Source organism: Aminipila butyrica (assembly GCF_010669305.1).
Classification (GTDB): domain Bacteria; phylum Bacillota; class Clostridia; order Peptostreptococcales; family Anaerovoracaceae; genus Aminipila; species Aminipila butyrica.
Genome location: NZ_CP048649.1, coordinates 115,344 through 173,014 on the forward strand (window position 1 = coordinate 115,344; position 57,671 = coordinate 173,014).

The 57,671-nt window shown below is 41.9% G+C and carries 52 protein-coding genes and 1 riboswitch (2 of these 53 cut by a window edge); of the genes, 11 read left to right on the forward strand and 41 right to left on the reverse strand.

Annotated features, from left to right (window positions below; all coding sequences use genetic code 11):
- A protein-coding gene (locus Ami103574_RS00540; protein ID WP_163064808.1) for a methyl-accepting chemotaxis protein crosses the window boundary here: on the reverse strand, window positions 1-1,203 show its 5' portion. Its footprint begins 351 nt before the window's first position; only the first 1,203 of its 1,554 coding nucleotides appear in the window; its start codon is at window positions 1,201-1,203; its stop codon lies off the left edge, out of view.
- Window positions 1,204-1,488: 285 nt separating this feature from the next.
- Between Ami103574_RS00540 and Ami103574_RS00545 the strand changes: the two genes are divergently transcribed.
- Window positions 1,489-1,776 carry a GIY-YIG nuclease family protein gene (locus tag Ami103574_RS00545; RefSeq protein WP_163064809.1) on the forward strand — a complete coding sequence of 96 codons (288 nt, stop codon included), beginning with the start codon at window positions 1,489-1,491 and terminating at the stop codon, window positions 1,774-1,776.
- Window positions 1,777-1,871: 95 nt separating this feature from the next.
- Window positions 1,872-2,801 (forward strand): chemotaxis protein, encoded by a 930-nt coding sequence (locus tag Ami103574_RS00550; protein ID WP_163064810.1) that lies wholly within the window; start codon window positions 1,872-1,874, stop codon window positions 2,799-2,801.
- Window positions 2,802-2,919: 118 nt separating this feature from the next.
- Here Ami103574_RS00550 and orr read toward each other — a convergent pair whose 3' ends face one another.
- From orr to Ami103574_RS00590, 8 genes are all read right to left on the reverse strand, one after another.
- Window positions 2,920-4,008, reverse strand: a complete 1,089-nt coding sequence (gene orr / locus Ami103574_RS00555; RefSeq protein WP_163064811.1) for an ornithine racemase Orr — start codon at window positions 4,006-4,008, stop codon at window positions 2,920-2,922.
- 57 nt (window positions 4,009-4,065) lie between these two features.
- Entirely contained in the window at window positions 4,066-5,787 is a 1,722-nt protein-coding gene (locus Ami103574_RS00560) for a GlmL-related ornithine degradation protein (protein WP_330587136.1), read from the reverse strand.
- A 132-nt stretch (window positions 5,788-5,919) separates the two neighbouring features.
- Complete coding sequence (oraE, locus tag Ami103574_RS00565) at window positions 5,920-8,130, reverse strand: D-ornithine 4,5-aminomutase subunit OraE (protein WP_163064812.1); 2,211 nt, start codon at window positions 8,128-8,130, stop codon at window positions 5,920-5,922.
- Window positions 8,131-8,144: 14 nt separating this feature from the next.
- Window positions 8,145-8,510, reverse strand: a complete 366-nt coding sequence (locus Ami103574_RS00570; RefSeq protein WP_330587137.1) for an ornithine aminomutase subunit alpha — start codon at window positions 8,508-8,510, stop codon at window positions 8,145-8,147.
- Between the two features lie 20 nt (window positions 8,511-8,530).
- A complete protein-coding gene (gene ortB / locus Ami103574_RS00575; protein ID WP_163064813.1) occupies window positions 8,531-9,937 on the reverse strand; it encodes a 2-amino-4-oxopentanoate thiolase subunit OrtB in 1,407 nt (468 codons plus the stop codon).
- Complete coding sequence (ortA, locus tag Ami103574_RS00580; protein WP_163064814.1) at window positions 9,937-10,236, reverse strand: 2-amino-4-oxopentanoate thiolase subunit OrtA; 300 nt, start codon at window positions 10,234-10,236, stop codon at window positions 9,937-9,939. The genes ortB and ortA overlap by 1 nt, the downstream gene beginning before the upstream one ends.
- A 161-nt stretch (window positions 10,237-10,397) precedes the next feature.
- Window positions 10,398-11,459 (reverse strand): 2,4-diaminopentanoate dehydrogenase, encoded by a 1,062-nt coding sequence (ord, locus tag Ami103574_RS00585; RefSeq protein WP_163064815.1) that lies wholly within the window; start codon window positions 11,457-11,459, stop codon window positions 10,398-10,400.
- A 349-nt stretch (window positions 11,460-11,808) separates the two neighbouring features.
- Window positions 11,809-13,200 carry a sigma-54 interaction domain-containing protein gene (locus Ami103574_RS00590; protein WP_163064816.1) on the reverse strand — a complete coding sequence of 464 codons (1,392 nt, stop codon included), beginning with the start codon at window positions 13,198-13,200 and terminating at the stop codon, window positions 11,809-11,811.
- 193 nt (window positions 13,201-13,393) lie between these two features.
- On the opposite strand from Ami103574_RS00590, the gene Ami103574_RS00595 reads away from it, so the two are divergent.
- Together Ami103574_RS00595 and Ami103574_RS00600 are read left to right on the forward strand one after the other, a co-directional pair.
- The gene (locus tag Ami103574_RS00595) at window positions 13,394-13,723 is read left to right on the forward strand and encodes an ArsR/SmtB family transcription factor (protein ID WP_163064817.1); all 330 of its coding nucleotides are present in this window, start codon (window positions 13,394-13,396) and stop codon (window positions 13,721-13,723) included.
- A gap of 27 nt (window positions 13,724-13,750) precedes the next feature.
- Complete coding sequence (locus Ami103574_RS00600) at window positions 13,751-14,428, forward strand: TetR/AcrR family transcriptional regulator (RefSeq protein ID WP_163064818.1); 678 nt, start codon at window positions 13,751-13,753, stop codon at window positions 14,426-14,428.
- A gap of 170 nt (window positions 14,429-14,598) precedes the next feature.
- Here the strand turns inward: Ami103574_RS00600 and Ami103574_RS00605 are convergent, their stop codons facing one another.
- The 10 genes from Ami103574_RS00605 to Ami103574_RS00650 form a co-directional block, all read right to left on the reverse strand.
- Window positions 14,599-15,855 carry an MFS transporter gene (locus Ami103574_RS00605; protein ID WP_163064819.1) on the reverse strand — a complete coding sequence of 419 codons (1,257 nt, stop codon included), beginning with the start codon at window positions 15,853-15,855 and terminating at the stop codon, window positions 14,599-14,601.
- Window positions 15,856-15,873: 18 nt separating this feature from the next.
- Window positions 15,874-17,064 carry a M20 family metallopeptidase gene (locus Ami103574_RS00610; RefSeq protein ID WP_163064820.1) on the reverse strand — a complete coding sequence of 397 codons (1,191 nt, stop codon included), beginning with the start codon at window positions 17,062-17,064 and terminating at the stop codon, window positions 15,874-15,876.
- Window positions 17,065-17,255: 191 nt separating this feature from the next.
- Window positions 17,256-19,028: a GGDEF domain-containing protein gene (locus tag Ami103574_RS00615; RefSeq protein WP_163064821.1), complete on the reverse strand. Its 1,773-nt coding sequence runs from the start codon at window positions 19,026-19,028 to the stop codon at window positions 17,256-17,258.
- 443 nt (window positions 19,029-19,471) lie between these two features.
- Window positions 19,472-19,936, reverse strand: coding sequence for an HD domain-containing protein (locus tag Ami103574_RS00620; RefSeq protein WP_163064822.1), 465 nt, complete (start codon window positions 19,934-19,936; stop codon window positions 19,472-19,474).
- 236 nt (window positions 19,937-20,172) lie between these two features.
- A complete protein-coding gene (locus Ami103574_RS00625; protein WP_163064823.1) occupies window positions 20,173-21,609 on the reverse strand; it encodes a basic amino acid/polyamine antiporter in 1,437 nt (478 codons plus the stop codon).
- Window positions 21,610-22,206: 597 nt separating this feature from the next.
- A complete protein-coding gene (gene rlmH / locus Ami103574_RS00630) occupies window positions 22,207-22,686 on the reverse strand; it encodes a 23S rRNA (pseudouridine(1915)-N(3))-methyltransferase RlmH (RefSeq protein WP_163064824.1) in 480 nt (159 codons plus the stop codon).
- Between the two features lie 4 nt (window positions 22,687-22,690).
- On the reverse strand, window positions 22,691-23,488 hold the full coding sequence (locus Ami103574_RS00635; RefSeq protein WP_163064825.1) for an MBL fold metallo-hydrolase: 798 nt from the start codon (window positions 23,486-23,488) through the stop codon (window positions 22,691-22,693).
- A 15-nt stretch (window positions 23,489-23,503) separates the two neighbouring features.
- The gene (yycI, locus tag Ami103574_RS00640; RefSeq protein ID WP_163064826.1) at window positions 23,504-24,232 is read right to left on the reverse strand and encodes a two-component system regulatory protein YycI; all 729 of its coding nucleotides are present in this window, start codon (window positions 24,230-24,232) and stop codon (window positions 23,504-23,506) included.
- Window positions 24,233-24,246: 14 nt separating this feature from the next.
- Window positions 24,247-25,740: a two-component system activity regulator YycH gene (gene yycH, locus Ami103574_RS00645; RefSeq protein WP_163064827.1), complete on the reverse strand. Its 1,494-nt coding sequence runs from the start codon at window positions 25,738-25,740 to the stop codon at window positions 24,247-24,249.
- 82 nt (window positions 25,741-25,822) lie between these two features.
- Window positions 25,823-26,359 (reverse strand): hypothetical protein, encoded by a 537-nt coding sequence (locus Ami103574_RS00650; RefSeq protein ID WP_163064828.1) that lies wholly within the window; start codon window positions 26,357-26,359, stop codon window positions 25,823-25,825.
- A 231-nt stretch (window positions 26,360-26,590) separates the two neighbouring features.
- Between Ami103574_RS00650 and Ami103574_RS00655 the strand changes: the two genes are divergently transcribed.
- The gene (locus Ami103574_RS00655) at window positions 26,591-27,142 is read left to right on the forward strand and encodes a ribonuclease H family protein (protein WP_163064829.1); all 552 of its coding nucleotides are present in this window, start codon (window positions 26,591-26,593) and stop codon (window positions 27,140-27,142) included.
- 36 nt (window positions 27,143-27,178) lie between these two features.
- Here Ami103574_RS00655 and Ami103574_RS00660 read toward each other — a convergent pair whose 3' ends face one another.
- Window positions 27,179-28,321, reverse strand: a complete 1,143-nt coding sequence (locus Ami103574_RS00660) for an aminotransferase class V-fold PLP-dependent enzyme (RefSeq protein ID WP_163064830.1) — start codon at window positions 28,319-28,321, stop codon at window positions 27,179-27,181.
- 282 nt (window positions 28,322-28,603) lie between these two features.
- Window positions 28,604-28,709: riboswitch (guanidine-I (ykkC/yxkD leader) on the forward strand.
- Between the two features lie 64 nt (window positions 28,710-28,773).
- On the opposite strand from Ami103574_RS00660, the gene sugE reads away from it, so the two are divergent.
- On the forward strand, window positions 28,774-29,094 hold the full coding sequence (gene sugE / locus Ami103574_RS00665; RefSeq protein WP_163064831.1) for a quaternary ammonium compound efflux SMR transporter SugE: 321 nt from the start codon (window positions 28,774-28,776) through the stop codon (window positions 29,092-29,094).
- Between the two features lie 90 nt (window positions 29,095-29,184).
- Here the strand turns inward: sugE and pgeF are convergent, their stop codons facing one another.
- The 21 genes from pgeF to rpmH form a co-directional block, all read right to left on the reverse strand.
- Complete coding sequence (gene pgeF / locus Ami103574_RS00670; RefSeq protein WP_163064832.1) at window positions 29,185-30,003, reverse strand: peptidoglycan editing factor PgeF; 819 nt, start codon at window positions 30,001-30,003, stop codon at window positions 29,185-29,187.
- Complete coding sequence (locus Ami103574_RS00675; protein ID WP_163064833.1) at window positions 29,979-30,713, reverse strand: DNA alkylation repair protein; 735 nt, start codon at window positions 30,711-30,713, stop codon at window positions 29,979-29,981. The genes pgeF and Ami103574_RS00675 overlap by 25 nt, the downstream gene beginning before the upstream one ends.
- Window positions 30,714-30,743: 30 nt before the next feature.
- Window positions 30,744-31,982 carry a DUF362 domain-containing protein gene (locus Ami103574_RS00680; RefSeq protein WP_246213172.1) on the reverse strand — a complete coding sequence of 413 codons (1,239 nt, stop codon included), beginning with the start codon at window positions 31,980-31,982 and terminating at the stop codon, window positions 30,744-30,746.
- Window positions 31,983-32,054: 72 nt separating this feature from the next.
- Window positions 32,055-32,570, reverse strand: a complete 516-nt coding sequence (locus tag Ami103574_RS00685; RefSeq protein WP_163064834.1) for a SprT-like domain-containing protein — start codon at window positions 32,568-32,570, stop codon at window positions 32,055-32,057.
- 70 nt (window positions 32,571-32,640) lie between these two features.
- Entirely contained in the window at window positions 32,641-33,060 is a 420-nt protein-coding gene (locus Ami103574_RS00690; protein WP_246213173.1) for a GntR family transcriptional regulator, read from the reverse strand.
- A gap of 21 nt (window positions 33,061-33,081) precedes the next feature.
- Window positions 33,082-33,453 (reverse strand): GntR family transcriptional regulator, encoded by a 372-nt coding sequence (locus Ami103574_RS00695; RefSeq protein ID WP_163064835.1) that lies wholly within the window; start codon window positions 33,451-33,453, stop codon window positions 33,082-33,084.
- A 1,639-nt stretch (window positions 33,454-35,092) separates the two neighbouring features.
- Window positions 35,093-36,304, reverse strand: a complete 1,212-nt coding sequence (locus tag Ami103574_RS00700) for an ABC transporter permease (RefSeq protein WP_163064836.1) — start codon at window positions 36,302-36,304, stop codon at window positions 35,093-35,095.
- Window positions 36,292-37,080 carry an ABC transporter ATP-binding protein gene (locus tag Ami103574_RS00705; RefSeq protein ID WP_163064837.1) on the reverse strand — a complete coding sequence of 263 codons (789 nt, stop codon included), beginning with the start codon at window positions 37,078-37,080 and terminating at the stop codon, window positions 36,292-36,294. Before Ami103574_RS00705 ends, Ami103574_RS00700 begins: the two co-directional genes overlap by 13 nt.
- A gap of 17 nt (window positions 37,081-37,097) precedes the next feature.
- Window positions 37,098-38,192 (reverse strand): efflux RND transporter periplasmic adaptor subunit, encoded by a 1,095-nt coding sequence (locus tag Ami103574_RS00710; protein ID WP_163064838.1) that lies wholly within the window; start codon window positions 38,190-38,192, stop codon window positions 37,098-37,100.
- A 555-nt stretch (window positions 38,193-38,747) separates the two neighbouring features.
- On the reverse strand, window positions 38,748-39,020 hold the full coding sequence (locus Ami103574_RS00715) for a DUF1294 domain-containing protein (RefSeq protein ID WP_163064839.1): 273 nt from the start codon (window positions 39,018-39,020) through the stop codon (window positions 38,748-38,750).
- 174 nt (window positions 39,021-39,194) lie between these two features.
- On the reverse strand, window positions 39,195-40,103 hold the full coding sequence (locus Ami103574_RS00720) for a ParB/RepB/Spo0J family partition protein (protein WP_163064840.1): 909 nt from the start codon (window positions 40,101-40,103) through the stop codon (window positions 39,195-39,197).
- Window positions 40,103-40,876, reverse strand: coding sequence for a ParA family protein (locus tag Ami103574_RS00725; protein WP_163064841.1), 774 nt, complete (start codon window positions 40,874-40,876; stop codon window positions 40,103-40,105). Before Ami103574_RS00725 ends, Ami103574_RS00720 begins: the two co-directional genes overlap by 1 nt.
- Window positions 40,877-41,309: 433 nt before the next feature.
- On the reverse strand, window positions 41,310-42,110 hold the full coding sequence (locus Ami103574_RS00730; protein WP_163064842.1) for a ParB/RepB/Spo0J family partition protein: 801 nt from the start codon (window positions 42,108-42,110) through the stop codon (window positions 41,310-41,312).
- Window positions 42,111-42,226: 116 nt separating this feature from the next.
- Window positions 42,227-42,943 carry a 16S rRNA (guanine(527)-N(7))-methyltransferase RsmG gene (rsmG, locus tag Ami103574_RS00735; RefSeq protein WP_163064843.1) on the reverse strand — a complete coding sequence of 239 codons (717 nt, stop codon included), beginning with the start codon at window positions 42,941-42,943 and terminating at the stop codon, window positions 42,227-42,229.
- On the reverse strand, window positions 42,940-44,832 hold the full coding sequence (mnmG, locus tag Ami103574_RS00740; RefSeq protein WP_163064844.1) for a tRNA uridine-5-carboxymethylaminomethyl(34) synthesis enzyme MnmG: 1,893 nt from the start codon (window positions 44,830-44,832) through the stop codon (window positions 42,940-42,942). Before mnmG ends, rsmG begins: the two co-directional genes overlap by 4 nt.
- Window positions 44,833-44,927: 95 nt before the next feature.
- Window positions 44,928-46,361 (reverse strand): tRNA uridine-5-carboxymethylaminomethyl(34) synthesis GTPase MnmE, encoded by a 1,434-nt coding sequence (gene mnmE, locus Ami103574_RS00745; protein ID WP_163064845.1) that lies wholly within the window; start codon window positions 46,359-46,361, stop codon window positions 44,928-44,930.
- A 115-nt stretch (window positions 46,362-46,476) separates the two neighbouring features.
- Entirely contained in the window at window positions 46,477-47,283 is an 807-nt protein-coding gene (jag, locus tag Ami103574_RS00750; RefSeq protein ID WP_163064846.1) for an RNA-binding cell elongation regulator Jag/EloR, read from the reverse strand.
- Window positions 47,284-47,311: 28 nt separating this feature from the next.
- Window positions 47,312-48,019 (reverse strand): YidC/Oxa1 family membrane protein insertase, encoded by a 708-nt coding sequence (locus tag Ami103574_RS00755; protein WP_170295606.1) that lies wholly within the window; start codon window positions 48,017-48,019, stop codon window positions 47,312-47,314.
- A 12-nt stretch (window positions 48,020-48,031) separates the two neighbouring features.
- Window positions 48,032-48,244, reverse strand: a complete 213-nt coding sequence (yidD, locus tag Ami103574_RS00760) for a membrane protein insertion efficiency factor YidD (RefSeq protein ID WP_163064847.1) — start codon at window positions 48,242-48,244, stop codon at window positions 48,032-48,034.
- Window positions 48,245-48,257: 13 nt separating this feature from the next.
- The gene (gene rnpA / locus Ami103574_RS00765; RefSeq protein WP_163064848.1) at window positions 48,258-48,596 is read right to left on the reverse strand and encodes a ribonuclease P protein component; all 339 of its coding nucleotides are present in this window, start codon (window positions 48,594-48,596) and stop codon (window positions 48,258-48,260) included.
- Window positions 48,597-48,658: 62 nt separating this feature from the next.
- Window positions 48,659-48,793: a 50S ribosomal protein L34 gene (gene rpmH, locus Ami103574_RS00770; RefSeq protein ID WP_163064849.1), complete on the reverse strand. Its 135-nt coding sequence runs from the start codon at window positions 48,791-48,793 to the stop codon at window positions 48,659-48,661.
- Window positions 48,794-49,195: 402 nt separating this feature from the next.
- Here rpmH and dnaA point away from each other — a divergent pair, with 402 nt between their 5' ends.
- The 5 genes from dnaA to gyrA all read left to right on the forward strand — a co-directional run.
- On the forward strand, window positions 49,196-50,572 hold the full coding sequence (dnaA, locus tag Ami103574_RS00775; protein ID WP_163064850.1) for a chromosomal replication initiator protein DnaA: 1,377 nt from the start codon (window positions 49,196-49,198) through the stop codon (window positions 50,570-50,572).
- A 180-nt stretch (window positions 50,573-50,752) separates the two neighbouring features.
- Window positions 50,753-51,859: a DNA polymerase III subunit beta gene (gene dnaN, locus Ami103574_RS00780; RefSeq protein ID WP_163064851.1), complete on the forward strand. Its 1,107-nt coding sequence runs from the start codon at window positions 50,753-50,755 to the stop codon at window positions 51,857-51,859.
- A 77-nt stretch (window positions 51,860-51,936) separates the two neighbouring features.
- A complete protein-coding gene (gene recF, locus Ami103574_RS00785; protein WP_163064852.1) occupies window positions 51,937-53,070 on the forward strand; it encodes a DNA replication/repair protein RecF in 1,134 nt (377 codons plus the stop codon).
- Between the two features lie 237 nt (window positions 53,071-53,307).
- Window positions 53,308-55,227: a DNA topoisomerase (ATP-hydrolyzing) subunit B gene (gene gyrB / locus Ami103574_RS00790; RefSeq protein ID WP_246213174.1), complete on the forward strand. Its 1,920-nt coding sequence runs from the start codon at window positions 53,308-53,310 to the stop codon at window positions 55,225-55,227.
- Window positions 55,228-55,249: 22 nt separating this feature from the next.
- Window positions 55,250-57,671: the 5' portion of a DNA gyrase subunit A gene (gene gyrA / locus Ami103574_RS00795; RefSeq protein WP_163064854.1), read on the forward strand. Its footprint extends 68 nt past the window's final position; only the first 2,422 of its 2,490 coding nucleotides appear in the window; its start codon is at window positions 55,250-55,252; the stop codon falls past the right edge of the window.

Here is a 57,671-nt window from a genome sequence, read left to right on the forward strand (position 1 = left end):
AGATGTCAGCTGTTCGCTGGCAGCAGCACTTTCCTCTGATGTAGCAGTGTTGCGCTGTACCACGCTGGAAATCTGCTCAATACCGGTACTCACTTGAGCGATAGCATTTGCCTGATCTTCGGAGGCCTTAGCAATCTTATCGATAAATCCAGTAATCGTGCTGGATTTTTCTACTACGTAATTTAAGGACTGAGCGGTGTTGTCTGCCACTCTAGAGCCATTGGCCACAGCCCCTACCGTCTGCTCAATCAAATCTGTAGTATTTTTAGCGGCTTCGGCGGACTTCGTAGCTAAATTGCGAACTTCATCAGCAACGACAGCAAAGCCTTTACCAGCCGTGCCGGCTCTGGCTGCCTCTACGGCTGCATTCAGGGCTAAAATGTTAGTCTGAAAAGCGATGTCTTCAATCGTCTTGATGATCTTACCAATTTCATTAGATTTATCCGTAATATCATTCATCGCGGACTTCATCTCTGTCATCTGCGCATTGCTCTCCACAACGCCATCCGCCGCTTCACCGGACTGTAGACTAGCCTCAGAGGCATTCTTTGCATTTATCTTTACTTGATTAGAAATCTCCGAAATGGTCGCAGACAATTCTTCAATGCTGCTGGCCTGCTGAACAGCTCCTTGAGAGAGCAGCTGAGCCGACTGCGAAACCTGTCCTGCACCCTGGTCTACCTGGGCGGATACCTTTTGTATCTGGGAGATGGTTTCGTTCATATTCTTTTTAATCTCAGTCAAATAGTTAAACGTATTTTTAAAATAACCAACATAGATCTTTTCATTGCGGCTGTTGATGTTGAAATTGGAACGAGCCATCTCTGACAGCAGCATGTCTACATCTGTGACATATTCCTTGGTGGTACGAACCACCTGGTTAAAAGCAACGGCCACCTGACCGATTTCATCATCGCTGTGAATATCCAGCTGGATGTCCAAGTTGCCTTGAGACAGGCTTTGAGTTGCTGAAACGATTTCGCACAACGGTTTCAATACCCTCTTAACCGTACCATAAATAACCAAGACCACTACCACTAGGACTACCACATAAAACCCAATCAGGAACCCCAAGGAACTTAGCAGACCCGATGTCTCCAACAACTTCGTGGCCAGGATAAGCAAGACAAAAGCTACGGCTAAGGTCACAGCTGAAACGGATGCTATTTTCACAGGCAAACTTTTTTCTCTACCTTCTGTCATAAAAACACCTCTCTATATCGTATTTTCTATGGTTATCTTACATAAAACACCTTTTGGTAACCGATTTGGACAAAATACTAAATTTATTTACAGTATAGTACATTTTCCCAAAAGTGTCTACGCAAATATCAAAAAAATGACTTGAAAATGACAGTCTTTTACACCCCTCTCTCTCCATAAAAACAGCTGTTTACAATAAATTGCCTTCCATGTTAAGATAGAATAATCAGAAAGGTCGGCCATCTTTCCACAAGATTGACTGGGGTGGCCCTTAAAAGGGATGTCATGGCAAATAAAAATTACGTCTATATGCTAGAATGTGTTGATGGTACATATTATACAGGCTGGACCGTAGACTTGGCCAAGCGGCTGCGAGAACATAACGAGGGAACCAGCCTAAAAGCAGCAAAATATACCAGAGGCCGCCGGCCAGTCAAGCTTATCTACTGGGAAGAGTGTGCTGATAAATCTCAAGCCTTAAAGAGGGAATGGGCTATAAAAAAAATGACCCGGGCAAAGAAGGAAAAGCTGGCAGGAATAAATCTTAAGCCTGAATTTGGAAAAGAAGTCTAGGCAAGAAAGTTTTCCTGTTGTATAATTAAAATAACGTTTACAAGCCAGTTGCGGCAAGAATGCGCTAAGATAGAGTTTATATGGGAGGAATGGATATGGCGATTCCAGAAAGTGTTAATAAGACTAGTATCCTTTTAGAATCAGGAACGAATGAACTTGAAATCATCGAATTTAAAGTAGCAGACGAAATCTTTGGAATAAATGTTGCAAAAGTGCGCGAGATTATGGTCGCTCAAAAAGTTAAGCCGATGCCGAACTCGCACCATGTAGTGGAAGGAGTATTTAAGCCAAGGAATGAAATCATCACAGTCATCAACCTAGCAAAGTATCTAGGTCTGCCTGAGTGCGATGACTCTGGGCGTGATATCTTCATCATTACCCATTTTAATAACTTAAATTTTGCTTTTCACGTACATACCGTTGTAGGTATAGACCGTATCTCTTGGAAAGCTATAAAAAAGCCTGATAAGGCAGTCTACGGCGGTCAGGACGGCGCAGCTACCGGTATTGCCGAGTATGAAAATCGGCTTATTACTATTCTTGATTTTGAAAAGATTGTAGCTGAGATTAGTCCAGAATCCAGCATTCAAATTGAAGATATTGAAAAGATGGGAACTCGTCAGGCTATTGAGAAGCCTATTCTGATCGCAGAGGACTCTATGCTGTTGTCCAAAATGATTATTGAATGCTTACATCAGGCAGGATACCAGAACACAATTAAAACCGACAACGGTCAGGAAGCTTGGGATTTCCTGCAAGAGATTAAAGCGTCTGGGGATCCAATCAAGGCACATGTGGCCTGCATCGTGTCCGATATCGAAATGCCTCTTATGGACGGACACCGACTGACTAAATTGGTCAAAGAAGATCCACTGTTGAAGACGATCCCTCTTGTCCTTTTTTCCTCCCTTATCAGCGAGGAAATGCGCATAAAGGGTCGGCAGTTGGGAGCAGATGAACAGATCAGCAAACCGGAAATCGGCAAGTTGGTTACTATTATCGACAATCTGACTGCTAATCATTAATTTATAGCAAACAGGCAGCATCATGCTCCATGATGCTGCTGATCGAATAAAAAAGTCAATTTCCAATAGCTTTGGAAATTGACTTTTTCATTTTTTTATAGCCTTTTATATTGTTGCTTTATTTCACATATTCCTTTTCCACATACGGACTGGTAGCGGTCTTTAGCATGCCGCCATAGCCCAGCTCAAACCGCAGAATATCTCCTACTTGGTAGGCCGTATCTGATTTAGTCACGTCCAAAATAGTATGGTCAGAGCTTCCCCCAAGAATTTCAATTTTCTCATCAAGGGGAGTCATGCTGTCCAATTCCGTATCTTGCTTGCCAATGCCGATGATAGCCCGTTTGATGATACCACGGTCCTCGTAGTATGGCTTTTGTCCGAAAGCATCTACGCCTACCTCCCCAATTGGCAGGGACGGCTTTTCCTGAAGCTCAATAATCTGAGCCTCCAGAATTAAAGCATCCCCGGTAGTTCCTGGCAATTTAGCCCCATACGCAGTATCGTTGCCTAACAGGAAGGCCTCCCCTAGTCGCAAATTGTTGATACCCTCCGGCAGCTCACCCTTTTCAATCAGATAAATAGAGCTGGAGTTCCCGCCAGATACCATGTTTAGCTTAATGGAGTGCGCCTTTTCAATTTTTTCAGCCAAAGCTGTCAAATTGGATAGGTTATCATTCTTTGGAATGATGGCCCCGTAGCAAGTCAAATTAACTCCGATACCATACAATTCGATATTCGCCATCTGCAAGATTTCCTCAACCGCACGGAGAATAACATCTTCGTTCTGGTAGAACAGACCTTCTCGCAAATCCCCTAAGTCAATCATCAGCAAAATCTTATGTTTCTTGCCCTGCTTGCCAGCCTCTTCATTCAGCAGGCGGATGGTGGACAACTCTGAGTTGAAGCTTAAATCTACGTGTTTCACCACCTCGGCGATTTCACTATGCATTGGCAGCCGCAGCAGGACAGTCATCTTGCCTTGTTTTCGCACCACCTCTGCATAGGAAGCTAGATTTTTCACCCGAGAGTCTGCCAGGAAATCTACTTTCTCATGCGCCGCCACCATCTGCACCATCTGCGGGTCTGCACAGAGGCCCTTGGTGACGATCATCAGGGAGCATCCTCCCTGGTCCTTGGTGATGTTGGCTACGGCATCCAGATTGCCTTTCAATTTTTTCAAATCAATGATCAGTTTCGGATACATGCTTCTCTCCTTTATTAACATTCTTCCCTTAACAATTATCGTTGACCGTCTGCTCTCCTAACTATCCTTGCGGTCATCGCAGTGAGTTCTGGTACAACGAGGGCATTCGTGGCTGCAATCGCCCATATCCTGAGCGGCCCATTTACCTTGCAGGCCTTCGCCTTTTTGGATGGCTTTCTTTTCTTGATCTTCTTCTGGTTCTACCCGTTTCACGGGAGAGCCATCCTGATTCTTGTGGGCCCCTCCGATGGGTTCTGGATTCTTATAGGCGCTCATGTCATAACCCATGGCTTCACTTTCCTCGATATGCTTCCGGTACTCTTCTTCTTTTTGTCTGGCTTCTTCGCTGACCCGGTTAAGCTCATCAATGTACTTGCTCTGATAGGATTGCTCCTTCTTCTCTGGGAATTTAAAGTCTAAGCTCTTTTCCAGCAGACGAATAGCCGCTTGCGGGAATCTGGTAGACAAAACCCCTAGAGATGCCATGATATACTCGTTATCTACCAAGATCTTCGTATGCTCACCTGGGAACAGTAACATACCCGTCTCGTTATGCTTGGCAATCTCCTGCATGATCTCCACTCGATGAGGCAGCCTAGTTAAAGCACCCCCGGTGCCAATAATGTACTGAACCTGAGTCAAGTCTTTTCCCTCTGCTACAGAGCTTCTGCCCGTCGGTCCGTAGACGTAGCGAATTTTTCCCGCATGACGTTCTACCGCCCGCAAGACAGCCTCCTTCGTGAGTCGCTCCACCAGCTTAATCTCATCTTCGTTCTTCGGAATGGCTACATAGGACTCTAAAGTTTTATCCAAATCGATGCCCATCTTTACACACTCTTCCCGCAACTTTTCCTCACCGATGGATTCGATGACTTTCATGCGGTTTACATAGACACCCAGGTCGCCTTCCACCGTTCGTTTAGCCTTTGGCTCCGGTGAAATCATAATACGGGCCACCTGGTCCGATTCTGTAGCTACAGAATGAAGGTCGGTAGTAGCTCCGCCTACGTCCAGCACAATCAAATCTCCCAGACATTCGTACAGCAGCTTGGTACACTCCATGACAGCACCTGGCGTAGGGATAATCGGTCCGTTGACCATATCCCGCACGTGCTCCATACCTGGAGCATTTGTAATATGCTCCTCAAAGGCATCTTGAATGACTCTCCTGCATGGTTCTACATTTAGATCATCAATCTTCGGGTAGACGTTTTCCACATTATAAAGCTTCATACCGCTTTCCTGGTCAAAAATCAGCTTCATCTCTTCCTGATTTTCACAGTTTCCTGCATAGATTATCGGCGTTTTCAGCCCCATGGATCGGATCATCTCCGCATTATCCAAGGCTGTGTCCCTTTCACCGTAGTCTACGCCGCCTGCTATGAGAATCAAATTAGGATTAATGTCTTTTATCTTTGCCAGATCCGTCCTGCGAAGCTTTCCCGCAGTAATGTAATGGATGATGCCTCCCGCTCCCAAGGCTGCTTCTTTGGCTGCTTTAGCCGTCATATCGTAAACCAGCCCATGCACGGTCATTTTCAAGCCGCCCGCCGCCGATGAAGTGGCCAGCATTTCATCATATTCCAGGCTGTCTATATTCATCTTCTTGCACAGATCGTCAATAGCGCCTTGCAAACCAATGCGCACATCTCCATCCAAAACAGAAGTCGGCGCCTGTCCCTGTGCCCAAAATACCGGATTATCTGTCTGTATGCCATTAAAGGCATTTACCACCGTGGTGGTAGAGCCTATTTCAGCTACTAAAATATCAACCTTCATATGGATCTCCCTTATCATCCTCTATTAGCGCAGTTTTCCTGCTTATGAGTAGTGGTGAATGATAGCTAGTGAAAAGAAAAAGAAGGGCGGGCTTTAAATGTGCCCGCCCCTGGTTTGGTTCATGTGAATATATTACAGATCGCCTCTGCGTCTCATAGCTTCTTCTGCTAAGAAGGTAGCCACATCGACACCGTGAGAGTCTCTGCCGAAACCTTCATCAATGCCTGTCTTCCGAGCTTCCTCAGGAACTACCTGCGTACCGCCGGCAGCGATGATAACCTTATCGCGAATGCCTTTTTCGATAGCCAGTTCATTGATTCTCTTCATATTCTTGTAGTGCACGTTGTCGTGAGAAATGATGGTGGAAGCCAGGATGGCGTCTGCATTCAGCTCTACTGCTGCGTCTACCAGCTTTTCTACCGGAACGGAAGTTCCAAGGTATTCTACCTCGATGCCCCACTTCTCAATACCGCCATGCTTAATGTTAATAATCTCACGAAGGCCTACAGAGTGTTCATCTTCACCTACTGTACCGCAAACCACCTTCATTGGGTGATCGCTGAACTCCTTGTATAAAACAGCATCGCTCAAATAATGCGGTTCTGGAGGCAGTACCAGGATAGAAGGATCGATATCGAAGCCAACACGGCCCTTCATTTCGATTCTTGTACCTTCTGCTTCCTGTAGAATTTCCTTACTGATTACTTCTGGATTTTCCAGCCCCATCTTTCTGCCGATTTCCAAAGCAGCAGCTTCTGCTACTCTTACATTGGCAGGAATGCACATGGTCAGCAGGATTGTTCCGTCTCCACACCACTCGACTTCTGGCTTAAGGGCTTCGCCGTCACGATACTTCTTCACTTTGGCAAGACGTACGTTTACAGTATCGTCTTCATCCAGTTCATCGATGTATACGATTTTGCTTCTGTCTTCAAAAGTACAGCCGCCAATAAGCGCAGCCGGATCTTCTGGATTTCCGCCATACTGGGTTACGTTGTTATAACCGAAGTGAGCAGTTACAGGAGCCATATAGTCTTCTGCACGCTCGAAGATAAAGCCATAGCCGATACCGCCTTCGATCTTTCTGGCAATACCGTCGCCGTTTTTAGCTGGGTACTTAGCAGAGTCTACGAAGAATCCTTCCTGTACAGCCTGGAAGTATCCACCTACTTCGATGATTTCTTCCATGAACAGGCAAGCTCTTTCTTTTAAGTCTCTCGCGATTTCTCTCAATGGACCATCGTTCTTCAGCTCTACCATATCCATTAAACCATCTAAGCCGATCAGAGTCTGCTTTGCGTTGTCGCAGGCTTCAATGTTGTAGATGTGCCAAGGAACGTTTCTTCCTTCGTCTGGTGTGATAGTGGACTGAATGTCTGCACTGGTCAGCTTGGAGATCAGCATGTTAAGCACATGAGTAACAGTAGCTTCTCTTGCGGAGGAGCAGATGTATTTCGTGTTCTGCTGTGCTCTCATCTTATATCTGCCGCAGATGTCTCTCAGAGCAACTGCATACGGCAGGTCCATGTATACAGCCGGTGCCGGTGTAGCTGTCGGCGGTACGGTGGACAAGCTGATTAAATCAGGGCTAATGCCTACCTTTTCGGAGAACAGGGAGTTAATGGCGTGCTGTACGATCAGCTCCGGCATTACCTTCCACGCTTCTCTAGCTGTTGCGTTAGCATTGTGCGCACCGTCAATCTGGAGCATGCCAGCCCAAGCCATAATCTTCTTGGATTCGCAAGCATCTACAAAGGACCGAACACAGTTGATGTCTCTGTATAAAATGTTGTACTGCGGATCCTGGTGAGCACCGTTGATGCCTTCTTCCGCAAACATAACCGCTACGTCTGGACCAGCTACGCCAGATACATAGGAATGGTAGTTAATTGGACGGCCTACTTCTTCTTCGATGATATCCAGAGCCTTTCGCTGTGCTCTTACTTGCTTTCTAGTAATAGGAACACCACCGATACCCTGTGGAGTACCTTCCATCAGTCCGTCGATGTGAGACTGACCCATATGACGGATAACCATGATATGGTCTGCACCGTGCCATGCGGCCATTCTCATTCTTCTGATGTCATCTTCAAATCTTCCAGAAGCGATTTCTGTAGTGATAACCGGCAGCGGCTGTGGATCGATATCTTCAAAGAATTTAGCAGGAGGAAGACCAACGCTGTTCTTCAACGGCTCAGAGCAATCCTTATATTCAAAAGGACCCATCTTAATGCCAGGAGCAGGTGTTCTCCAGTGCCAGCCTCTTCTTTTTGGCTCGTACTTATCTAGGTCTTTCAAGATGCTTTCAACATCTAATTTTTCATTACGCTTCAATTCTGTCATCTCTCCGTACCTCCTTATTTAAACAACGCTACAGCGTCATCCCAGCACTCGCCCTGAGCCAGTTTTACACTAGCTTCCCGGATGGAAATGCCTTTTTCCTTGGATAACTTATATACCACGTGGCCGGTGCCGTGTCCCATGAGACCTCTGTCCATGCAGCCTTCCACGATCTTCTGCGTGTCAAGTGAGGAGATGCCCATTCTTAAAAGTACAGCTCTTTCAACAGAAGGAGTTGTATTCTTTCTGCCCAGTTCCAATAGTGGATCTACTACCTTCTCTGTTAATTCCCAGAATTTATTATATAGCTCTTCGTCGGTGAGATTAGCAATGTGCTTGCGTCTTTCCTGAAAGTCGTCTTCTCTTCTCATTCCTGTTTTCATTCCTTTTTCTCCTTTTAGACTTATAGACTGGCAATAACGTTCTTAACAAATTCAGTGTCGGTCTTTGTTTCCTGTACAAGGAACTCAATGTCTGCATCGGATATGTTCTTTAGATCATGTCCCTTGCAGGCCTTCTTGATCAAAGATTTTCTGAAATGTTGAATGTCTGCCTCCACATATTTAAAGAAGCTTGGATCCTTTGGCAGTACAACGCTTACGCCTGGTACTTCTTCCTTTGGATCACCAAACCGTACTTCTACGCCATTATCTCTGGCAAAATCCAGCTGTGGCTGTACATGCTTACCAGCTCCAGTATACTCTGTCTCGCTGACAACCAGAATAGCATCTTCTGGAAGATCCTGAGCCAGGGAGAAAGCTGCTGCCAAAGAGGTATTTCCTGCCGGGCCTCTCTCGATGCCTTCCAGGTTTGCCAGCGCTTCTGTCATGTACATAACCTCACCCTGAGATACAGTAACATAACGATCCATGTACCGAAGAGGTCTTGCCGCACTTCTAGGCACATCGGAATGATCTGGATCCGTAGCGTATGGTACGCCGAAACCAGTGTGACCTGTTGTACAGGATTTCATGTTGAACTGCTTATCGGAAGCCATGTGCAGACCAGTCAGGTTAATAGATGCTGCTACCAATTGGGTGTCTTTGGCGCCAGCCTTTATTAATCCCCGAGCTGTTCCCGTAATCATACCACCGCCTGCGTTGGTGCAAACGATCATATCTGGGTCCTTACCCAGTACTTCACGACACTGGATAGCAATTTCATAGCCCAAAGTCTCTACGCCAGCAATGCCGAACGGAGAGTACAAGGACGCATTGAAATAACCTCTATCCTCTAAGATGGACAGGAAGGAATAGAACAGCTCCGGTCCAACGGTCAGCTGTACTACTTCTGCGCCTAATGCTTCGCATTTTCTCGCTTTTTCAATGATTTCCGGCTGGCCAACCCCTCTGGAGTCAAAACACTCCTGAACGATAACGCATTCCAAGCCCTGCATGGCGGCCTGAGATGCAACGGCTGCACCGTAGTTTCCAGAAGTAGCGGCAATAACGCCTTTATATCCTAACTTCTTTGCGTGTGCTACTGCACAAGCAGCTCTTCTGTCCTTAAAGCTTCCAGATGCATTGGCTGCTTCGTCTTTTGCAAAAATTCTTGCGCCAAATCCTGGCTTTGCATATTTTCTTGCCAGAGCAGTCAAGTTTCTGAGCTCTAGCAGCGGTGTATTGCCTACACCAGTGCGGCTCTGTATTTTAGTTACTTCATCCAAGGTATAACCTGTGGACTTCATCAACTTTTCATAATCAAATGCAATGGAACCCGATTCAAATTCTTCATAATCCAGGCCGAGAGCTTTTTTCATGATGTCGTTGGATCTTCCCATAACGGAATCGTAATCTTTTGCTAATGTCATTATCTCTCACCTCCGCCCATGATGTCTCTCAACTGCTTATCAATTTGAACCAGCTCAGGAATAAATTTGCCGTAGCTGTGAGGCCAGTACGGATTTACTTCTATTAATGTGCCCTTTTCCAAACGGTTAGATGCCGTCTTGATGGTCACTTCATCGCCGATCTCTGCATCTGCCTCTAAAAATCCTTTTGTCCACATTTCCAGAGGGCAAGCCTGTGTGTCTTCTGGGAGCTTTGCTGTTCTTTCAGCAGCTTCCAGCACAGTTGAGTGGATTCGCACCCATTCGCCTTTTTTAACCATTTTCATTCTCCTTTTTAACATTCTGCTCAGTCCTTTACTCCTACTGGCAGAATTTATACCAAAAAATCAACACTCGTTGATTTTTAGATTTTTGTCATATTAGATGTATAGGACACCCCTGCCGATCCCAAGAGTGCCCATCCATCGTTATTTTCAGTTATTTATTTTACAATTTTGCATTCTTCGTCAATCTGATCTCTCAGGTCGCCCATGATAGCTCTAGGCACTGGAATATCAATCATGGTCTTTAAGCCTGGTCTTGCGTTGATTACGTGTGGAATGGTGTTCAAGATCATTGCCATGGTTCCGATACCACCTTCGATCTCAGGAGTGTTCACCATGTTTACTGGTGGGATACCCTTGATTTCTACATAGTCACCAGTGTGTACGCCAACCTGTTCTGGCTCAATCTGCTGTGGGTGATCCATCTCAATCTTCTTTTCGCCATCGATGTAACCCCAACCCTTCATAGCTACGCCGGCAACCTGTCCAGCCTTAGCAAATCCATATGGAGACTTTCTGTCTACATCTGTTACGATTGGTTCCATATCCTGCTCGAATTTATCCAGCTTCCAACCTAATGCAGTGGTAATCATGCCAACGGATTCAGCAAATCCAACGTGTCCAGCCATAGTTCCCTCAGCCTTTCTCTTGTTGAATTCTTCTACTTCCATGCCGATACCCTGTTCTTCCATTACAGCAGGTCCAAACGGAGATAAGCTGTTTACTCTTCTGGAAACGATGTGATCAACAGTTTCGCAAGCACCAGTCCATAAGATTACCAACAGGTCCATAATCAGACCAGGGTTGATACCTGTTCCCAGAACTGTTACATTGTTCTTCTTAGCGATTTCGTCTAACTTTACAGACAGTTCAGGTTCCTGAGCCTGAGGGAAAGCCATCTCTTCTGCGGAAGTGATAACATTCATGCCTCTCTCCATAACGTATACCAGCTTGTCATATACTTTGCTTGTAAAAGAGTCTGTGCATACAATAACGATATCAGCAGAACCTGGCTGGATTACGTCTTCAGCTGTACCCACGATAACATCTTCTCTGTCGCCTCTTTCGATGCCTGGAACCACTTCATATAAGCTTTTGCCCAGCTTAGCGCCGATGTCGATAGCGCCGACAATGTCGATACCCTTTTTCTTGGTGATCATCTTGCCGATGCCGCCGCCCATAGCTCCAAGACCCCAGAGAATTACTTTTACATTTTCCATAATACTTACTCTCCCTTTCCATTCCAATACAAATTGCTTTAATTAATTAATAGTAATGCTAAAAACTTATGCAACCGGGAGGCTTTATTCGAGATGTGCTGTCTCACCGCCTCGGCACACTATTATAATAAGCAAACTCCGTGCCAACTAAAAAAGATGGCTTGTTTTCAACATTCCCTTATTTTGGACTTTATTTTTCCTGTTTAAAAGTTGTAAATTTTCTGTTTTATTAAAGAAAACCGCAAATATTTTTGCATACATTATGCAAAAATATTTGCGGTTTTTACTATACTGCTATATTTTGCCCAGCTTTTGGACAATTATGCACCTATTTCTATTAATTTTTTACTTATATCTGGTATTTTTTTATCTTATGCTGGAGAGTCTGTCTTTTTATGCCCAGCACCTCTGCGGTCTTAGAAATATTCCCACTAAAGTCTACCATCTTTTCCTTAATAATATTAATCTCCAAGGCTGCCAGGTATTGATCAATACTCATTGCCTCTGGGTCATAAGCTGATTCTACATCAGCCATGGCCACCTCCTGGGGTAACTGGAGGTATTTTTCTGTCAGCACATGTTCTTTGTCAGACAAAGAAACTGCCGACATAATGAGGTTTTCCAACTCCCGCACGTTGCCGGGATAGGGATAGCCTTCCAGCTTTTGCAGGGCTCCGTCAGACAGCATCCACACCTGTTTTTGAAAGCGATGATTGTGCTTTTCCAGAAAATGCTCCACCAGAATCGGAATATCGTCCTTCCTCTCCCGCAAGGGCGGAATGCTGATATTGACAATATTTAACCGATAGTACAAGTCCTTTCGCAGAAGTCCGTTATTGATGAGTTTTTCCGGGGTTTCGTTGACCGTGGCGATGATGCGCACGTCAATGGGAATATCCCGGCTGCCCCCTACCCGTCGGATATAATCTTCTTGCAGCACGCGCAGCAGCTTGCTCTGAAGCTCATAGGGCATAGCACTGATTTCATCTAGCAGTAAGGTCCCCCCATTGGCCTGTTCAAAGAGACCCGCTCGATCTACGGCCCCTGTAAAGCCTCCCCTGGCAGTACCAAAGAGAATCCCTTCCAGCAGGCTTTCTGGCAAGGCCGCACAGTTTTGGGCCAAGAAGGGCTTATTGCTCCGGCTGCTGTTGAAGTGAATGCTCTGAGCCATAAGCTCTTTTCCGGTTCCAGTCTCTCCGTAAATAAAGACGGCGGCATCAGTCTTAGACGCTCTATCAGCAATATCCATCTGGTGTTTCAGCCTTCGGTTCTGGCCAATAATATCTTTAAAGCTATATTTACGAATCTTAGGCCCGGCCACCTTATGCTCCGGAATAGCTTCTCGCTGAAGCTCCAAGACCGTATTGGACAAGGCTTTGAAGTTTGTAATATCCTTGGCAATCTCCAGCGCAGCCACCACGACACCGGAATCGTCTAAAATAGGAATGGTGGTGTTTACGGTGGTGACTTCTTTACCATATCGGTTCAGATAGGTCTGCTGTTTACTGCTGGTAGGCTCTGCCTGCCTCAGCGCACGCAACAAGGTACTTTCCCCTTCTGGAATATGAGAAAATACCGCCCGAAAGGGCTTGCCAATTACATCTTCCCGGTTCGTCTTCTCCAAGTTGGCCATAGCCTGATTGTAGATGATACTCTTTCCGTCAGCATTAACAATGTGAATACCCTCATCAATGATGTTGGCCAGTTCCTGTATGACTTTTTCATATTGCTTCGCGTTCATGTGCCCCCCGTTTTCTCGATAAAAAAATATTTTAAAAATAAATCTTATATTTTCTTTATTGTACCTTAAAACTCATATTAGTGCAAATAAATTTGCACTAAGCTTCTTTTTCCTACTATTGACAAGGCTTCCTCTTCATAGTAAAGTGTATATAGTTAATAAACAATATATAGCTTTATAAGGAGAATGATTCATGCGACTAAGAAAAGATGCGGATTATATGCAGGAAGAAGAAATCGTGCTGGTCGCTCAGGTTTCTGACGCTCTGGCCCACCCGGCCAGAATTAAGATTTACCAGTTTATCATGCAGTGCAATAAGGAGCGCTTGCCGGTCTGCAACAAAGACGTGGTAGCCGCCTTCGATTATTCCCAGGCCACCATCTCCCAGCACATAAAAAAGCTTGTACAAGCTGAACTGGTACAAACTCAGAGCAAAGACAAATATTCCTATTATTATGCCAATATCGGAGTGCTGATGAAGTACCTGAGTGCCACTAAAAAATTCAGTACGTTTCAGGCATAAATTAATACAGACAGGCAGGATATTACTATGGCCAACAAATCTATCCGGCGAGCCCGGATGATTCACTACTTTGTAGATACCGCCACCGCGATTATTCAGGAGGAAGGCATCTCCAACATCACCCTTCGGAAGGTTGCTGACCGAACAGGGTATAACAGCGCCACGCTGTACAATTACTTTAAAAATCTGGATCACCTGGTCTTCCTAGCAGCATTAAAGTGTATGGAACCGTATACTACCAGCTTGTTCCAGCAATTACAGTCGGTGGATTCCTCTCTTGAAAAAAATCTGAAGGTCTGGGAGCTCTTTTGCCTCCATTCTTTTAAAAACCCACAAATATATGAAGCAATTTTTTTTGCCAGCTTTGATCAGGAGGACAACTCCACGTATCTGGCAGAGTACTACAGCCTCTTCCCACCCGATACCAAAGACAACGACAGCACCCTGTCCAGCATGTTAGCCCAGCCGGATATCTACCAGCGAAACCATATCCTCTTGCAGGAATGTGTTGACGAAGGCTTTTTCAATCAGGAAGATGTGCCCGCTATTGATGAGATCACTATATTCATATATAAAGGCCTCTTATCCAAGGTCCTGTCAAACCAGGAGGCTTTCTCGCCGTCAGAATATACTCAGACGGCCATGAACTACATCCGTCACTGTTACAAAGGCTTTTTATGCCCGGAAAAAACCGGCTTTCTCTAAAGTCTTTGCACCAACACAGCCTTCTTAGAATTTTAAATATAGAAAAAATGCCCTCGTGGATTCTGGAATAAATCCAGTCTCCGTCAGGGCACTTTTTCTTTTTTACTGCATTTTTCTTCTAATTTATCAGTTAAAGGAGTAGGGGAACTTTTTTATACCAGCCCGCACATCTATTTAGCGGCGCTGCCTTTTGGATAACACGTTTTCAGAAGCAAGCCCATGACTACCATCAATACGCCGCCAAAGGCCATCATCAGGTAGATATAAGAATAAGCACTGTCACCAAACTTGTCCAACCAACCGCCGCACAAGCTATAAAGCCAAATATCAGCAGAATATCCGATAGCCGAAGCCACTCCTAGAATCGTTCCCGTATACTTGAGAGGAATCTTGGCTTCTGAAACAGGTGTATACAACATTGGAGAAGTCATCCCTGAGAAAAACACCACCAATACCACGATGGCCATGAATGGTATCGCCATGGACTTGCCCAGCGGCATAAAAGCCATAATCAAGGAAAAGATGATAGCACCGATGGCACCCACCAAGACTACTGGTGTAGACTTGCCAATCTTATCTCGGAAAGAGCCTCCAATCGGTCCAGATATCATCTTTACACCGGTTCTAGCTGTCATCGTAAATCCAGTAGCAAAGGTAACAGAGATACCGAAGGATGCGGTCAAATGTGGGTTCACATACGGGATGATACAACGGATTAAGTAAAACCCTAAGGTAAACAGGCCTAAGTAATAGGTGATTGGCATTTTCAATACCTGTCCCAAATGTGCCAGTTTAATAGTCTCCTCTTCACCAACATCTTTTTTCGGATCGAAAGGAACAACAAACAGGACGGCTATGCCAATAACAATAGCCATAACGGCATAAATAATGATGGCACCGCGGAAGCCTACGCCGTATGTAGCTAACATGGTTGTCAGCAAAGCCAGCACGCCATACGTCATTAAAATAGTAAAAATTCCATATGCCGTATCAGCAGTACCGTACAGACGGCCTTGTTCCTCATCGCTGCCTAGAGAACGGATAACTTTTAAGTGCGCTGACCAGTGCAGGCCGGCAGAGGTAAAGCCCATGATCAGATACAGCACAATCAATAGGTTATAGGAGTGAACCATAGAGATGGCAATGGCCACAGCTGCTGTGGAAAGGCAAGATGCTATGACCAGCTTCTTGGCATTAAACCGGTCTGCAAACCACCCTCCGATAAAATAGCCGGGGGTAGCCGTAAGCCCAAAAAAGGTGATTACTTTCCCTAACTCGCCATCTGTCAAGTTATATGCTTCTAAAAATTGATTGTAAAAGTCCGTGGCCAAATACGGGATTAGATATACAATCCACGAAAAGGTCAGTAAAAATACAGATGCGTATTTTTTCCAGCTCACGCTCCTGGTTTCATTCAAGTGTTCCATTACATTGAACCTCTCTTTCTATTCTTCAATAGCCTTTTCAAAGGCCTCTCGTACCCGCTTTCTCAGATCTGCATCGCTGTAAAGCTCCAGCGCACTGCGGACAAAAGTCTCTACGGTCATCATCATCCGCTTCTTAGCCTCGCTGCCGTTGGCATGCTCCAAGAAATCTTCCTCATGAACCTTAACCTTACCATCGGCGATGCCCACATTGCCATAAAGAGTCGGACAGCAGTAGCTGACATTTCCAATATCGGTAGAGCCTGGTACTTCGTCCTCTTGGCTAAGGGCCTCGAATCCAGCCTGTTCCATGTATTTAGCTGCAATGTCTGCCAAAACCGGATTGATGATTAAATCATCGTACGCATTCTCATACTGATTAATCTTTAATTCTGTACCTGTCATGAGAGCTGCCCCTCTGCCGCAGTTCTTGACCTTTTCAAAGACTTCTTGGAAATAGCTTTTTTTAGCTGCTCGCACATAAAACAGACATTTGCAATGATTAGGGATGGTATTAGGTGCTTCCCCGCCTTCGGTGATAATACCGTGTATGCGAACATCGCTCTTGAGCTGCTGACGTAAAAAACTGATGCCATTGAAAGTCAGCTGCACGGCATCTAATGCGTTAATGCCCTCATACGGATGAACGGCGGCGTGGCTCGCTTTGCCGATAAATTCAAATTCAACGGAATCCATTGCCAAGGCCCGACCTCGTAAATTAGAATTTTCATATAAGTGCATTTGGAATGCGGCATCAATGTCATCAAATGCTCCGCTGTTGGCCAGGTCAATCTTCCGTCCAGTGGTTTCTTCCGCCGGGGTTCCAATAACCACAACCTTTCCCTTAAAGGAATCTTTTAGCTTGGCCAAAGCCAAGCCAGCACCTACTGTGGTGGCCGCAATCCAGTTATGTCCGCAAGCATGGGCCGGTTTCTTCTCTGGTCCATAGCCAGGCAAGGCGTCGTATTCGGCTAAAAAAGCAATCCTTGGCGCATTGTCGTCGCCAAACTCTGCGCGAAAAGCTGTTTCCAATCCTTTGTAAGGACATTCGACCTGAAAGCCCTGGTCTCTGAGTAGTTTAGTCAAATAAGCTACCGACTGATATTCCTCATCTCCCAGTTCCGGGTGTTCAAAGATATAGTCACTAATTTCGGCAATCTGCTCTTCCAATTGTTTCAATACCGATTTGACCTGTGTTTCTTGGCGTTCCATGGCACGCTCCTTTCTTCTGGTCACAAAACATTTATGTTTTCATAAAATTAAAATAACATAATCATGATTACTTTTCAACTGCGATTATGTTTTTTCTACAAAAAAAATTAATAAACTTCATTTTTATTCCTGAAATTGTTTTTAAAGTAAAAAATGACCTCTTATCTTAGAAGTCATTTCTTGTGATTTATCTATATTATCTCAATACAGTTGCCACTCTGTCTTTTGCACTTTTTCTTAAGTTGTGCAATATCCTGCGAAAAATCCCCAATATTTTGATAGTTATTTTTTTGATTTGATATTCCTGCAATAGACAAGCTGGCAATTGGAAAGTTTTCCGTCACACCATGGCGATTTTTTGATACAATATAGCCGCTTTCTACGTCCTCATCCCGGTATAACGAAGTAATCTGCGCGGAAAACTTATTTAAGACTAACTGGCAATACTTCTCTGCCTCATGATAATCACAAATAACAATAAAATCATCGCCGCCGATATGTCCTATAAATTCATTTTTTACAGCACATTCTTTTAAAATCTCTGCCACAAGAACAAGCATTTTATCTCCGTTTTCAAACCCGTATGCATCATTAAATGCCTTAAAATTATCAATATCATAATAGGTAATACAATAGGGACTCTGCCCGAAAATGCGACTTAATATTTCTTTTTCAATTAGCAAGTTCCCCGGGAGACCTGTCAGAGGGTTAGAATGCATGGCAATATCGATTTCCACGTTTGTGCATGCATCCAGCAGATCCTTTACGGTTACCATACCAAAATATTTATTTTCTTTTTCCACAAGAATCGGGTTGTAAAGCTGCTCAAAGGGTCTCTGCATAGCGATTCTCGAAACCTGATCAACAGGCATATTGTAATTGACTCTTAAAAAGTCCGATTTCATTAACTGGTTGATAAATTTTTTAGCGTGAAGACTATACCCAAATCTACCGCCAAATACCTCATTTAAATCCGCTCTCGTCATAAATCCTACTGCCTTATCACTTTCAACAACGGCAAATTCAGTGATGGTGGGGTTAATCCTCAAGGTTTCATAAATGCTTTCCACCTTTTCATCAGAGGAAATTGTATATCCAGGTTTGGACAAGTATCCGATTATCGGATAAACGGAGCTTCTAGCATTTTCGCTGTAATTCTTTGCATGATGCCTTTTAATTATTTTAATTTTCTCTGGCGATATATCTTCAAAGGATTCCTGGGGAATGCCTAAAAAATACCCTTGTCCATAATCGACCTTTAAGTTTATAAGTGTTTTTAATTCCTCTTCTGTCTCAATGCCTTCGGCAATTAGCTGAATACCCGCGTTTTTTCCGAAATCAACCATTGCTTTGCACAACAATTGCTTAATTTCGTCCTTGTCGATACCCCGTACCAGATTCATATCCAACTTCATAAGGTTTGGTCTGACACTTGCAATGACGTTCAGTCCCGAATATCCGGCGCCCACATCGTCAATAGCAATTCCATAGTTTTGGCTTTTATAGTGATTAATAGAACCTAAAAACGCGTTACTGTCCAATATGGCAACGCGTTCCGTAATTTCAAAAATGATATTATTGGCATCCAATCCATATTCATTCAAGCGGTTTTTTGTAAACCCCTCTCTAAATTTATTATCATAAATGATATTGGAGTTTACATTCAGGAAGAGTTTTTTTCCTGCATCTATATGAATGGAATTTTCTAATGCTTTTGATCTGCATAACGCTTCCAGCTCCCAAGACTTATTCATCCTGTCGGCTGTACGAAACATATGCTCAATATTCATATGAAACGCCTTATTGGATATTCGGCTGAGTGCTTCATAGCCGAAAGTCTGCCCATCCACCAGTGACACAATCGGCTGATACACCGGTTTAATGTATTTGCCTTCTAAGATTCCTTCCAGAATAGTAGAATCGGTTTGCTCTATAGCATTTACAGTTTTTTGAACAGCTTGCATAACAACACTCCTTTTGTCGGTCATCGCTATATTTAGGTAACTTTAAAGATAGCTTACTAGAATTAAAGTATGTGTACAAGCACAGTGCTGTAAAGAGTAGATAAAATCTTCTTAAAAAAGAAAACCTCCGCATATCAAAAATGATTAGGCGGAGGCTGTTCTTTTGAGCTTTTTACTTTTTAAATTATGAATGAGAGAGAACGTTAGAACTTAAACATCATCATGTTTGATAGATTGTTTTTTCGCGTTCCGATTTTGATTTTGATTCTCCCTTGTGATGGGAGTCTGATTGTTACACTTTTTCATCCGTGATTCTTTATTATCTGGCTGACTGTCTTTTGGCATATAATGCACCTCGTTAATATAAATTGCAGCGGCTTACAATTTATATTCTGCTTCGGCGCCAAGATTATATGCTGTAAAGTAATGGGTTCTTACAAATTCTATTTTTTCAGCAGCCGATCTAACCGGGCTTGTTGTTCCGCCCTAGGCATCTCATATCCGTACTGATGGAAATCCAGCACATCCGCATCTTTTACGATTTCTTCTATTGGGCCGCCAACATCACTCTTATTACTGTGATTTTTTACTGCAATGGATAAAAGCTTAATTTCTTCTGCTGTAAACAAACCTGTCCTCTTCAAAAAATCCTGAACGGGCAAATATCCCGCTTCCGCATGGCCGGCCTGCTTGCCCGTAATGATGCGCCCATAGTCGTGAACAGCACATGCACAAGCTGCTAAACTGGGGTCTATACCTCTCTCCTCTGCCATCAAATAGCCCAGTTTGGCGCAGCTGGAAATATGCACCCGCTCCCAGTCTATCGGCTGATCCCGCTCCGGCACCAACTTTTCATATTTATCAATTTCTTTCAACAGTGCGCTTTGTAGCTGCAATAATATGTGCATATCCAACCTCCTCTTTTAAATCATTATATTCCATAACCTCTTATGTTACAATGTCCATATCATTAAAGGCTATTTATTGTAATGAACCCAATGTAAAACCTGATAAATAATAATTATATTTTGCCACGAAAAAACCGACCTCCCAATCGTTAGATTTTAATCTTCCTTTTGGGGGTCGGTTCAATAAAAATGCTTCTATTTTTTATAAAGTATATAAGTTCTAATGAATCGTTTAATTAGATGCCAATGCTTCCATTTGCTATCATAACGATAGATACGATTGCAAGTGCAACTAGTGCAATAGCAATAATCTTTTCATATCCCTTGTCAAATATAGGATGATTTTTCTCCTTCTTACCTTTGATAAAGATAATAATACCAAGAGTATAAAGAATACTTGAAATAAGCAGATATGTAACGCCTGCTGAATATAACATCCAAAGACCATAAACTGTACCTACTAGGGCAAATATTCTTTCCTTCGTAATAGAGGTACCACCTATGCTCTCAAAGCCCTTCTTATTCATTGTTACCTTTAAATAGAATGCTGCACTAAGTAGGTAAGGAACCATAATCATGTTTGCACTTAGATTATAGAATACCTGGTATGTAGATTCCTGGAAATATACAATGATTAAGAAAATCTGAACAATTCCATTTGTAATATATAGGGAGTTTACAGGTGCTTCCTTTGCATTTGATTTAGAGAAGATCTTTGAAAATACACCCTGTATTGAAGCTGAATATGGACAGTCAGCAGCTATAATTGTCCAGCCTAGCAATGCTCCTGCAATGGATAAGATAACACCAATGTTGATTAAAGCAGCACCCCAAGGTCCAACAGCAGCAGATAAAATTCCAGCCATCTGTGGGTTCCCTAACTGAGCCATATCTGCAGGCCTCATAACACCCATACTCAATACTGCTACCATTACATAAATAGCTAAAAGTCCTAAGAAACCTGTTATGGAAGCTTTACCAACATCGCTTGATCTCTTTGCACGTCCTGATAGTACAACGGCACCCTCAACTCCGATAAATGACCAAACTGTAGCACCTGTTGTAGCCTTTACCTGATCAAGAACAGCTACCGTTCCGTCACCCCAGAAGTTTTCCATAAAAATGGAGGGATCAAATGCTCTAACAAATATAACTGCAACTAAGAATACTGCGATTGGAACCAGTTTACTGATTGTGACAACAATCTGAATACCTGCTGCTTCCTTTACACCGCGCATAACCAAGAAGTTTAGAATCCAAATAATTACTGAGCCGCAAACAATGGATAAAATATTATTTCCGGTACCAAATGCTGGCACGAAAAATCCGATTGCACCAAAGAGCAAGGTGACATATGATACGTTACAAAGAAGTGCACTAATCCAGTAGCCCCATGCTGAATTAAATCCGACAAAAGAACCAAATCCTTCACCAGCATAGCTATAAATTCCGTTTGTTAAATCAGGTCTTATTTTGTTTAACCCAAAGAAACACATCATCAAGGCAAGCATACCAACACCAGCAATGCCCCAACCTATTAATACAGCGCCAGTATGTGCTCCACCGGACGCCATATCAGCAGCACTGGTAAAAATACCTCCACCAATAGTTGAGCCTATGATTACCGCTATAAGTCTGGTAAAGCTTAGTCCATTATCTTTTTCATTATTCATTTTTTGCCTCCTATGCAGAAAACTACTTACCTACTACTTATAAATAATTCCTCTTTGCTTGCAAGCACTTATATATTACGCAACTTTTATGCCAACATATGGAGGCCTTGATTTTTACAGCTTATGAAATATTCTGAAATTTTTGCCCGTCTTTTTTTGTATACTTTATACAAAAATCAAACACCGTTATGCAAATTTATTTGCATAACGGTGCAAATAAATTTGCATATCAAGCGTAGAATTCACAATTTTGATAGATTTAAAACTTTTCTGAAAAATATTCCACTTAATTTCACTTAAAATAATATCATTTTGTTAAAATATTTAATTTTAAATATTGTGACAAGTTAAAAATAAAAACAAAAACTACATTTTACGATAAAATACTGCAAATTTATTTGCACTTGCCTAATTTCTATATAGTTTATTGAGAATTAAAATTTTTATCAGAGCCCAATTATTGTTATATTTTGGTTAATATAGGTGTATCGAGTCAATTCATGTATTCCCCGGGGTAGAGTCTTAATCTACATATTTAAAAAGCATCCAACTAATTTGATTGAATGCTTCTATTCCTTAACACGATACTTTTTGTCTTCACTTATGATAACTCTCGTTTTTATTAATTTTAAATGCCCGATAAACTTGCTCCAGCAAAATGACCCGCATCATCTGGTGTGGAAAGGTCATAGAGGAAAAAGACAGCTTGTAATCAGCCCGCTGGCTGACTTCCCCGGATAAGCCCAAAGAGCCGCCTATGACAAAGACTATATCACTTTTCCCTTCCAATCCCAACTGTTGAATCTTATCTGCCAGCTTTACCGAACTAAGCTGCTGTCCTTGAATCTCTAGAGAAATCACATAGGCTTCCTTCTTAATCCGTTTGAGGATACTTCGCCCTTCTGCCAGCTTTACCGCCTCTTCCTCCGCGGCAGAGGCATTGTCTGGCAGTCGTTCTTCCTTCAGTTCGTCTATTGACAATGTACAATATTTAGATAACCTTTTACTGTATTCTTCGATAGCACTGACCCAATACTTTTCTTTCAACTTGCCGATGCACACTACTGTTATATTCATCTTTTTATACCGTATAAATCATACTGATTTCATCTTTCATCATGGTGGTTAACTGAAGCTGACTGCCCAGATAGTGTTCGGATTCCTCCAACACATTTTTGATTGTCTGATAAGCCATCTCCGGAAAATTGTTCTCCCGGCTCAGGTGGGCTAAGAGTACTCGCCGCGGCTTGCTGCAACACTCGTCCATCAAGCGGCAGAGGCATTCTCCAGCAGACACATTGGACAGGTGACCCGTACGGCCTAAAATCCGCTGTTTCACATTCCACGGATAGCGTCCTACCTTTAACATATTCTCATCATGGTTTGCCTCTAAAGCAAGTAAATCTGCCTGCTTAATTTCATCAAAAATCTCGTCAGTGATGCAGCCGGTATCGGTGACAATGGTAATCTGCTTTTCTGCTGCAAACAAAGAAAAGCCTACTGGTTCCGCCGCATCATGGGAAATAGGAAAAGGCTTCACCCGAATATCACCGATAACAAATTCCTCTCTTGTAATAAAAGTCTTCTGCTGAGCCGCCGGCACCGTATCCCCAATCTGAGTCCAAGTCCCTCGGTTCGCATATGTATGAGTGTCCGGCAGTTTTTTAGATAAAACCCGCAGACTCTTTACGTGATCAATGTGCTCGTGAGTCACCAGAATCCCTTTTACCTGCTCCTGAGGAGTCTGGGTAGCACTGAGCCCTTCCAGAATCTTCTTCCCACTTATTCCTGCATCCACCAGCAAGGCCGTAGTATCGCTCTTTATCAAATAGCAATTTCCACTGCTGCCGCTGGAAAACGAACAAAAATTAAATGACATTTAATTGTTTTCCTTTCACGCCTTATAGGCCTCTATGTATTTCGTCTGTCCCCCATTATAAGTAATCTCCCAGGCCGGAAAAGCCGTATCGGAGATAAGGGATTCCCCATTAAATTCTGAACTGTTCACCCAAAAGACCAGCTGAATTTTTTCTACGTGAATCACCTCTTCTGGCTGCTTCTCGCTCATAAACATCAGCAAAGCTTCTTCTGGCGAAGTAACCTTCAGCTTCTTCTTGCTCTTCGAGTTCAAGGTTAACCGCTGTCTAGTTACATCTGTCACCTTTCCGTTTTTAAAGGATACCTCCATGAAACTATCGCCAATAGCTACTTTTTTATAGCTGTTCTTATAACGAACTACCGCCGTATCGCCATTGGCCATCACCTTATCAAAAAGCAGGCTTTCATTGCTTAACTGGCAATCTGCCAAAAACTGATCCGCCACCGCTTTATAGTCGTCCTCCGAAGCTTTCGTTGCCACTTGATAAATATTCTTCTTCAAAGCCGCTTCAATCAGCTCTTGCTTATCGCCGTTATACTTGATGGTAATGGCCGGCATGTTTTCATATTTATCTGGAATATCCGTATCTACATAAATATCTTTTCCCTGCAGCACCGTAAACAGAGTCTCTTGGTCCATGGGCCTGTCCTCCGTGCTATTTTTTGTCAGATAGGTAAACAGGAGAAACGTATTGGTGACAATAAGGGCCACGATCAAAATATTTTTTGCTTTAGACCAATCCATATATTACTCCATCCCTATTGTACCGCTTGGGTACCTCCCCTTGGTTGACCATCATACAAGTCAAAGTAAAGCAGCGTTCCCTTCGCCTCTACCACCCATACGGGTATCAATTGCAAACTCTTCCCCTTGTCAGCTGCCACCTGGTCCGTCGACTCGGCTGACGGCTTCAAGTATCCAATATACAAGTTATCAATCTGATCGGCCACATCCTCAAACGCCGTTTCTTCTCTCTCTGGCTCCAGTTTCAGCCCTGCCTTTGACAAGATATAGTCGTAATTCATGGCCAACATATTGATGGCCGAAATTCGCTTGGCCTCAGAGCGCTCCGCACCTTGTTCCTGGTCAAAATCAAGCAGCTCTCTCCTATAATAAGATACCTGCCCATCCTGTACTTCTATTATAACCGGAAGATTTTCTTGATAAAACACTTTATTCTTTTCAATCTTAAAACTAAAGACAAATCGATAACTATTCTTTTTATCGTCTATTGACATTGCACTTTTTAGGTACGGGTTAATCGTCTCGCCAGAATCTGTCTTAAAGCCTCCGTGGGCGCCAATATAGCCCAACGCCGTATCCAACGATTGAAAAAAGGACTGCGGTTCTGAACCGGCACTCTTGATTTCTTCCTTATATTCGATGGAACCCTCCACTGGATTAATAACGAGTACCTTTTGCCCATATCCATACATGTAGATAATCTTGCCGTTGGACTCTTCCAGCTTTCTGATAAAGTCCAAGGTCTCTCCAAAGTAAAATTGGGCCAGAGACTCGATAGTATCCTTTTCTGCCGCCGCCATATCAATTCGATAATCCACTGGCACCAAGCCCTCCGGACTCTCTACCGGGATCAAGGTATCATTCGTGCCCTCTGCCCCCAAATACATTTTCAACGGGAAGTAGATGACGGGCTGTTCCTGTGCAAAAATACTCTCTGCCTGCTTCACCACCTCTGTGGACTTGTTCCCCAGCAGCCAATAATACTTCCCCTTACTGCCATCGTAGAGGAAGGTCCCTTCTGCGCTGCCTTCAGAAAAGCAGATTTCTGTTACACTGCTGATATTATCATAGCCCTGAGCTTGATTAATGTCAAACTGCTGGCAAAAATCTGCAAAAGGCAGATTGTAAGAAAAGACCGCTGTCAGCGAGGGGTAGGCCATGGCCGCCTTATATTTCTCTTCCGTAATTTCCTCTACTAAAATATTGGTTCCTTTAGAAAATTCTCGAAAGGCTCCTAATATCTCATCATTCCAAAGAGACTCTTTGCTTGCCCCAGCCAGCAAGTAGTCCTCGTTGCCCCGGCCTAAAATAATTTGATCCGGCAAAATGACCTGCTTGCTAGTCATCACCTCATAATGAGTATTCTCATTGCTGTTGAAGATGAAAGATTCCAGACTCTTGCTGCCCCACAAAAAATATAATAGTAGTACCGTCATCAAGACTAATACTACCAATAAGACATTTTTTAATTTTTCCCTGATATTTGCGTTCATGCTCTCCCCATCCATCTCAGCCGTCCCCCCAGGCTTGACCGCCTTTGACTCAAAGGACCACAATCAAACAGAACTCAACGCTCCCGTTGAGTCTACGTTAATTAAAAATAGATTTAATCAAGTTTTGCAGGAATGTAGCAGTTCCCGACTGGGATGAGTCCAATAATTTGCTTTCCTCTTTATTCTTGATGGTCACATAGCATTTTCGCGAGTAGACGGCCTTATTCTGATAAACCGTGTCTACCTTTATGTAATACACACCCGGACTCCTGTTCTCCAGATTTTTCGTATAAAAGCTTAGATTGTTAGTAGAGGTAAAGCTCTCCCCTGCCACCAGCGGCACGTAGGTTAGCGAACCACCATCTTGATAGGTCCCCTGATTAATCGCCTTCATATCGCTTTCTCCCAGAGCTACCGAACTGTCTCCCGAGACTCTTCGCACTTCATAAACGGAAACCTTGATGGTTTTAGGCTGAGTCAGTTTTATTGATACCAAGAGACTGCTGGAGGTAATGGCGCTGCCGTTTACCGGATTAACTACCGTAACATCTTGATCGACTGCCCCAAAAGACATTGCCACGCTGCCAAAAACTAAAGACAATACGAGCAAAAATACCAGTAAACACTTCTTCAACGCTTCTTCCTCCTTCCTACTTTAATTTGCTTCATTTATCGTCCATATATGCCCATTCTTCTCGGCCACAATTTGGCATAGAGCATAAAATTCACCAATTTACTTTACCAGTATACATGATTATTATTACAACCGTGTTACAGCCGTTTTAAAATGCTTTTACATTTGCAAATCCGCTGCTTTTATTGCATAATGGTAATACTAGAATTTCAAAAGGAGTGGGACAAAAACATGAGTATTTTAAAGATTTATACAGATGGGGCTTGTTCGGGAAATCAGAGTGAAAAGAATGTAGGTGGCTGGGGGGCCGTCCTGGAATATGGCGAACATCAAAAAGAACTTTTTGGCGGTCAGTTGAACACCACAAACAACCGGATGGAAATGATGGCTCTTGTCGAAGCTCTTTCTGCTGTAAAAAAAGACAATCAAACGATAGAAGTCTTTTCCGACAGCTCTTATCTGATGAACTGTTTTCGAGAAAAGTGGTATGAGGGTTGGCTAAAAAATAATTGGATGAACTCCAGCAAGAAACCTGTGGAAAATCGAGATCTGTGGGAACAACTCTTAACCTTGATTAAGGGGCACCGAATTTCCTTCTATAGAGTAAAGGGCCATGTAAATTTGAACAGTAAAACTACAAATTTCAATGCCCTTTACGAAAAATTTATTCAGATTAATGGCGCCAGATTTTCTTTTGAAGATTTTCAATATATCATCCAGATGAACAACCGGGTAGACGCCTTAGCTAATAAGGGGATTAATCAAGTCCGAGAATCCCTGTAAGCTGTCAGGCCTTTACTCCCGATTACCCTCTGTTAATCAGCGGCCTTTTGAAATGCGGTTGACCGCTTCGACGGCTGTTTTGATTTGCTTTTTGGTATTAAAAGGTCCTACACTAAGGCGAACGGCTCCAGTCTCCCACGTTCCGATGGTCTTGTGGGCTAAGCCAGCGCAATGGAACCCAGCTCTTCCTGCTATGCCATAGAGCTCACTCAGTTCATCCGCCACCTGTTCGCAGCTTTTTCCTTTCACGTTAAAGGCAACGATACTAGTCTTTTTCCGGCAGTCTTCTACGCCGTAAACTGTCACACCTTTTATATTTCTCAGTCCTTCGTCTAACAGGCCTGTTAATTCTTCTTCATATTCGTAAATAGTTTTTACTCCCAGCTGCAACAGCAGCTCTACCGATGCACCCAGGCCAATGATACCTGGAGCGTTGACGGTTCCCGCCTCGTAACCTTCAGGCATTTCCTTTGGTGGTTTCCGTTCCTTCGAGAGAGTCCCCGTGCCACCAGGCAAAAGAGGCTCTAATTCAATGCCGTCCCGTACATAGAGAAGGCCTGTTCCCATAGGTCCCAGCAGACCTTTGTGACCGGGCATTGCCAGCAGATCCAAGTTCAGTTCAACTACGTTGATGGGAACGCTCCCCGCCGACTGAGCTCCGTCTACCATAAACAGTAGATTATTCCTATGGGCCAGCTCTCCTATTTCCCGAATGGGCATGATGGTCCCCGTTACGTTGGATGCATGCGTACAGACTATCAGCCGTGTATTCGGCCTGATGGCGGCTTTCACGTCCCTCAGACTCACGCTTCCGGTTCTGTCGCACTTGACAATAGTGTGCTCCACGCCTTTGGTTTCCAACATTTTTAAAGGCCTTAAAACCGAGTTGTGTTCCATAGAAGTGGTGATAACGTGTTCGCCCTCCTTGAGTAATCCCTGCAAGCCCTGATTCAAGGCACCAGTAGTATTGCCTGTAAAGATGATCCTGCTGGGGTCTGGGATATTCAGCAATTTACCCAGGTTCTTTCTGGCCTTGTAAATTTCTTCTCCCGTTTTCATGGACATGAAATGTCCCGACCGCCCGGGATTCCCACAATACTCCGCCATACACCTATACACGGCTTCCAGCATGGCCTTGGGTTTGGGAAAAGAGGTCGCACCATTATCTAAATAAATCATACACCCACTCCATTTGACCTTTCTCTGATTTTAGAGAGCAAAAGGCTCCCCATATGTAATATATGTTTTTCGTTCCGAATATGTGCGAAAATGCACACTTTTTATTACATAGGTAATATACTAAGAGCAATACTGACAAAAAGATTTCTATTTGCATCTGGTTTCACCGACCCTGCCAATACCTGATATCTTCCTTCTTGTCTAAATCCACGGAAAATTTTATGGGTTGACAATGGACTCATTTTTTGATACTTTAAAAAAGTAAACACATGCTAATATAGTTAAAAAGTTTTATAGGGTTCCGCAGCCTTAATATCCAGGGCTGGACTGGTCCGAGATAAAACGTACAGCTTTGCTGTATACACGGAAGGATAAAAGCCTGGGAGATTGTTCATATCTCTCAGGCTTTTTTGTTTTTCCCTATAGGACTCACAAATTGAAAGGAGTATTTTATGCAATGGATTTATTTAGGTGTGGCAGGTGTCCTTGAAATGCTTTGGGCGGTAAGTCTGAAATTCTCTCATGGATTTACCCGGCTGACTCCCAGTATCATCACCATAATAGGTATGATTGCCAGTTTCTATATGCTGTCTCTGGCCCTGAAATCTCTGCCTTTAGGCACTGCCTATGCCATTTGGACCGGGATTGGTACGGTGGGTACAGTGATTTTCGGCATTTTATTTTTTAAGGAGTCTGTAGACCTTCCTCGACTCTTGTGTATCGGCCTTATCGTCAGCGGCATTGTCGGACTAAAGCTTCTGTCTCCGCAGTGATGAACAACTCATCAATTTAAACATATCCAAAACAGAGCCTTTGCATCTGCTTTCGCAGTCACATTGGCTCTGTTTTTTAAGGCTATTTTGCTACAGCTCTTTACTATGCAACGAGATGATTGCAGCCATACTGCCCCGAACACCCCCAGTCACCCGATGAGACCAGAAACGCTCCCCCGAGCAGACGGTACAGTCTCCGCTCACAGCAATGTGCTCGGTGCGTACCCCCGCCTGCTCCAGCAGCAGCGCATTGATACCTTTAGTATCCACCTTGAATTTACCATTTCCCACACTTTTAATATAGTCCAGTGCAGTTTCTCCAAGGGCGGCGGTCATGGCCTCGGGAACGTCCTCATGAGTTTCAAAGCAGCACGCAGATATGCCTGGCCCGATGGCCGCACGAATGTTCCCCGGATCGCAGCCGTAACAATCCATCATTTTCTCCACCGTGCGACCTGCAATCGCCAATGCCGTACCCCGCCAGCCAGCATGAGCGGCAGCAACTACAGCGCGCACTGGATCATATAAAAGAATCGGCAAGCAGTCTGCTGAAAAAACCACCAGCGTCAACCCCGGTACATCAGTCACCAGCCCGTCAGCTTCATAATCAACAGGGCGGTTAAACCCCTTTCCCGCATCCGCACGGGTACAGGTACGAACGGTATTGCCGTGAACTTGGGCCGCACAAACAAGCCCCTCCGGGGCTGCGCCCACGGCTGCACAAAAGAGGCCAAAGTTCTCCGCCACTCGTGCCGGGTCATCCCCCCGGCTCATTCCCAGATTTAACGAGGCATAGATTCCTTCGCTCACACCTCCCTGCCGGGTAGAAAAGCCGTGAACCACGCCCTCACCAAATCCGTCTGCCATGAGAAAGGGCACACTGTTTACTGTTTTCTGCAAGAATGCCATAGGTTTCTCCTTTTTAACTGTTTTAAAAAATCCTTGTCTTCTTGAGAGACACGATAGGATTCTCTGATTTTTTGAATAGCTTTATTATATGTAAAATCATCCAGTGAGTTATTCTCCTTGATAAAAAAGGCTTTCGTTTGCTGAGAAAATTTTACCCAACACACAGATAGAGCCCAGGCCACTGCCATCTTTACGTAATATCCCTGGTGATGAATTCCCTCCAGCAGACTCAAATTGGTCTCAATATGCTCCTCGTCAATAAAATAATCCATAAGCATAACCACTCCAAAGCGGAGAGGAAACTCTCGGGAATCTGCCAGATAAGCTTGAATAAAGGCCCACATCTTTTCCGGCTCTTTTTTAGTGAATTTTAGTCCTGCACAAAAGGAATCGCAAACCGCCCAGTTATCAATCTTCGGAATAAAGTCCTCTATGAGGGCAAATCTTTCTTCTGAGTCCATTTTAATTTGCCCGATGATCAGACCTTGAAGCATGATTTCTTCGTAATAAATAGTTTCTGTTTTGCTCTGGTCCAGCTCCTGGAAATAGGCGCAGTAATCTTCCTTTGCCAGACTCTTTGCCAAGTCCTTTAGGGGGCCCATCCGCACGCCCAGGATATTTTTCACCCCCGGTATGAGCTTGTGATTGAACTCTTTATAATTTTCTTCAGCCTGCTGCTCCAGCAAGGTCCTCACTTCTGTACGTTTCATTGAAGGTATCCTTTCTACCTTTATATTTTCTCATATCTTCCAATTTCGATCCATAATCCGAGCGAGCAGAGGAACCTTGACATCAATAGCCTTTTGAGGGCACATTTCTTGACAGCAATAGCAACGGATACAGGCTTTGTAAGCGTATTTCGGATAACCGGACATCTCCAGCGCTTTCTTTTCCAAGGGGCAGCTTTCTGCGCAGATTCCGCATTTGATACACTTTTCCCGCAGGATATAAGGCTTTTTCTGAAGCAAGGACTGAATAGGCTTTAGCAGTCGAATCTGAGTAGCCTTTTCTGTTCCTCGGTATACATCATAATCTTCTTTTCCATACCGTTTAGCTACCTTTTCTACCGTCATATCCCCTTGAATCGTGCGGACACGAATTTTTTCTGCATCCATGGTCCCTACGCCATATTGCTGACCATATCGATTGGTCGGCACCAGTTCTGGATTCAATCCAATCAAGTGACAAAAAACAGTATCCAATGCAATGGGGTCTTTAGAAAACAGCAATAAACCCATGGCCACCGGTGTCCCCGACTGAGGCCCATTACCTTCCATAGCCAAAATTCCATCCATGATGTGCAGCCGAGCCTTAACCAGATTGTTCAAATCAGCAATCATGGCCCCAAAACTATCCGCATCTGTATACTTCGCGTGAAAAGCACCTTTATTGACTCCGTAGACAGCGCCAAACATATTCTTTGCTGCCCCCGTAATTCGTTCCAGCTGATGGGTTTTCATCTTGCAAATATTTACAATTCCGTCACAGTCTAAAATGCCCTTACTGATAATAAATTCCTTTTCCGTCTGCCCCTGTTCAAAATTCACTTTTTGCCCCTGACTAAAATCTCCTAAAGGGATTTCCAGTTCTTCTGCCGGCTCCTTCAAGCCACAGCCAGCTGCTACCCGAGCCACCCCTCCAAGAGGATTCCCCGGCGAGTCTCCATAAGATAGATGCTCATATCCCTGCTCCCGCAAATAAGCACCCACTGCTTTAAACACTGTCGGATGAGTCGTCACTGCCCGATCGGGCTCTGCCTTGGCCAGCAGATTAGGTTTCAGCAGGATTCGCTCTTCCTTACCAAATATGCTCTCGATGCCGCCGAGAAGTCGAATGCCCTCACAGATAGCTGCATCTACCCCGTCCTGCCAATATTCCGGACAGACCATCAACACCACATCACTGACTCTAGATTCCTTTATCTTCTTCCCAGTTGCGCCCCTGTATTGATGGATACTCAAAGTTCTCCTTCTGTTCATTTTTACCAGTCCTCTTTTCTGCCCCTAGGGCAATATTCACCGATTCAAGATGCCACCTGCAAGTATGGTTATTTACTGGACTCGCTCTAACTTTCCACCGCATCTGCATCGATATCTGGATGGATGTTTTACTACACTGGACATTCGGCTGCGGGAAATCCGGCTGCCACAATTCTTGCAAAGCAAAATATACGTTTCCTTTAAAGGTGGTCTTTTCAGTTGAGGATCTTCCTGAATGCCTAAATTCTCCGCCGTATCGGTCCTCTTAATATGATATCCATAATTTTTGTTCATGCAGGCAGCATATTTCTTCCACAGGGCTCCATGATTGTCACAGTTGGGACAGGTATGCAGGACTTCGTGTGCCAAGGTCTGCTTGATAGCCTTTTCTCCACAGTCCAGCAATCGATAGGACAATTCAATTTCAAAGCTCTCCTGCCGTCCCTTTGTAATCTTTTTGCAGCAGCCAAAGCGACTCTTAGCTCGTCGATTAATCGTAATCTTGTCTTTTATTTTATTAGAAACTGGGATTTCTAACGCCCTAGCTTCCTGCAAAACGCTTTTATATAGGTTATCGATGTATTCCATGCTTCATTTTTCCATTTCTCTTAGGCCAGTCGATAGCTAAAAAGCCAAAAGTGCCTTCACACCCTTGGCTTTATTCTTCTTCCTTAAATGTATACGGTAAAAAGTCAATCATCTCTTCCTCTGAATAGCCCAAGCTACGCATCTGCCGAATGAAATCCTCAGTAATACCCCTAGCTTCCTTATAACGAATACTCTCAATAAGCAGCTTGTTGGTGGTTACAAATCGACCTGCCGTCCGCTCTGCATGGAGCAGCTCTTCCCGTTCCAACTCTGACAAGGCCTTCTGCATGGTGTTGGGGTTAACGCTAAACCGGGCTGCTAAATCTCTTACCGAAGACATCTTGGCGCCTGGTTCCAAAGACCCTGATATAATATCGTGTTTAATTCGCTCCATCAGCTGTAAATAAATTGGTATGCTTTCATTGAATTGCACCTCTGCCATCTTCACTAAAATATCACCTCCCTCTTTGCTATATGGGTTTTCTTTCATCTTTATTAGCACCCTTTACCTCTAGTGCTCTTCCGAATTCTTTTTAAAGAACTCTGGGTCAGAAAAAAGTTTGACCAACTCGCTAGGTTGAATCCCTAACCTTTCTAAATTTGAAATAAAGTCATCTGTTATCTTTCTGGCTTCCTTATAGCGAATACTTTTTATCAGCAGCTTATTTTCCGTTACATACTTCCCGGCAGTGCGATTGGACCGCAACAGCCCTTCTTTCTCTAAACGAGCCAATGCCCGTTGAACGGTATTAGGATTCGCTTCATATTTTTTAGCCAGTTCTTTAATGGAATCCATCTTTTGATCTGGCTCCAGAGCCCCCGAAACAATATCACGCCGAATGCCCTGCATGATTCTCATATAAGTAGGTGTGGCGGTTTCCAAATCCCTCTTCCTCCTCATCCCATTATTTATCTATCCTTGATAAACTTTCTGGCCCCCCTGAACGGTCTGCAATCGATCTATTTCCGTTGTGTCACGTTGATAATACAATAATACAGCAATTTCTATTTGTCAATCCCCAAAATGCCCCATTATGTAAAATTATGTATTTTTTATCCCTAATTGTACTATTTCATTAATACATCAATTTAATTGATTTTTTTCTTTTATCGCTGTTTCTTTTTAAAATTGTCCCTATTTATGTTTATTTGTATTATATAAATAGTACAAATATATTTTTCTAATTTTTATAAACCCCTCATTTTTCAATAGGATACCTTAACTCATTAATTATAATTTTAAAGTTAACTCCAGTACCCTTTTAAAATGTAACTGGGTCTCTTTGCGTTAAAAAAATTAAGATTCTTATACTTTACGTGGAAATCCAAATTTTAAATCGGCGATTTAAGGCCTATTTTTATAAAATTCCTTGCCTTACCCCCTTTTCATTTTCGCTTCTTTTTCTCTTTTTCGAGTTCTGAGCTCTTTTTTTGTCATATTGTATGATTTGTTTAATACAAGTTTGTCCTATTTTTATATTTTACGAAACTTTCTTGCGAATTTTATGTACTATTGTATTATGTTTAAAATACAATTTTCATTTCAAATTTTGACAAAATCGTTTAAATTTCAGGATTTGTATACTTAACTTTTCCTTTTATTCCAGATTTATATTAAAAAATAAAAATATTTTGTCGTCTCCTGCTGTCGACGTATTTTTCTTTGTATAAAAAAATTTTCTTCTCTATACAACAAAACAAAACCTCTATTTTAAGTTTTAAAGGCTACTTACATAATATGTAAGTATTTTTGCTGGATTTACAAGAGTATTCTTCAACATTTTTTGATCGTTTTTTCAACCTATCGGTGTAAATTTCTATTATTTGGTATTTTTCTTAAATTTAGCTCTTTTTATTGTATTACAATTATAATACAACGTAACAGTTGAAGCTTCTTCTCTATCTTCTAAACAGTAAAAAGATTCAAACTGACTTTTACATGAAACAAATGCCGATTTTTTCTTCAATGCTTGTTTTTCAAAGGTTTCGTGCAATTTATAATTTTGGTATGCACTGATATAGAGTAAACCTTAAATAATTTTTAGGTTTTTTGAGCCAAAACTTTAAGTAAAATTTTCGGCTGAACATAAAACGACTCTAATTTAATGCTTAATCTTTTAAAAAGTTGGCCGAGTACTTTTTATAAACCGCTTTTTAGAAAAATTAGAATGAAGTTAGAAAAAAGATGATTGAAAATAGTCCATTGATAAAGTGAGGTTAATTTGTAATTTCATCATTAAAAAGAACCATCATTTATGTTTACTTACCAGTTAATTGGCAAGTGATAGGATACACAGATTAAGGAGGAAAATGAATTTACATTTTTTAAAATCTTGCCAGGAATAAAAATTTAAAATCAAGCCTCCCTTTTATATAATATAAAAGGGATACAAATGACCAGAAAAAAGACAAAAAAAGCAGAGGCCTAAAATAGCTGTTTAAGCAATTTTAGGCCTCTGTTAGAACATTTATACGATTTGCGATATATCTCAGTCTTGCTAGGCCATTTGATGGCTTTGTCTTTATTCGTAGCGCAGAGCTTCGATTGGATCCAGACTGGCGGCTTTCCGAGCTGGGAATATTCCGAAGAAAATACCCACGAAAGCGGAAAAGGCCACAGCCACTACGATAACCATCGGATTAATCACTACGCTGATACCCGCAACAGACATGCCGATAGCTGCGATGCCGATACCAATGCCCGTACCAATCATTCCGCCGATAACAGACAAGATCATCGCCTCTATAAGAAACTGAGTCAGAATATCTTTGGTCTGGGCGCCTAGAGATTTACGAATACCAATCTCCCGAGTCCGTTCCGTAACGGAAACCAGCATAATATTCATAATACCAATTCCGCCTACCAGAAGAGAAATCGCAGCAATTGCCCCAATGGCGATTGACAGCGTCCCCAATATGGTATTGATGGTGCCTAGCTGAGATTCTGCCGTGTCTGCACGGTAAAACCCATCTTGCACCTTTTTTATCTTGGTCAGATAAGCAGCAAACTCTTCTGCTTGAGCACTTTGATCCAAATTCTCATCCGCATAAATATCAATGTACGAAGCTCCCTCATCTGGATTAAGACCCAAGGTATAAGGAATATAAGCAGAATAGTTTCCAGAGTTGTTCAGTCCAGAAAATACAGAAGCTTCCTGCTTATAGACTCCTACCACTGTTAAATCCACATTATTTCCTAGAATAGTGACAGGAATGGTCTGGCCAACTGCATCCTCTTTATTGAAAAAGTATTTAGCGGCTTTCTCCTCAATGACGATGACTTCCTTTCGGGCAGCCACGTCACTCTTGTTGATACTCCGGCCATGAATAAGGATATTCTTTACGTCAAAGTTAAAATAGTCTGCGTCAATGCCGCTCATCTCAAATTTACCCTTCAACCTGCCGATTTTTGCTTCGCTGGAAGCACTAGATCCCAGAACGGAGTACTTTATTTTATCGGGGAAACGAGCTCTTAGTGCTTCCAAATCATCTTTATAAAAGAAATCCCTGGCATCAATGCCGTCCTCTGTCATCTCCCAGTTAACCATGATGTACATATTGGCATTGTAGCCTTCAAACTCTTTGCTGACAGCACCCTTGGCACTGTCTCCGATGGAAGTGATGGCGATAACTGAGCTGATACCGATAATGATGCCCAGCATGGTTAGGAAGGAACGCATTTTATTTACTCGAATGGCGGAAAGTGCCAATTTAATGTTCTCTATAAGGAGCATGTCTCCACCTCCTCTTCGTTTTTAGGCACATTAGCTTCTTCTCTGGCTTTCACTGCCTCTTTTAGCTTCCGCTGCGCTTCACCATTCTTTGTCCAGTTGTCACTGATAATCTGACCGTCCTTAAAGGTAATCACTCGATCAGTAAACTCTGCTATATCCGGTTCATGGGTAACAATAATAACGGTGTTTCCGTTTTCCCGATTCAACTTAGTAAACAACTCCATAATCTCCACGGAGGAGCGAGAGTCCAGATTTCCGGTCGGCTCGTCTGCCAGAATAATAGGTGGCTGATTGGCCAAGGCTCTGGCAATGGCTACCCGCTGCCGCTGCCCTCCAGACAGCTCATTTGGCATATGCTCCGCTCTAGTTCCAAGTCCAACGCTTTCCAGCAGCTCAAAGGCTCTCTTTTTTCTAGCCCCGGCCCCTAACTTTGCATAAATCATCGGTAATTCCACATTTTTTAAGGCACTGGTCCTGGATATGAGATTAAAGGATTGAAACACAAAACCAATCTTTTTATTTCGTATATAGGATAGTTCCTTGTCATTCTTTCCACTGATATTGATGCCTTCCAGCATATATTCTCCACCGCTCGGTCGGTCCAGGCACCCCAATATATTCATTAAGGTCGATTTACCTGATCCAGAAGTGCCCATGATGGCTACAAACTCCCCTTTCTCAATGGCAAGGTCGATACCCTTTAGAGCCTGTACCTCAATGCTCCCGTTTTTGTAGGTCTTAATCAGACCGCATATATTGATTAATTCACTGCTCATATTATCCCTGCTTTCTTTTACATGGCGTTTGGATCGGAAACAGTGACTTCCATGCCGTCAGTCAAATCGTAATTAGGCGATAATACTACCTGATCACCTACTTTAATTTTATCGGTAATAATCTCGCTGTCGAAGTCTCCTTCAATACCCAGTTCTACTGGAACTTTTTGAAGCTTACTCTTTTTTATGACAAACACGTAATCAGCCCCATCGTTAACATCTTCAAGGATAGCATCTACTGGAACTGCCAGCGTATCTGTTTTTTCATGAATGAGAATCTCAGCCTTTGCCGTTACACCCGCTATTAGCTTTCCTTCGCTGTCTTTAATATCGATGTCTACCGGGATGACCTTTTCACTGGTAGTACCATCTTTCGTTTCACCAGAAGGCGCTATTTTTGCCACGATGCCCGTAGCCGTTCCTTCGCCCAGCACGTCGGCTGTGATGGTAACCTTTTGTCCCACTTGAATTTTACTAATGTCGTATTCACTGACCTTTACTTTCAACTGCAGGTGCTGTAAATCTTCGATAACAAACATGGATTTATTGTCTGTGGTGTCGTTAGAATTGCTGCCTACGGTGACATTTACTCGCGTTACCGTTCCGTCTATCGGGCTGGTAATATTTACTTTATCAAAGTCATAAGTTCCTAGAGACAGTACATCCGAATCATAAGCGGCCTTGGCTACCAGGTAGTCGTTTTCCGCCAGTGCTCCCTGTTCATACAGTAGCTTAGCATCTTCATATTTACGTTTTGATTCGGCAACTGTAATCTGTGCCTTCGCATATTGTTCATTTAAATCTCCGCTGTCCAAGGTAGCCAGCAACTGACCTTTCTTGACCCGATCTCCTTCGTCTACGTAGACAGCTTTAACCTCTGCGGCTTGAGTAGACTGAATTTCAGCTTTTTCCGAGCCTTCTACATTACCCTTTATGGAAACCACTTCTCGCAAAGTAGTCTGTTTTGCTTCGCCTGCCGTTACCGGATAGCCGGTCGTCTTAGCTTTGCCCATATTTTGTGTGAAAAAGCAGGCCACAGCTATTACTACAAAAATAACTACTGGAATAATAATCCATTTTTTCTTGAATTTTTTCTTTTCATCTTTTGCCATTTATTCAATCCCCTTCTGTACATACACGTAAAATTTAATGCGTTAATCGATGCTCCCTTGCGAAAACAGCGCACTATCTACAGCATTAATTATACAGTAAAATTCTTCTCTCATATATTAATTCTTTCTTAACAATCGCCTCTTTCTGCCCTTATCCCCTATGCTATTCTATTATTTTCCTCGTTTTTCGACTATTATTTGCTTGTTAACACGCAAATTTAGATAAAATTTCTATTAAAAGTTTCAACAAAATCAATCAAAATATTTTCAGAAAATACTTGCAATTCTAAAAACTTATGTTATAATAAAGATACAACACAAGCAAAAGGTACTAAATCTACTATAGATTCCATTCATTGGAAACCTAAGCTATTTTAGAAGTTGGTATCGATAGAAAGGGGTGAGTCCACCAGAAATGCAAACTGAACAGAAGTAGCACCGTTTACTGTACAAGCGTTTGAGAGATTGTAAACGGTGCTACTTCTATTTTTTGTCTTATTAAGATATAAAGGCTATCGGCTTATCCTGTGAAAGGCTATGAAATATCAACTATTGTTATCCTATATGCAACAAAATATAGGATAGCACCGCCAAGTTACAACAAAGTGCTGCTGGCAGTAAAATTTTAAATTTTCTTTTTCGTGTCTTATGGTGAAAGATCTGCCCGCCCATTACACTTCCAACTCCTCCCATGGCAAAAGCCGTTATTAGAAGAGTCGTTTCACTTATTCGCCATTTGTCATGCTGCGCTTTATACTTATCTATTCCCATGAGAAGAAAAGTAACAATATTCCAAAGAGCATAGATGATTAAGAGACTATATAGCATAAATAAATTCGCCTTTCTATTTTATCTTTATGGCTAACTTGTTTCCTACCTTTAAAAATATTATCGGGTAGTAGTTTTATGTCAATTATATAATTGCTATATGTTTCACGTGAAACATATAGCTGAATATGAAGAATCGCATTCATATATAACTATAAATGCGATTCTTTTTCTTTATTTTACATTTCTTAAAAACTCAATCAACCGCTCCAGGTCTTCACGAGTATAATACTCAATTTCAATTTTCCCTTTGTTACCAGTATGCCTCAAGCTGACTTTTGTGCCCAGTACCTCTTTTAGTTCCTCTTCTACCTTTAGTACATCTGGTGACTTTATTCTTTTTTCACTTTGTTTTTTAATTTTAGGCTCACCGATGCTCTTAACTAGGTTCTCTACTTCCCTAACAGAAAGCCCTTCTTCTACAGCTTTATCTGCTACAGCTACTTGCAGGGTTTCATCTTCGATACCGGCAATAGCTCTGGCATGACCGTTTGTCAACCGTCCTTCTAATACATAGGCTCTAACTTCAAAAGGAAGTTTTAAAAGCCGTAGGGCATTGGTTATGTAAGGTCGACTCTTGCCTACACTTTTAGATACTTGTTCTTGACTCAACCCAAACCGTTGGATCATCTGCTGCAACGCTTCTGCCTCTTCTATAGGATTCAAGTCCTCCCGCTGCATGTTTTCTATAATAGAAATAACCATGTTTTCTTCTTCGGTCAATTCTTTTAAAATGCAAGGGACTTTCTTAAGATTAGCCTTTCTCGCAGCCCGCCATCTTCTTTCTCCCGCTACGATCTCATAACCCACTGCTGATTTTCTCAAAACAATAGGCTGTATAACACCATAAGTCTCAATAGAAGAAGCCAGTTCATCAATCTTTTCATCATCAAACCGCTTTCTAGGCTGATTTGCATTGGGTTTTATATCATTAATGTCCAAATACAAAATAGTATTCTTATTCGCTGTCTCTATATCTTCTAGACTGCTCTCCTCTTTAGTTACTTCTTTGGCATTAATTTCAACAGCACTAAAAAGCTCTTCTAATCCTCTCCCTAATCCTCTGTTCTTGGGTACTGCCATTATTCTTCTGCCTCCAAATCTAAAAACTCCTCAGCAAATTCATGATAAGCTGCTGCACCAGCGGATTTTGGGTCATATTCTGTAATAGGCATTCCATAACTAGGCGCCTCTGCTAATCGTACATTTCTCGGTATTACTGTAGTATATACTTTTTCTCGGAAGTATTTTTTCACTTCTTCTACTACCTGAATAGATAGATTGGTTCTTCCATCAAACATGCTTAAAATAACACCTTGAATTTGCAAGTTTGGATTTAAACTCTTCTTAACCAATTCAATCGTGCTCATTAGTTGGCTAACACCTTCTAAGGCGTAGAATTCACATTGAATTGGTATAAGCACACTATCTACAGCAGTAAGCGAATTGATAGTCAATAAACCTAATGAAGGCGGACAATCAATAAATATATAGTCATAATTAGACTTAATCCTGTCAATGGCCTTCTTTAACCGCTTTTCTCTGCCTTCTAACTGGACTAATTCAATCTCTGCTCCAGCTAATTGCACACTAGCCGGAATAATATCCATATTTTCTACACTAGTATGTATGATGGCCTCCTCTGGAGTGATGCTATCATCTACTAAAATCTCATAAGTAGTCCGATCTAAACCCTTTTTTGATATGCCTACACCACTAGTAGTATTTCCCTGTGGATCAATATCAAGAATTAATACTTTTTTACCTTTTAGTGCCAAACAAGCTGCCAAATTTATATTGGTGGTAGTTTTACCTACCCCGCCTTTTTGGTTAAATATCGCTATTGTCTTTCCCAAAGCTTATCTCCTTTTATTTTTATGTAATTTTCTAGATAATTTCATTTTAATAAGAGTTCTATACCCTAAGTAATATTATATTATACAACAGTACAATTAACCACTACTTTTTATAGAATATCGCATATTTTCACAAAAAAAACATAAAAAAAGCAAAATCCGAAGTCAAATCTTGTATTTTTACTAGTCTATTATGTTTCACGTGAAACATACGTCAACTAAACCTAGTATTATATTAATGGATTGCATATTTCTTATTTTTGCAGATGTTTTTTATTAACTAATTTATAAATGTTTCACGTGAAACATCTATAAGTTATAAACATTTTTTCGCAAAAAAACCAGTTGTTCTACAAAGATAACAACTGGTTTACACTAGCTTTTTTCTCGTTCGATTTTACATTTTTTGTAATTTTATTTTTACTTCTGTTTGTCAGCTCACTTTATCACAAGTACTATTTTTTGGTATCAAAATTTTGATTTCTAACATATCTCCTAAATCCTGTTGGTAATATTTTGCATTAGACTCTGCATCCTTAATCTGATCAAAAGTCTTTCTGATGGAATTAATATAAATCTTATAATTAATATACCTTAACTTATGGGCTTTACGCATCTCCTCCTGCTTTTTACTGAGCACATCTTCTATCAGCCGTTCTGTTTGCTTAACATTCAGGTTATTGTCTACTACTCGATCCAGAACCCTCTTTCGCAAGTCTTCATCTTCTAATTTTAAAAGAGCACGAGCATGACGCTCAGTCAACTGATTGCTGATCAGTATTTCCTGAATATCCTTTGGCAGTGCCAACAATCGAATCTTATTTGATATAGTAGACTGCTGCTTCCCTACCCGCTTTGAAAGTTCCATCTGAGAAAGTCCAAAATCCTCCATTAACTTCTTATAGGCAATCGCCTCTTCTAGATAGCTTAAATTTTCCCGCTGAACGTTCTCCACCAGAGCAATCAACGCGATATCTCTGGCATCCACCTCTTTAATGATTACCGGTACCCGAGAAAGCCCTGCCATTTTAGATGCCCTCAGCCGACGTTCCCCTGCAATCAAAAAATATTGCCCCTCTTTGTCCCGGCTGACGATAATAGGCTGGAGCACCCCATATTCCCGTATGGAATCAGCTAATTCCAACATATCACTTTCATTAAAGACTTTTCTAGGTTGATCTGGATTCATGCGAATCAAATCAACAGGAACCTCTGTATTTTTTTTATGAAACATCAAACCATCCTCCCGATAATAAAACTTCTTGAAGCATACCCTTTGTTACTTCTATCTTATCGAAAAGCCTGTCCAATTAAAAGCCCCTTATGATAAACAAAAAACCACTGAAATTGCTATTTCAGTGGCTCTTTCGATGGTGTTCCCGCTTTTCTTGGGTATTTTGCGGGAGTCTTCTGAACCTTGTTGATGACGATGATTAAATGATCCATATCGTAGTTGGAAAACGGAATAGACTCTTCCCGGGAAATTTGTCCTCCTAAAAGAGCAATCGCTTTCTTCCCTTCTCGAACTTCCTCCTCCGCCTTGACGCCTTTATAGGCCAGAAATGCTCCCTCTGGTTTAACAAAGGGCAAACAATACTCTGACAAGGTCGCTAGGTTAGCCACAGCCCGAGATATGCAAATATCATACTGCTCTCGGTGCTCCTTGCTCTGACCCAAATCCTCCGCTCGTCCATGAAGAGTCGTTACATTGGTTATGCCCAAATCCGAAGTCAAATCGTCTATTATATTTAAACGTTTTTTCAAAGAATCCATGAGAACAAACTGCTTTTGCGGAAAAAGAATAGCCAGAGGCACCCCTGGAAATCCCCCGCCGGTCCCAACATCGATTAACCGCTCTGCCTTCTGAATCTCTGGAAAACCATAACAGGCTACGGAATCCATATAATGCTTTTTTATAAATTCTTCTTCTTCCGTGATGGCTGTCAAATTGATCTTTTCATTCCAGGTTAAAATGCCTTGCATGTACTTCTGAAATCGGTCCATTATTACCCCATCATAAGGAATTCTCAGTTCCTCAAAGGCTCTTTCCAATAATGTCATAGTCATCCGTTTTTTCTGCTCCTTTTCACTTTTTCCAAAAACACCAGTAAGACATTAATGTCCGCTGGAGATACTCCAGATATCCGCGATGCCTGTCCTACCGATATGGGCTTAAATTGATTCAGCTTTTGAATAGCTTCCAATCTCATGCCCTCTACTTGACTATAATCTTGCTCTGGACTCAGCTTTTTATTCTCTAGTTTTTTGAACCGTTCAATCTGCTGAAGCTGCTTAGCAATATACCCCGTATACTTTACCTGAACTTCCACCTGGGTGATGGCATGCATAGATAAATTCGTTTTTCTCTCCGGGTCCAAAATCGCTAAAGATTCATAGGTAAGTTCTGGCCGCTTCAATAATTCATAAAGCGTGACACCGCTTTTTAAAACAGAACTTCCTATACTTTCTAAATATTGATTTGTCTTTTCTGAGGGGGAAATCATTACGGTTTGCAGTCGAGCCATTTCTGCTTCCGCCTGATCCTTTGTTGCCAAAAACCGCTTATATCGCTCCTCTGTCACCAGCCCTAGGCTATAAGCCTTTTCTGTCAGCCGTAAATCTGCGTTATCCTGTCGGAGCACCAACCGATATTCAGCTCGAGAAGTCATAATGCGATAAGGCTCATTGGTTCCCTTCGTGACCAGATCGTCAATGAGCACACCAATATAGGCCTCTGACCGATCCAATACAAAAGGTTCTTTTCCGTCCACGCGAAGAGCTGCATTAACACCAGCCATAAGTCCTTGTGCTGCGGCTTCCTCGTAACCTGAGCTGCCATTGAACTGACCAGCACAAAACAAATTATCTATATCTCGACTTTCCAAACTACTTTTCAACCGCAACGGGTCAATGCAATCATATTCGATGGCATAAGCTGGGCGAGTAATCTTCAAATTCTCCAATCCAGGAATAGTCTTGTAAAACTCCTCTTGGATATCCTCCGGCAAACTGGAAGACATCCCTTGTATATACATTTCTTCCGTCTGAAGGCCTTCCGGCTCTACAAATAACTGATGACGCTCCTTATCGCTAAAACGATTTACCTTATCCTCAATAGACGGGCAATACCGGGGCCCTATACCCTCAATCTGCCCCCCGAACAAAGCCGACCGGGAAAAGTTTCGGCGAATAACTTCATGGGTTGTTTCATTCGTATAAGTCAACCAACAAGATACTTGATTTTTTTCTAATTGATCGTTCATAAAAGAAAAAGGTACTACTTTTTCATCTCCCAGCTGCTCTTGCATCCGCTCATAATTCAAACTGCTGGCAAGAGCTCGAGCAGGAGTCCCTGTCTTAAACCGCCGAAGGCTTAAACCATATTTGTTCAGGTTATCCGCCAACTCCATAGAGGGCGCCAGACCGTTAGGACCACTATTAAAAGACCATTCCCCAATAAATATTTTTCCGCGCAGGAAAGTCCCCGTAGCCAAAATGACTGCCTTAGCCATGTATGCAGCACCTGTGCGCAACACTATGCCAGTTACTTTACCTTCTTCTACAAAGAGGTCGACAACCTCCCCTTGTTTCAAATCAAGGTTTTCCTGCTGCTCCATCGTCCGCTTCATTTCTTCGTGATAGCGATGCTTGTCTGCCTGAGCCCGCAGAGAATGAACAGCTGGACCCTTCGCTGTATTGAGCATCTTGCTCTGGATAAAGGTCTTGTCAATATTCAAGCCCATCTCTCCTCCGAGAGCATCAATTTCTCGAACTAAATGGCCTTTGCCGGTACCACCTATTGAAGGATTGCAGGCCATCATGGCCACAGCCTCTAAATTTATAGAAAGAGCTAAGGTCTTCTTTCCCATCCGAGCCGAAGCTAACGCTGCTTCGCAGCCCGCATGGCCTGCACCAATAACAATCACATCGTACTCACCCATTTTATAATAATTCATTCCGTTCACCACCTATCTCTTGCATCATCTATACTTCATCCCGTTTTTTCTTTTCACTACACTATATTTCATGAGCACCGACTCTAGCTGCCGCATTATTTCCCAAGGCAGAATCGGGAGAATACTTCATCAATAATACTCTCACTGACGGTCTCTCCAATGATTTCACCCAGAAGCTCAAACCCTCGCTTTACATCAATTTCGATAAACTCCAGGGCCTCTCCCAGACGAGCCATCTGAATCCCATCCTCCAAAGAACTTTTAGCCAAACGCAGCAGTTCCACCTGCCGAACATTAGTAATAAAAGTGCTGCCGCTTTGCTTTACCTGTCCTTTGAAAACCAATTCTTCAACTTGCTCTTCAATCTCACGGATTCCCTGACCATCTTTTACTGCTGCTTTGATAAAGACCGCCTGAGGTAGCTTTTCTCTCAAGGCCTCTTCTTCTATCACTTGACCCAAATCCATTTTATTTAATAAAATCATTGCTTTTCGCTGTCCTACTACCTGAATGATCTCTTCATCTTCCTTCGATAAGGCTTGACTTCCATCTAAAATCAAAAGAATTAAGTCGGCTTGATTAAAAGATTCCTTGCTCTTTTCAATACCAATTTTTTCTACTTGATCCTCTGTATAGTGAATTCCTGCTGTATCAATAAGCTTTATAGGAATGTTTCTGATTGTCATATCTTCCACGATGGTATCCCGAGTAGTTCCTGGGATATCCGTAACGATAGCTCTATTTTCTTTTAAGAGAGCATTCATCAGGGAGGATTTTCCCACATTAGGCTTCCCTACAATAGCCACCTTAAAGCCTTCTTTAATTATGCGGCCGGTATCCGCTGAGTCTATTAATTTCACAATCATATCGTTTATTACCAATAGATTGTTTAATAAAGACTCATAGGTTATTTCTTCAATATCTTCGTCTGGATAATCAATATTTACTGTCAGACTCACTAGCTGATCCATAAGCTTGCTGCGGATTTCTTGAATTGTCTGAGACAGCTTCCCATCCAGCTGACTCAAGGCCACGTCAAAACTTCGATCACTTTTAGCCCGAATTAAATCAATGACTGCTTCTGCTTGAGTAAGATCCAACCGACCATTCAAAAAGGCTCTTTTAGTGAATTCCCCTGGATCGGCCAACCTGGCTCCGCTTTTCAAAATTAACGCCAAGACCTTTCGCAAAGCAACAATGCTGCCATGACAGTTGACTTCCACCACATCTTCTGCCGTATATGTGTAAGGACCTTTCATATAAACAGCCAATACCTCGTCTAATACTTGACTAGTCTCCCAGTCAATAACATGTCCGTATGTTAATCGCCTATTTACTATAGGCTCTCCTATAGTAGTTCCAAAGCCTTCTGGTTGAAATCTAATATCGGGATTTCCCTGAATTCGATTCTTTCTCATAGGCTGAAATATTCTGTTTAAAATGGGCAGGGCTTGTTCCCCGCTTATGCGCACGATACCGATGCCCCCTTCTCCGTAGGCAGTGGCAACAGCTGCTATTGTATCTTCCATCTATACTCTCCATCCAGTGTAAATCTTGTTCACCGTTTTGCTCTAGCCAGTAAAACTTAAAAGTAGATTAAGATTTACCATCTAATAAAAAATAGCCCCAAAGGGCTATTTCTCATTATTTCATTTCTATAATAACCCTTCTATAAGGTTCTTCACCTTCACTTCTTGTAGTGATTATAGGGTTGCCTTGAAGAGTTGCGTGAATAATTTTCCGCTCATACGGATTCATTGGTTCCAGCCTTACACTCTTCTTTGTTCTAACAACCTTGTCTGCCAGTCTGTTGGCTAGCTGTTCCAAAGTCTTTTCTCTCTTTGCTCGATAATTCTCTGCATCGACTACTACCCGTTTATATTTTTCATCTTCCTTATTTACAACCAGGCGTGTCAAATACTGAATGGCATCCAGAGTCTGTCCGCGTTTTCCAATAACCGTTCCAGAATCTTTGCCGTTAATATCGATGTAAATGCTATTTTCATTTTCTTCAGCAGTAACAGTCACTTCGATGCCCATCTTCTCCGTCACATCTTTTAGAAAATCTAAGGCTAGACCTTTTTCTACAGGGACTAAATCCTTTGGACGCTCTGCTTGTATGTCATCTAAGAGAAAATCACTTCTCCTATTGTGTCTGTTATCTTTGAATTCTTTCTTTTCTTTTTTTACGATTTCTTTTTTTGCAGGCTCTATAACAGAGCTATTTTCTGCAGTTGCACTCGGAGCTTCTTTTGCAGGCTTTTCAGGCGTTGTTCTCGGCGCCTTTTTTTGAACTCTTACCGTAGCAAGCTTTGATCCGATGCCGAAAAAGCCTTTTGAAGATTCTTCCAATACAATTACATCTACTTCATCTATCGTAAGATTTAAATCAATGAGGGCCAGACGTACGGCTTCGTCTACGTCCTTTGCACACTTTTCTGCGTAATCCATATTAACTTCCCTTCAAATCTATACACTTTTATTTTTTCCGCTTTTTATTTGTTCCTTCTTTCATCTTTTTTCTCAATTTGTTGAGTCTAAAGTTAAAAGCAATTTGTACTAAGTTGCCTACGAACCAATAAATAGTCAGACCAGCTGGGAAAGATCGGCCCATCCATACAATCATGACTGGAAATAAATATTTCATCATGTTCATCATAGGAGCCATCTGATTATTCATGCTGTTGCCCTGCTGTTGGGACTGGGTCTGATTGAAAGAAATAAAAGTCGTAATACCGGCTGCTATTGGAAGGATCCATAAATCCGGCTGACTCAAATCCATAATCCAAAGAAAGGATTCGTGAATGGCCAATAGCATGGAATCGCTTGAAATATAATGCATAGGGCTTCTCAATAAAGCAAAAAGCCCGAATATAATCGGCATCTGAATGAGCATTGGCAAACAACCGCCCATCGGATTGAACTTTTCCTCTTTATAGAGTTCCATCATTTTAACATTCAGCGTTTCTTTATCATTTGCATATTTTCTTTGCAAAGCCTGAATTTTTGGTTGAATATCTGCCATGCCGGCAGTTGATTTAATCTGCGCTGCATAGAGTGGATAGAGACAACCTTTTACCAATACGGTGAAAATTATCAAAGTAATACCGTAGTCGTTCAACAACCCGTAGATAAAACTTAACAACCACCCCAGAGGCACTGCAATAAAACCAATAATTGTTTGCATCAATTTCCTCCGCTACTTTAAAGGATCATAGCCACCAGGATTAAATGGATGGCATTTTAAGATCCGTTTAATCCCAAGAAAACTGCCCCTTATTACACCATATTTTTCCACTGCTTGAATAAAATATGCCGAACACGTGGGGTAAAACCGGCAAGTCGGCGGAAATAAAGGAGAAATCCATTTTTGATATCCCCTAACCATTCCTATTACGATCTTTTTTAACATAGAAATCCTTTTATCATTTCTTTATCAATCCGGCCTTTTTTAAAAGAGAGGAAGCTGATTTATACACCTCATCACACTTCACATCTTGAATAGTATTTCTTGCAATGAAAATTAAGTCATATCCCTGATCGAGATTTGGTGCAATCTTTCTGAAACTCTCTTTCATCAGTCTTCTTGCTCTGTTTCTGATCACAGCATTTCCTACTTTTTTACTAGCTAGAAAACCCAGGCGGTTATATCCTAAATGATTTTTTTTATAAAACAAAACCACGTATTTTCCACCTAAGGATTTTCCTCTGTTGTAAATAGAAGAAAAATCTTTCTTTTTGCGCAATACATCTTTTTTAAGCACTACTTCACCATTAAAGAGTATCTTGGTTAACCTTTAAAACAAAAAGACCACATTTGCGGTCTCTATGCAGATAACTTCTTTCTTCCTCTTAATCTTCTTCTCTTCAACACATTTCTACCGTTCTTTGTGCTCATTCTTTTTCTAAATCCATGTTCTTTGGATCGCTGTCTCTTCTTTGGCTGATAAGTCTGTTTCATCTTTAAATACCTCCTTGCTTCTTTCTTTTAATTTAAATTTCGCGTCCATCTAAATTTCAACGGACACGTATCCACGCATGTCCTATACATGCCATATCATTATACAGTCCACTATTCTCTCTGTCAATGATTTTAACCAGTTTCTAAAGACTATAAGATATAAATAAATATTTTTTTGTTTGTTTTTTTCTCTAAAAAACTATATCTAGTTGTTCACAGGAAAACTATACACAATTTTATCCACTATATGTGGATAAAATCGCTAATGTTGAAACTTCAATATAAAAAATTTAGCTATTGCCTGTGGATAACTTACTTGTTATTATATATTTAACAGAAATCAATCTTTAACTTTAAAAATAGATGGAACATATTTTAGTTTAAGCATAAGGATGTAAATTGATGAACAATATGAACGAAAATTGGAAAAAAACCTTAGAGCTGCTAGCTCCCGAACTGACAGAGGTCAGCTACAACACTTGGTTTTCACCTATAGTCCCTTTAAAAATAGATGAACAAAACAATACCTTATATCTAAAACTTTTAAACGACATGAATTTAAACATCGTTAAAAGCCGATATATGCCTATCCTAGAAAACACCGTAGCCATCGCTTTTTCTAAAAAATACAACATTGAATTAACGCTGGATGATATGGATGAAGACCCCGCCCCTTATAAAAAGGAATACGATGAGTCTTTTGTCAAGCGGTTCCCTGACGAATATTATTTCAATCCCCGCTACAATTTTAATGCTTTTGTAGTGGGTAATAACAACCGCTATGCTCACGCAGCGTCTCTAGCTGTAGCTGAATCTCCATCCTGCGTGACCGCCAATCCATCCGACTCTTACAATCCTTTATTCCTTTATGGAGGTTCCGGACTGGGTAAGACGCATCTAATGCACGCCATTGGACAATACATATTGATCAACTACCCAAAGCTAAAAGTTCTCTACGTATCTTCAGAAATGTTTACCAATGAGTTAATCAAGGCCATCGGGGATCGAAAAACATTGGAATTTCGAAACAAATACAGAAATATAGACGTATTGCTCATAGACGATATACAATTTATTGAAGGTAAAGACAGCACTCAAGAAGAATTCTTCCACACGTTCAACACCTTGTACGAAGCGAATAAACAAATCATTATATCAAGTGACCGACCGCCAGCTAAGCTGCTAAACATCGAAGAACGGCTGCGATCCCGATTCCAATGGAACATGATTGCTGACATTCAACCGGCCGATTATGAAAATCGAGTAGCTATTCTGATGAAAAAAGCTGAACTTGAAAATATCACCATAGATGATAATCTGATGGAAGTTATCGCCTTGATAGCCGGAAAGATTAAATCCAATATCCGAGAGTTGGAAGGGGCCTTCTCCCGAGTCATTACCTTTTCAAATCTAATGAATAAAGAAATCAATATATCTCTAGCTAAAGAAGTGCTGAAGGATATTATCTCCAATACAGACGTCATCATCAATCCAGAAGTAATTAAAAAATATGTTTGCAAACACTTTGATATAAAAATGGTCGACATTGAGTCCGCCAAACGAACTAGAGCCTTGGCCTTTCCAAGACAAATTGCTATGTATCTATGCCGGGAAATGACCGATTTATCGCTGCCAAAGATTGGTGAGGCTTTTGGCAAGAGGGATCATACTACTGTTATGCACGGCTGCGAAAAAATTTCTTCTGAAATGAAAATGAATGAATCCATCAAGGAAGTAGTAGAATCCATTCAGCGAAACATCAATCAAAGCCGCATGTAACCTCCAAAAAACTATACACAAAAAAACGGAGTTTGCAAGCAAAAAAAAGACAAGTTATCAACAAAGTATCAACAGGCAAAACACTAGCAGTTTCAAGGGGTCCAGGTAGTTATCAACAAATCCACAGCCCCTACTACTATTACTACTATAAATAAATTAAAAAGAATAAAGGAGTTGCCCATGAAATTCACCTGTAATCAGCAAATTTTATCTAGAGCAATCAACACCGTCTCCAAGGCTGTAACAAACAGAACTACTATTCCTATTCTAAAGGGGATCTTGCTGAAAGCAGAAGAGAACCAACTGGTACTGACCGCTTCCGATTTGGATTTAAGCATAGAAAAGAAAATAGATGCCTATGTAGCAGAAAAAGGAGAGGTTGTCGTTCTATCCAGACTCTTTGGTGAAATCATCCGCAAGCTTCCTAATGAAGAAATCACCATCGAACTAAAAGAAGATAACAACATCACTATCCAGTGTTCGTCTTCACAGTTTAATATCGTTTGCTTTCCACCAGATGAATTTCCCAATATTGGAGAAGTAGAAGAACAAAGTAAGCTAATGCTTAACCGAGAACTATTTAAAGAAATGATTCGCAAGACCGCTTTTGCAGCCAGCTTAGATGAGTCGAAGGGTGTTATTGTAGGAGTTCTCATAGAACTGGAAGAAAATCATCTCAATATGGTGGCCTTAGATGGATTTAGAATGGCTGTAGTCCGAGAAGAGATGAAAAACGAAGAAGAAACAAAAATCATCATTACAGCGAAGATTTTATCTGAAATAAGCAAAATTATTTCAGAGGTAGAAGACGAAGATGTAGGTATTATCCTGGATAATAAAAAAGCAGTAGTGTTGCTCGATGAGACTCGAATTGTTCTGCGGCTTTTAGAAGGAGAATTTATCAAGTACCGAGATATTCTTCCTAAAGAATGCAAAACGATTGTCACCTTGAATAGAGGAGATTTTTTGGAGAGTATTGAGCGAGCTTCGCTTTTTGCCAAAGAAGGTAAAAATAATCTGGTAAAATTGTCTATTAGTGAAAATAACATGACTATTACCTCTAGATCGGAAGAAGGAAACGTCAAGGAAGAAGTGATTATCTCCACGGAAGGAGAAAATTTAGATATTGGGTTTAACTCCAAATATCTCCTTGATGTATTAAAAGTCATAGAGGATGATAACATACGGCTGGAGTTGAACAATGGAGTCAGCCCTTGTCTGGTAAAGCCAGTAGAAGGAGGACAATTTGTTTATCTGATTTTGCCTGTACGGCTGTCAGGAAATTAAGAAAGATAAAAGCTGTCATTTATGGCAGCTTTTATTAGGTACCAGGTATAATGCGGTGCAGAAAATAGGGAAGAGATATGTATATAACAACCGTGGAATTGCAGGATTTCAGAAATTATGAATCTTTAAACCTGTCTTTTCATCCAAAGGTCAACTTGATATTGGGAAATAATGCTCAAGGAAAGACGAATTTGATTGAAGCAGTCTATCTTTCGTCCCTAGGGAAATCTTTTCGTACCGCTAATGATGTAGAAATGATTCAGTTTGGTAAGAAGTTTTTTCGGGTGAAAATTCAGGCAGAGAAAAAAAATGAAGATGTATGTGTGGAAATGGCGGTCAGCAAGGAAAGTAAAGCTGTAAAGCTGAATGGTCGAAAAATCCGCAAGATATCAGAACTATTGGAGAACGTTTATATTGTGGTATTTTCTCCAGAAGATTTAAAGATTGTCAAAGAAGAGCCAGAAAAGCGACGAAAATTTATTGATCGAGAGCTGTGTCAGATTAAGCCCCTGTATTTTAATCGTTTGGCAAGATATAAAAAAATTTTGCTGCAAAGAAATACTATGCTTAAGGAGCAGAAGCCGAAGCTGTCTCTGTTAGAGATCTGGGATCAAGAACTCTGTGAGTATGGATCTAGAATTATCATAGAGCGGGCTGAATTTATCAAGAAGCTGGATCGTATCAGCAGTGAGATTCATAGAAATATCACGAATGGTAAAGAGAAACTTCACGTGCAGTATGAAGCAAATGTTCCCTTTATGAAGAGTATGGACGAGCAGCAGGCACTATTCTTAGAAAAAATAAAAGGGGCATTGGAAAAAGATTTATCCAGAAGAACTACTAGCGTGGGTCCTCATCGAGATGATTTAAAAATAACCATTAATGGGATAGACATTCGAAAATACGGCTCCCAGGGGCAGCAGCGGACAGCAGCACTATCCTTAAAGCTGGCTGAAATTATGCTTATACGGGAAGAAACAGAAGAAAATTGTATATTGCTATTAGACGATGTTTTATCTGAACTGGACGAAGAGCGGCAAAATTATCTAATTAACTCCCTTTCAGATATTCAACTGTTTATTACATCAGCAGAGCTGTCAGAAAAAGTGCGGGCCAGCTTGCCGGAGGGAAAGACTTTTTATGTAACAGAGGGAAAGATTGAGGAAGAAAAGAAGTGTAATACTGAGAGTGTAATAGAAAGCCTTAAATAAACGATTTAAGGCTGGTAAAATATAATTTTAAAAAGAAAGTTCAAAATAATAAAAAAGATTGTAAAAACGCAAATTTTAAGGTATACTAGATTAGTTATATTGTATCTAAAATTTGGTAACAATATTTTTATGGTATAAACTTTTAGAAATTGGGGGGCCGGGTCTTCTCTATTTTTCTATGCCTAGATGAATTGGAAAAATAGAAAAGATCCTGTCCGGAGAACAGGAGAAGTTAAATTGAGTACAGAAGTAAAGAATCAACAGTATGATGCGGCCCAGATACAAGTTCTGGAGGGTCTTGAAGCTGTTAGAAAAAGACCAGGCATGTACATCGGAACCACTGGCCCAAGAGGGCTTCACCATCTGGTGTACGAAGTAGTGGACAACAGTGTGGACGAAGCCTTGGCTGGCTTCTGCAAGTCCATTAACATTACTATCAATCCAGATAACTCCGTTACCGTAGAGGATGATGGCAGAGGAATGCCGGTAGATGCTCACCCGAAGCTTGGTATTCCTGCGGTTGAGGTTATTCATACTGTGCTCCATGCTGGCGGCAAGTTCGGCGGCGGCGGATACAAAGTATCTGGCGGACTTCACGGGGTAGGTGCTTCTGTAGTTAATGCCCTTTCCACCAATATGGAAGTAGAAATCAAGCGAAACGGCAAAATATACAAGCAGACCTATAGCCAGGGGAAGACTACCATGCCGCTTACGGTAGTAGGCGAATCCAGACATACTGGTTCAAAGACTACTTTTTGGCCAGATCCTGATATATTTGAGGATATTGTTTTTGATTATGCTGTTTTAGAGCATCGTTTAAGAGAGATGGCCTTTTTAAATAAGGGCATCAAAATAACCTTGAAAGACCAGCGTGAGGGAAGTAAGCGAGAGCTGGTATTCCACTATGAAGGTGGTATTAAGGAATTTGTAAAACACCAGAATAAAAATAAAGAGCCTATCCACCAGGAAGTGATTTATTTTGAATTGGTCCGCAATAATCTGGAAGTAGAAGTGGCCATGCAGTATACGGACAGCTACAGCGAATTGATTTTGTCCTATGCGAATAATATCAACACCACTGAGGGCGGAACCCACATGGTGGGCTTTAAGTCGGCCCTTACCAGAGTCGTCAATGATTATGCCCGAAAAAATAAGCTTATCAAGGAAAATGAAGACAGTTTGTCTGGTGAAGACGTGCGAGAAGGACTGACGGCTATTATTTCCGTAAAGTTGATGGAGCCTCAGTTTGAAGGTCAGACAAAGACGAAGTTGGGCAACAGCGAGATGCGAGGTTTCGTAGAGACTAGTACCAATGAAAATTTGACAGCTTTCCTGGAGGAACATCCAAACGAAGCTAGAATTATTATTGACAAGTGTCTGCGAGCAGCCAGAGCCAGAGAAGCAGCCCGGAAAGCTCGAGATTTGACCAGAAGAAAGGGTGTTTTGGATGGCATTTCTCTGCCGGGCAAACTGGCGGATTGTTCAGAAAAGGATCCAGCTCTATCTGAAATCTTTTTAGTCGAGGGAGATTCCGCCGGCGGCAGTGCCAAGCAGGGCCGAGATCGAAAGCGGCAGGCTGTACTGCCTTTGCGAGGTAAGATTCTCAATGTAGAAAAGGCTAGATTAGATAAGATTTTAAACTCAGAAGAAATTAAAAATATGATAACGGCGTTTGGCTGTGGTATCGGGCAGGATTTCAATATTGAGAAGCTTCGTTATCACAAAATCATCATCATGACCGATGCGGACGTGGATGGTGCACACATTCGGACATTGCTGCTGACCTTCTTTTATCGGTATATGACTCCTCTTATTGAAGGTGGCTATGTTTATGCAGCTCAACCGCCTTTGTTCCAGACGAAGAAAGGTAAGGAGGTCTATTATACCTATGGGGAGCGGGAGCAGGAACGGCTGATGTCCAGCCTGTCAGACAAGCCGGGAAAAGCAGATATTCAGCGGTATAAGGGTCTGGGTGAAATGGACTTTAATCAGTTGTGGGAAACCACCATGGATTATAATCATCGGACTCTCATTCAGATTACGTTGGAAGACTCCGCAGCAGCAGATGAAATATTTACCACGCTGATGGGAGATAAGGTACCGCCGAGAAGAAAATTCATCGAAGAAAATGCGAAATACGCTACGTTGGATATTTAGAAGATAGGAGGAATACAGAATTATGAACTTATTAGAAGATTCCAAGCTGATACAGCATGAGATTCATGACGAAATGAAAAACTCCTATATCGACTATTCCATGAGCGTCATCGTGGGAAGAGCCCTGCCTGACGTTCGCGATGGGCTGAAGCCTGTACATCGGAGAATTCTCTATGGAATGAGCGAACTGGGAGTAACCCCGGATAAACCTCATAAAAAATCCGCTCGTATTGTCGGTGAAGTAATGGGTAAATATCATCCTCACGGAGATAGTTCCATTTACGATGCCATGGTGCGAATGGCTCAGGATTTCTCTACCCGCTATCTGCTGGTAGATGGGCACGGTAACTTTGGTTCCGTAGACGGAGACGGTGCAGCGGCTATGCGTTATACGGAAGCTAGGATGACGCCTTTTGCCCTGCAAATGCTTCGGGATATTGAAAAAGATACCGTAAACTTTATGCCTAACTTTGACGAGGAAGAACAAGAGCCAGTGGTTCTGCCTGCGAGGTTTCCTAACTTATTGGTGAACGGTTCCAATGGTATTGCTGTCGGTATGGCTACGTCGATACCACCGCATAATCTAAACGAGGTAATTGATGCAGCAGTCTACATGATTGACAATGAAGATGCTGATATTGAGGATTTAATTAAAATTGTTAAAGCACCGGACTTTCCTACAGGGGCAACTATCATGGGAAAGAACAGTGCAAAAGATGCCTACCGAACAGGACAAGGCAAGGTTTTGGTTCGTGCGACCACAGAATTTGAAGAAACCAGCAAAGGCAAGCAGCAGATTATTGTCACAGAAATACCTTATCAGGTAAACAAAGCTAGGCTGATTGAACGAATTGCTGATTTGGTCAAGGAAAAAAGGCTGGATGGAATTTCAGATATCCGAGATGAGTCTAATCGGCAAGGTATGCGGATTGTTATTGAGCTGAAAAGAGATGCGAATCCACAGATTACATTGAATCGGCTGTTTAAACATACCCAGCTTCAAGAAAGCTACAGCATGATTCTGATTGCGTTAGTAGACGGTCAGCCGAGAATCTTAACTTTATATGAGATTTTAGACGAATACTTGAAACATCAGAAAGATGTTGTTACCAGACGAACTATTTTTGATAAGAAAAAGGCAGAAGCAAGGGCCCATATTTTAGAGGGTCTGCGGATAGCCTTAGATAATATTGATGAAATCATTAAATTGATTCGGGCAAGCTACAACGATGCCAGAGAAAAACTCATGGATCGTTATGGACTTTCAGAAATTCAGGCTCAGGCTATTTTAGATATGAGACTGGCTAGATTACAAGGCTTGGAACGGGAAAAGATTGAAAGTGAATATGCAGAGCTGATGAATCGAATTGCTTATTACATTCAGCTGTTGGCAGATGAAAAGATGCTCATGGGTGTAGTAAAAGATGAAATGCTGGAAATCAAGAATAAGTGGGGCGATGAACGGCGGACGAAGATTGTAGCTGACATGTCCGAGCTGGAAGAAGAAGACTTGATTGAAGAAGAAAATGTAGCGATTACGCTGACTCATTTAGGATACATCAAGCGAATGTCTGTAGACAACTACAAGACACAGAAACGGGGCGGAAAGGGCATTACTGGCCTGACTACCAGAGAAAATGATTTTGTGAAAAACATGATTATGACCTCTACTCACGACACGCTGATGTTCTTTACTAACACCGGAAAGGCCCATAAGCTTAAGGCTTATGAAATACCAGAAGCCAGTCGGACGGCAAAGGGCATGCCAGCTGTTAACTTCCTAAATTTGATGCAGCGGGAGCGGATTACAGCAGTCATTCCAATCAAGGAATTTGCAGAAGACAAATTCCTTATCGCCGTAACGAAACACGGTACCATCAAGAAGACTCCGCTGTCTCAGTTTGACACCAACAGAAAAACAGGGCTCATTGCGATTAGCTTAAAAGATGGTGACGAGCTCATCGGTATTAATCAGACGACGGGAAGAAACAAAGTAATCATCGTTACTAAGCAAGGTAAGTGTATTTGCTTCTCCGAAGAAGATGTGCGCAGCATGGGCCGAATTGCCGGCGGTGTGCGGGCAATCAAGCTGGAAGATGATGATGAAGTGGTTTCAATGGAATTGGTAGAGTCTAACGAAGAACTTTTGGTAGTAACCAAAAACGGCTACGGTAAGCGGACTCCGGTAGAGGACTACAAGGTTCAGGTTCGAGGGGGCAAGGGATTGCTCACTTATGATAAAGCCAAGTTCAAAAAGACTGGTCAGTTGATTGGAGCTATGGTGGTCAACGAAGATGATGAGATTATGCTCATCAATTCCGATGGCATCATCATTCGAATCCGAGCAGGTGAAGTATCCAGATTGGGACGGGCTACCCAGGGTGTAAAAATCATGCGGGTAGACGAAGAAGCGAATATCATTGCTATGGCTAAGGTCATCAAGG

Excerpts from the sequence above, each read along its gene's own strand:
- Ami103574_RS00545 (WP_163064809.1), top strand. The coding sequence starts at position 1,489 with ATGGCAAATAAAAATTACGTCTATATGCTAGAATGTGTTGATGGTACA.
- Ami103574_RS00550 (WP_163064810.1), top strand. The coding sequence starts at position 1,872 with ATGGCGATTCCAGAAAGTGTTAATAAGACTAGTATCCTTTTAGAATCA.
- orr (WP_163064811.1), bottom strand. The coding sequence starts at position 4,008 with ATGTATCCGAAACTGATCATTGATTTGAAAAAATTGAAAGGCAATCTG.
- Ami103574_RS00560 (WP_330587136.1), bottom strand. The coding sequence starts at position 5,787 with ATGAAGGTTGATATTTTAGTAGCTGAAATAGGCTCTACCACCACGGTG.
- oraE (WP_163064812.1), bottom strand. The coding sequence starts at position 8,130 with ATGACAGAATTGAAGCGTAATGAAAAATTAGATGTTGAAAGCATCTTG.
- Ami103574_RS00570 (WP_330587137.1), bottom strand. The coding sequence starts at position 8,510 with ATGAAAACAGGAATGAGAAGAGAAGACGACTTTCAGGAAAGACGCAAG.
- ortB (WP_163064813.1), bottom strand. The coding sequence starts at position 9,937 with ATGACATTAGCAAAAGATTACGATTCCGTTATGGGAAGATCCAACGAC.
- ortA (WP_163064814.1), bottom strand. The coding sequence starts at position 10,236 with ATGGTTAAAAAAGGCGAATGGGTGCGAATCCACTCAACTGTGCTGGAA.
- ord (WP_163064815.1), bottom strand. The coding sequence starts at position 11,459 with ATGGAAAATGTAAAAGTAATTCTCTGGGGTCTTGGAGCTATGGGCGGC.
- Ami103574_RS00590 (WP_163064816.1), bottom strand. The coding sequence starts at position 13,200 with ATGAACGCGAAGCAATATGAAAAAGTCATACAGGAACTGGCCAACATC.
- Ami103574_RS00595 (WP_163064817.1), top strand. The coding sequence starts at position 13,394 with ATGCGACTAAGAAAAGATGCGGATTATATGCAGGAAGAAGAAATCGTG.
- Ami103574_RS00600 (WP_163064818.1), top strand. The coding sequence starts at position 13,751 with ATGGCCAACAAATCTATCCGGCGAGCCCGGATGATTCACTACTTTGTA.
- Ami103574_RS00605 (WP_163064819.1), bottom strand. The coding sequence starts at position 15,855 with ATGGAACACTTGAATGAAACCAGGAGCGTGAGCTGGAAAAAATACGCA.
- Ami103574_RS00610 (WP_163064820.1), bottom strand. The coding sequence starts at position 17,064 with ATGGAACGCCAAGAAACACAGGTCAAATCGGTATTGAAACAATTGGAA.
- Ami103574_RS00615 (WP_163064821.1), bottom strand. The coding sequence starts at position 19,028 with ATGCAAGCTGTTCAAAAAACTGTAAATGCTATAGAGCAAACCGATTCT.
- Ami103574_RS00620 (WP_163064822.1), bottom strand. The coding sequence starts at position 19,936 with ATGCACATATTATTGCAGCTACAAAGCGCACTGTTGAAAGAAATTGAT.
- Ami103574_RS00625 (WP_163064823.1), bottom strand. The coding sequence starts at position 21,609 with ATGAATAATGAAAAAGATAATGGACTAAGCTTTACCAGACTTATAGCG.
- rlmH (WP_163064824.1), bottom strand. The coding sequence starts at position 22,686 with ATGAATATAACAGTAGTGTGCATCGGCAAGTTGAAAGAAAAGTATTGG.
- Ami103574_RS00635 (WP_163064825.1), bottom strand. The coding sequence starts at position 23,488 with ATGTCATTTAATTTTTGTTCGTTTTCCAGCGGCAGCAGTGGAAATTGC.
- yycI (WP_163064826.1), bottom strand. The coding sequence starts at position 24,232 with ATGGATTGGTCTAAAGCAAAAAATATTTTGATCGTGGCCCTTATTGTC.
- yycH (WP_163064827.1), bottom strand. The coding sequence starts at position 25,740 with ATGGATGGGGAGAGCATGAACGCAAATATCAGGGAAAAATTAAAAAAT.
- Ami103574_RS00655 (WP_163064829.1), top strand. The coding sequence starts at position 26,591 with ATGAGTATTTTAAAGATTTATACAGATGGGGCTTGTTCGGGAAATCAG.
- Ami103574_RS00660 (WP_163064830.1), bottom strand. The coding sequence starts at position 28,321 with ATGATTTATTTAGATAATGGTGCGACCTCTTTTCCCAAACCCAAGGCC.
- sugE (WP_163064831.1), top strand. The coding sequence starts at position 28,774 with ATGCAATGGATTTATTTAGGTGTGGCAGGTGTCCTTGAAATGCTTTGG.
- pgeF (WP_163064832.1), bottom strand. The coding sequence starts at position 30,003 with ATGGCATTCTTGCAGAAAACAGTAAACAGTGTGCCCTTTCTCATGGCA.
- Ami103574_RS00675 (WP_163064833.1), bottom strand. The coding sequence starts at position 30,713 with ATGAAACGTACAGAAGTGAGGACCTTGCTGGAGCAGCAGGCTGAAGAA.
- Ami103574_RS00680 (WP_246213172.1), bottom strand. The coding sequence starts at position 31,982 with ATGAACAGAAGGAGAACTTTGAGTATCCATCAATACAGGGGCGCAACT.
- Ami103574_RS00685 (WP_163064834.1), bottom strand. The coding sequence starts at position 32,570 with ATGGAATACATCGATAACCTATATAAAAGCGTTTTGCAGGAAGCTAGG.
- Ami103574_RS00690 (WP_246213173.1), bottom strand. The coding sequence starts at position 33,060 with ATGAAAGAAAACCCATATAGCAAAGAGGGAGGTGATATTTTAGTGAAG.
- Ami103574_RS00700 (WP_163064836.1), bottom strand. The coding sequence starts at position 36,304 with ATGCTCCTTATAGAGAACATTAAATTGGCACTTTCCGCCATTCGAGTA.
- Ami103574_RS00705 (WP_163064837.1), bottom strand. The coding sequence starts at position 37,080 with ATGAGCAGTGAATTAATCAATATATGCGGTCTGATTAAGACCTACAAA.
- Ami103574_RS00710 (WP_163064838.1), bottom strand. The coding sequence starts at position 38,192 with ATGGCAAAAGATGAAAAGAAAAAATTCAAGAAAAAATGGATTATTATT.
- Ami103574_RS00715 (WP_163064839.1), bottom strand. The coding sequence starts at position 39,020 with ATGCTATATAGTCTCTTAATCATCTATGCTCTTTGGAATATTGTTACT.
- Ami103574_RS00720 (WP_163064840.1), bottom strand. The coding sequence starts at position 40,103 with ATGGCAGTACCCAAGAACAGAGGATTAGGGAGAGGATTAGAAGAGCTT.
- Ami103574_RS00730 (WP_163064842.1), bottom strand. The coding sequence starts at position 42,110 with ATGTTTCATAAAAAAAATACAGAGGTTCCTGTTGATTTGATTCGCATG.
- rsmG (WP_163064843.1), bottom strand. The coding sequence starts at position 42,943 with ATGACTATGACATTATTGGAAAGAGCCTTTGAGGAACTGAGAATTCCT.
- mnmG (WP_163064844.1), bottom strand. The coding sequence starts at position 44,832 with ATGAATTATTATAAAATGGGTGAGTACGATGTGATTGTTATTGGTGCA.
- mnmE (WP_163064845.1), bottom strand. The coding sequence starts at position 46,361 with ATGGAAGATACAATAGCAGCTGTTGCCACTGCCTACGGAGAAGGGGGC.
- jag (WP_163064846.1), bottom strand. The coding sequence starts at position 47,283 with ATGGATTACGCAGAAAAGTGTGCAAAGGACGTAGACGAAGCCGTACGT.
- Ami103574_RS00755 (WP_170295606.1), bottom strand. The coding sequence starts at position 48,019 with ATGCAAACAATTATTGGTTTTATTGCAGTGCCTCTGGGGTGGTTGTTA.
- yidD (WP_163064847.1), bottom strand. The coding sequence starts at position 48,244 with ATGTTAAAAAAGATCGTAATAGGAATGGTTAGGGGATATCAAAAATGG.
- rpmH (WP_163064849.1), bottom strand. The coding sequence starts at position 48,793 with ATGAAACAGACTTATCAGCCAAAGAAGAGACAGCGATCCAAAGAACAT.
- dnaA (WP_163064850.1), top strand. The coding sequence starts at position 49,196 with ATGAACAATATGAACGAAAATTGGAAAAAAACCTTAGAGCTGCTAGCT.
- dnaN (WP_163064851.1), top strand. The coding sequence starts at position 50,753 with ATGAAATTCACCTGTAATCAGCAAATTTTATCTAGAGCAATCAACACC.
- recF (WP_163064852.1), top strand. The coding sequence starts at position 51,937 with ATGTATATAACAACCGTGGAATTGCAGGATTTCAGAAATTATGAATCT.